The following is a 57,671-nucleotide window of genomic DNA, read 5'->3' as shown; positions in this document are numbered from 1 at the left end:
TGCGGACTGCATATGAAAGGCTTTCCGCTTGAGAAGCAGATGGCCAGCCATGGCGCTTATTTTTGGCGAGAGGCGAGAACGGCGCCTTGCTATGAAATGATCAGATTGCAGTCCGTACCTGCCAAACCCGGGTTAATTAAGAAAGCTCAAGGCGGAGGCTCAATTCAGCTTGAGCTTTGGAAGATGCCGGAACAATCCGTCGGTGCATTTGCAGCCTTAATTCCTGCACCGCTTGGGCTTGGGAAGGTGGAGCTTGAGGACGGTTGTGAGGTTATGGGATTCATCTGTGAAGGCTATGCTGAGGCAGAAGGGGAGAATATAACTGCCTGCGGCGGCTGGCGTTATGCCTGACATTAATCCTGTTACCGGCCGGCAGACCCGGTTAAGGTTTCCCGGCTGGATTGACAACAAATTTGGTCTTGAGCTATACTTTCTGTAATCTTATAGTTGGTATACGTTGAATGAGCGCAGTAGCAGCTTAGTCCCTGTCACAGAAAGCCGGGGGGTGATGGAACCCGGTACATACGAGGGCTGCGAAATACACTCTGGAGTATCTTGGGTAATGCCAAGCGGAGCTAAGCGAACGATAACTCGCTGATAGTGGTACGGACACGCTTGTTCCTGGTGTTCGTGCAATTTGGGTGGTAACACGGTTAATCCAATCGTCCCTGTGTCTGAACAGACAAGGGGGCGATTTTTTTATTGGATTTTTAAGCTGTCCGGAACCGCGCCGCTCCCCGCTCAGGACGTAGATCATACAAGAACCGACAACTTCCAAAGGAGATGTATATGTTGAATATTATCGATGAACTGGAATGGCGCGACGCCATTAACCAGCAGACAGATGCAGAAGGACTGCGCGAATTAACGAACAGCAAGGCGGTCTCGCTGTATTGCGGTGTAGACCCGACGGGTGACAGCATGCATATCGGCCATCTGATTCCGTTTATGATGCTCAGACGCTTCCAGCTGGCCGGGCACCGTCCGGTGATCCTGATCGGCGGAGCTACAGGTACCATCGGCGACCCGAGCGGACGCCAGAGTGAGCGTTCCCTGCAGACGATGGAGCAGGTGCAGGAGAATGTGGATGCGCTGACTTCTCAGATGAAAAAGCTCTTCATCTCGGATGATGACGCCAACCAGGTTCGCCTGGTTAACAACTACGATTGGACCAAGGATATTAACGTGATTGAGTTCCTGCGTGATTTCGGCAAAAACTTCAGCATCAATACGATGCTGGCCAAGGATGTTGTCTCCAGCCGGCTGGACAGCGGGATTTCGTTCACCGAATTCTCGTACCAGATTCTTCAGTCGATCGACTATCTGCACCTGTACAAGCATGAGGATGTGCAGCTGCAAATCGGCGGCTCTGACCAATGGGGCAACATTACAAGCGGTCTGGACCTGATCCGTAAAAAAGAAGGCAATGAGGCCAAAGCCTTCGGCCTGACCATCCCGCTGATGCTTAAAGCAGACGGCACCAAGTTCGGTAAAACTGCCGGAGGCGCGGTATGGCTTGATCCGAAGAAAACAACGCCGTACGAATTCTACCAGTTCTGGGCAAACACCGATGACCGCGACGTGGTGAAATACCTGAAGTACTTCACTTTCCTGGGCAAAGAGGAGATTGAAGCACTCGCAGCCAAGGTGGAGTCGGAGCCGCACAAACGGGAAGCCCAAAAGGCTCTGGCCGAAGAGATGACCCGGTTCGTTCACGGTGAAGAGCTGCTGGAGCAGGCCAAACGCATTACAGCAGCCTTGTTCAGTGGCGATATCCGCTCGCTGACCGCCGATGAAATCGAGGAAGGCTTCAAGGAAATGCCGACCTACACCGCCTCCAAGGAAGCGAAGAACATTGTGGACTGGCTGGTAGACCTCGGCATAGAACCATCCAAACGCCAAGCGCGTGAGGACATTACCAAGGGTGCAATTTCCATCAACGGTGAGCGTGTAAACGAGCTGGAGGTTGAGATTACCGCTGAACATGCGATCGGCGGGAAATTCATTATTGTCCGCAAAGGCAAGAAAAATTACAGTCTGGTGAAATTGACATAAAGTTGTAATCCAACATAACTTCAGCAAGGAGGGTGTTCCGAAGGCCGTGAACCGGCTGCCGGGACTCCCTCCTTTTCTTTTGCGTAAGATGAGTGCCGGAGGGGGATTTTGGAACAGTAGGAGCGATTGCGACCGCCTGAAAGTTTCCGTTGGAAAGCTCGCATCGGAAGCAAAACTAGTCTCCGGATTTCAACCGCGGCCGGAAGTCCAAACAATTGAATACTAAAACGAAATATCATATCCTCATGCAAGGAACTACCAGTAGTGAAACAGCATTATGGGTTGTGAGTGCGTTGTCTTTGGCTGCTAACATAGCCGTAATTGTTTATCATTGCTATAAAATATTCAAACATAACCGTAATCCGCTTAAAGTGGAGGTATACACCGATCTGGCGGCTTACAAAGCCATCGCAGACATGAATTAAAGGAAAGTACCTTCCCGCATTAAAAAGATGTTCCGGCCGCCTTTGGCCGGAACATCTTTTTGGTCTAGAGAAACCTATATCAGCTTAATCTTCAAGCTTCGCGAGTTCGTCCTCAAGACCGGCCAGGGTGGCCCGAATGGCTTCTATCAAGGCTTGCTGCCTTGCCGCCTGTTCCCGCAGCTGCTGCTCTTCCGGGACATCGGAATCCGGCTCATATCCCGGAGAGGCTGTCAGCACTCTCAAATCCGCTTCATAAATCTCCATAACCCTCTGTGCTTCCTTCAATTCCTCCCCGGCAAGGCCAATCTGGTATTCCAGATACGTGATATCAGATGCAGCCGCTGCATGGGTTGAACGCTGTGAATAAGTCATCATACACCTCCGTCGTGGTCTTGTATGTTTAGGATACAAGCTTTCCGGGGCAGGCTCAACTATGGAGCTATAGATCAATTATCGTCCGGTGTGAATGCCGCCGCTTTCTTTTCAGCAAGAGCAGCAGACATACCAAGCTCACACTACTGCTTAAAACAATGATATTAATATAATCGTTGTACCATAACATCAGCGGTTCATTCATCAAGGAGTGGACACCGACAACAAAAAACAAATTTTCAGTCAGTAAATAAAGCAGGCAGAACATGATTCCGAAAATGACAAGCTGTATAAAATCATATACAAACTCCATCCCGGCGTAGCCGGAATAGATCCGGTTAGGAATATGCATAAGCGCAAAAATCGTCTGAGAAATGAACAAGGCTGCAGTAACGCGAGACGAATGACGTTTTATTTTGCTGCATAAAAGAAAGATCTGAATAAATAAAAAGCCCCGGAACACGATTTCCTCCAGCAGCGCATTGCCAAAAAGCTGTCCCAGTAACCCCCCGATCAGATCACTCGGATACTGGGTTAAATTATCGTTAAATACGATGCGGGAGCCGGTAAAGAGGTTCACGCCCAGATTGATGAGGTGAATGGCGAACCAGAAGAGCAGGAAGCTCATTACACCCGGCAGGAGTTTTTCCTTCTTCAAGCCCAGTTCGCCCGGGTGTACTTTGACGATGGCCCATAAAAAGACGGCTACCTCCACCAGCAGGCCAATCAGATTAGCACTTAGTGTTCCGCCGATCCAGCCGTTGGTAAGATCAGAAATCGTACGATAGTATCCGCGTTCAAAGTAAATGAGATTAACCGAAAGCGAAAAGATAATCTGAATGATAATCATCCCTGCGATCAAAGGGACAGACACGGGTCTTGCTTCAAATATAGATGAAGTATTCCTGGTTTTACGTGGCATCATTGGCCATAACCCTCCTTAATTATTTACCGGGCCAGCCATCTTATCTTCAAGGGATACATTTATTACCAATGCGGGCCCGGAATCACTATATCCTTCGGCGGGAGAAATCTCCATTACAAAGATCATAGACCTAAACAACTATAAAACGATGGTTGCCAGCGAAACGTCAGCCCAAATCTGTATGAACTATCAGATGAATATGATATAGTTAACATTAGGCTTTATGAAGTGATAGAAGACCTGAAAGGGAGTACTTCATGACACAATTTGTCTACAAACAGATTATTGATGATCTAAAAATGAAAATATTCGCGGGAGAATTCGCCGATATGAGATTGCCGGATGAACGGAGCCTCAGCGAGACCTATCAGGTAAGCCGCAGCTCCATCAAGCGTGCGCTGACCAAAATGGAGAGCGTCGGCATTATTTTCAAAAAACGCGGTTCAGGTACGTTCATCAATCCCCTGTACATAAAAAACGAATCCATCTTTAACTACGAAGGCTCGAATCTGGGCGTTACCGACAATTTTCAGATGCACGGCAAGAAGCCGAAAGTCAAAGTGCTGAATTTCGAGGTGATTCCACCCACCAAGGAGCTGCAGCGTGATTTGTTCCTCGGGCCCCATGACTTTGTCTACAAGATCGTCCGTCTGCGCCTGTTCGACGATGAGCCCTTTATGATTGAGACGGGGTATATTCCGATCAAAATCGTTCAGGATCTCAATCAGACGATTATCGAAGGATCGATCTTCAATTATCTGGAGGACTCGCGCAACATTGCCGTCACCAAATCGTTTCTGTCCATCTTTGCCGAGCCTTCCGAGCCGGAGGACCAGGAACTGCTGCATTTAAGCGTAAATGAACCCGTGGGGATCATGGAAGGAATCTTCTTTTTGGATAACGGGACCCCCTTTGAATTCTCACACATGCGGTTCCATTACAAATATCTCAAATTCAATACTTTTGTATCGGTACATTAAAAATAAGACCGGGAAATTTCCCGGTCTTATTTTTTTTGTCTTGTAGTCGCTGTTGTGGTGAAGTTTAAAAGTTTATCTAAATTATTTCGTGTAATATATTGGTAAAAATTATAGAAATAAAGCTGTTTTCCTGCGTTATGGGCCCGATTTTCATACTATGTTCAAAATTTCACAAAATTGGACCGTATCACTTGTCAAAAAGGTTGTATTTATTTTTTGCAGAGGTATGATGTACGTGTAGAGAAAAGAGATTGGTATTGTATTCATAATTAAACAGGGAGTGGAGAAAATGGGATTATCGACCTTGAATGTTGATTACTCATCAAAAACGTATCTGAAGAAGCTGGATGCTTACTGGCGTGCAACGAACTATATTTCAGTAGGGCAGCTGTACTTGAAAGACAACCCGCTTTTGAGAGAGCCTCTTAAAGACGCTGACGTAAAAATTAAACCGATCGGGCACTGGGGTACTATTCCCGGCCAGAACTTCATCTATGCCCATTTGAATCGTGTAATTACTAAATATGACTTGAATATGTTCTATGTTGAAGGCCCGGGCCATGGCGGCCAGGTTATGGTTTCCAACTCCTATCTGGATGGCAGCTACACCGAAATCTATCCGGAAATTACCCAGGACATCCCTGGTCTGAAGAAACTGTTCAAACAATTCTCGTTCCCGGGCGGCGTTGCTTCCCATGCTGCACCGGAAACACCGGGATCGATTCATGAAGGCGGAGAGCTTGGATATTCCTTGTCCCATGGCGTTGGCGCTATTCTGGATAATCCGGACCTGATCTCGGCAGTTGTTGTCGGAGACGGCGAAGCCGAAACCGGACCGCTGGCAGCTTCCTGGTTCTCCAACCGCTTCATCAACCCGGTTACCGATGGTGCTGTATTGCCGATTCTGCACTTGAACGGCTTCAAGATCAGCAACCCGACAATTCTGTCCCGTCAATCGAAAGAAGAAATTACCGCCTACTTCACAGGCATGGGCTGGGAACCGTTCTTCGTTGAAGGCGAAGATCCTGAACATATGCACCCTGAAATGGCGAAAGCTCTGGATGCTATCGTTGAAAGAATCGCAGCGATCCAGAAAAATGCGCGCGAAAATAACGACCTTACCCGTCCGGTATGGCCGATGCTCGTCTTCCGTTCCCCTAAGGGCTGGACTGGACCTGCGCAGTGGGATGGCGTGCCTAACACAGGTTCGTTCCGTGCCCATCAGGTGCCAATTCCGGTAGACCAGAAGAATATGAAACATGCACCGGCCCTGCTGGACTGGATGCACAGCTACAGACCGGAAGAATTATTCGATGAGAACGGCCGTTTGAACGCAGAGCTTGCCGAAATCCTTCCAAAAGGCGACAGACGTATGGGCATGAATCCTGTGACTAACGCCGGCCACCTGATTAAAGATCTGAACCTGCCGGACTTTGCCGACTATGCACTGGATAACTCTGTTCCAGGTAAAGTTGTAGCACAGGACATGGCGGTTCTGGGGAAATATCTGAAAGAGGTTGTGCTGCGCAATGAGCCTAACCGCAACTTCCGGATTTTCGGACCGGATGAAACGATGTCCAACCGTCTGGGACCAGTCTTCGAAGTAACCAAACGCCAATGGCTGGATCAGGTTATTGAGCCTAATGATGAATTCCTGGCTTCCTATGGCCGTGTTATTGACTCCCAGCTGTCTGAGCACCAGGCAGAAGGCTTGCTCGAAGGTTATGTTCTGACAGGCCGCCACGGATTCTTCGCAAGCTATGAAGCATTCCTGCGCGTTGTTGATTCGATGATTACCCAGCACTTCAAATGGCTGCGCAAGGCAACCGATCAAGGCTGGCGTGCAGACATCCCTTCATTGAATGTTGTAGCAACTTCGACAGTGTTCCAGCAGGATCACAACGGCTACACTCACCAGGATCCGGGTCTCTTAGGTCACCTGGCTGACAAAAAGCCGGAATTCATCCGTGAATATCTGCCTGCCGATGCGAACTCTTTGCTGGCTGTATTCGATACCGTACTGAACGACCGTCAGAAGATCAACCTGATCGTCTCCTCCAAGCATCCGCGTCCGCAGTGGTTTAGTGCGGCAGAAGCGCAGGAGCTGGTTGATAAAGGGCTGAAGATCATTGACTGGGCCAGCACTGATAACGGCGGCGAACCGGATGTTGTCTTTGCTTCCGCAGGTACAGAACCGACCATTGAAGCCTTGGCTGCTATCTCCATCCTCAATGAGAAATTGCCTGAGCTGAAAATCCGTTATATCAACGTAGTCGATCTGCTCAAGCTGAGAAGCCAGAAGCTGGATCCGCGCGGCTTATCCGACGAAGAGTTTGATCAATTTTTCACAAAAGACAAACCGGTAATCTTCGCATTCCACGGCTATGAAGGGCTTATCAAAGACCTGTTCTTTGACCGCCACAACCATAATCTGCATGTACACGGCTACCGTGAGAACGGCGATATTACGACTCCGTTCGATATGCGCGTACTGAATCAGATGGACCGTTTCGACCTGACGAAGGAAGCTGTTCTGAGCCTGCCGCAAGCAGATCAGTACACTGCTATCGCAGCTGAGATGGATGCTATGGTTAAGAAGCATTATGAATTTATCCGCGAAGAGGGTATTGATCTTCCGGAAGTTGAGAACTGGGTCTGGAAAGGCCTGAATAAATAATTCTAAGGCAAGTGCCTGCTCCTGAATGATGGGGGCAGGCTTTTTTTGATGTTCTCCGGTTTGAATAGAAGGGTTTTAATGTAACTTTGTGGAAAATAGATGTAAATATTTGAAAGCACTCGTATTCGTGGAGGGAATTTGCAAGTGAGAGAATACAACCGATACAAAGGACTTAAACAGCTATCAGTCAGTTTGCTCGTTGTCATTCTGCTGCTTTTACTGGCTGTTCCAGCCCGCGCAGCTGAAAGGGGAGCAGATACGGCTCCTTCCGGCACCCCGCTGTCTTCACTTGCTGCGGTTGTTGATACCTATGTAGCCGCCCGCCGGCAGACGACTGCCGCTGTATCTGTTGCAGTTGTTAATAATGGCGAGACCGTCTTCAATCAAGCATATGGATTCGCGGACATCGAACATGAGACAGCAGCTGATACAGGTACTGTGTTTGAATGGGGATCGTGCTCCAAGCTGCTGGTCTGGACCAGTGTGATGCAGCTGGTGGAGCAGGGGAAACTGGATTTGCACCAGGATATCCGTGAATATCTGCCTAAAGGTTTTTTCCAAAAATTAAAGTATGATCAGCCGATTACGTTGCTGAACCTGATGCATCATAATGCTGGCTGGCAGGAACGGGCTACGGATTTGTTCTATTTTGCAGAGGAGGATGTCCCTGAGTTAGGAGAGGCGCTGGCCCTCTTTGAACCCCGGCAGGTCTATGAACCGGGTAATGTAGTAGCCTATTCCAATTATGGTGCGGCTTTGGCTGCCTACCTTGTGGAGCTGCAGAGCGGCCAGCCATTCTATACCTATGTGAAAGAGCATATTTTCGATGTGCTGGGGATGGAACATACCTCTATTCATCCGGCCCAGCGGGATAATGAGGCAGTCTATGCCGCGAGAAACAAGATTCAAGGCTATACCACAAAGCTGAAGCTGATCAAGAAGAATAGAGGATTCATCGGTATATATCCAGCAGGAAGTGCTACTGGAACCGCTGGTGATGCCGCAAAGTTTCTGGCCGCACTGATGCCGGCCGCAGGAACTACGAGTCCATTATTCCGCAGTGATACCGTTTTAAAAGAGATGCTATCCCCGAGCCTGAATTACGAGGGAACGGATATTCCGAGAATTGCCCACGGTTTCTTTGAGGTGAATCACACGGTCCCTGCTTTGGAGCATGGGGGGAATACCCTTGGCTTTTCCAGCAAGTTTACGATAGATCCGGCTTCCGGGTTCGGAATGGTCGTGATGACCAACCAGTACAATGAATGGGAATACTGCGCAGGCCTTACCGATAGGGTGTTTGGCACCTACAAACCCCAGGCTTCTGGCATGGACCTTCCGGATAGTGTGCAGGTAGAGGGGGAATATCAGTCCGCCCGGAGGGTGATTCACGGATTCACCAAATTGCTGGGATATCTCAGTACAATGAAGATTGTTTCGGTCAACAGGAATATCATTGACTATAATGATACGCCCTATAAACAGATTGAACCTTATGTGTATGTTCCGGTACGGCAATCGGGCTTCGCCTATTTTGTAAGAGATGCTCAAGGAGCAGTCGTGAAGGTTTCAAATCCGTATTTTGATTCCTTTCCGCTTACTGGCCTGGCTGCACAAAGAACCGGGATATCTCTGATAGCTGTGGGCCTCGGAGCGTTATTGATCATGCTTGCCATGATTAGCGGATTCGTCCGATGGATCATCACCAGATTCAGGAGAGCCGCTAAGCCGTCATCCGGTTTTAACAAATACTATCTATGGATGAACATTGCCGGACTTGCTTTTATAGTGAATACCATCATTCTTGGGTACCGAACTCTGAACTACACTACCTATTCTGCCATCCGCATTCATCTTATCGGGAACATCGCCTATGTGGTACTTACTGCAGGTTATATAATGCTGCTTATGATGAAGCTGCGGAGTATAGAAGCGGGTAAAGTAAGCAAGATCATGTACATACTGTCGGGAGTCTCAGCGCTGTTATTCAGTGCTATTATCATCGGCTGGGATTTGTACTATTAAGCACATAAGTCAGATACATACCCAGCCAGTTGCCGGAACGAACGGTGATTGGCTGTTTGTATGTCCGAGGTATATCCCACGAAATGATATAAAAAGTACGGTAATACCTTTAATTCTGTGAATGACGCACTTTTTTGATTATGCTACGATTTGCATTGAGAAAGGGGGCTGTGTTCCTGAACTTGTAAGCGCTTAATTGTTGACCCAAAATGTATAACAGAGGAGTGCAATGCATGAGTAGAATGGTTAAAAAAATTTTCTCCGCCGTATTGGCGGCCAGTCTGCTGCTTCCGTTAGGCAGGATTGCTCCGGTTGCCCGGGCAGCTGAAACGGGCCAGGAAGAGACCCGAACGGTGTATCATGAAACCTTTGCGGGCGGGGCAGGAAAAGCAGTCAACTCAGGAGGGGCAAGTCTTGCAGCAGTCACCGGTAAAGCTTTTGACGGCAATGCCGACGGTGCGGCTATATACGTAAATAACAGAGTGAACAACTGGGATGCAGCGGATTTCAAATTCAGCGATCTCGGCCTCGAAAACGGGAAAACGTACACGGTGACTTCCATTGTCTATGTTGATGCAAATGTGAGTCTGCCTGACGGTGCAAAGGCGGCGCTTCAAACTGTAAACAGCTATGGAAATTATGCGGAAGCAGCTTATGAAGCCGGGAAAGCGGTCACGCTGACCAAAGAATTCACCGTGGATACAAGCAAGGATCAGGCTTTGCGTATTAATTCCAACAGTGCCGGAGCGGCTGTGCCGTTCTATATCGGAGACATTCTTTTTACCGAGAAGGTAACCACAGATGTTGGAGAAGAGCCGGCCAGAGAACCGGCAATACCGTTCAGTACAATTACCTTTGAAGATCAGACTGCTGGCGGCTTCATAGGCAGAGCTGGAACTGAAACGCTGAGTATCACAAATGAAGACAATCATACCGGAGAGGGCTCCTATGCGCTGAAGGTGGAAGGCAGAACCTCAACCTGGCACGGACCTTCACTGCGTGTTGAGAAATATGTGGATAAGGGCAGTGAATATAAAATTTCAGCCTGGGTGAAGCTGATTGACCCGGCAAGCGCGCAGCTTCAGCTCTCGACACAGGTCGGCAATGGAAGCAGTGCCAATTACGTGGCGCTTTCCCCTAAGACCATCAATGCCGCCGACGGCTGGGTGAAATTCGAGGGAAGCTACCGCTATAACAGTGTGGGCGGCGAATATCTCACGATCTATATTGAAAGTTCGAATAACGCCGCAGCCTCCTTTTATATCGACGATATCAGCTTTGAGCCGACCGGCACTGGCCCTGTTGCCATCCAAAAGGATCTGGTTCCTGTAAAAGCGGCTTATCAGAACGATTTTCTGATCGGCAATGCAATTACCGCGGAGGATCTGGAAGGGGTCCGGCTGGAGCTGCTCAAAATGCATCACAACGTTGCAACCGCCGGCAATGCCATGAAACCGGATGCGCTTCAGCCGACAAAGGGGAATTTTACTTTTGACGCCGCCGATGCCATGGTTGATAAGGTTCTGGCTGAAGGTATGCAGATGCACGGGCATGTGCTGGTATGGCATCAGCAGTCTCCGGCGTGGATGAATACAGCCACAGATGCCGAAGGGAATACGACAGCACTGGGACGGGACGAGGCGCTCGTCAATTTGCGGACCCATATCCAAACGGTCATGGAGCATTTCGGGGATAAGGTAATCTCCTGGGATGTTGTGAACGAAGCCATGAATGATAATCCGCCAAATCCGACCGATTGGGAAACCTCGCTGCGCCAGTCTCCTTGGAAGAATGCAATTGGAGCAGACTATGTCGAGCAAGCCTTCCTGGCAGCCAGGGGTGTGCTGGACGCCCATCCGGATTGGGATATCAAGCTGTATTATAACGATTACAACGAAGATAACCAGAATAAAGCACAGGCTATCTATAACATGGTCAAAACGATCAATGATAGGTATGCCCTTACACATCCCGGCAAGCTCCTCATCGACGGTGTCGGCATGCAGTCGCACTACAGCATTAATACGAATCCCGACAATGTTAAATTGTCTCTGGAAAAGTTTATTTCCCTTGGTGTAGAGGTAAGCATCACTGAGCTCGATATTCAGGCTGGAAGCAACTATCAGCTGTCTGACAAGCTCGCGGATGCCCAGGGTTATCTGTACGCACAATTAATGGATCTGTATAAAGCTCATTCCGCCAATATTGCCAGAATTACGTTCTGGGGCATGGATGACAATACGAGCTGGAGAGCCTCTTCCAATCCGCTGTTGTTCGATAAGAGTCTTCAGGCCAAACCGGCTTACTACGGAGTTATCGATCCTGTTAAATTTATGGCAGAGCACCAGCCGGATACTACCGATGCCAATGTCTCCACTGCAGTCTATGGCTCTCCAAAAGTGGATGGAACGGTTGATGCGCTATGGAGCAATGCATCCGAGCTGCAGGTTAACCGTTATCAGCTGGCTTGGCAAGGAGCAACGGGAGTCGCTAAGACCCTCTGGGATGATCAGAACCTGTATGTGCTGATTCAGGTCAGCGATGCACAGCTCGATAAAGGCAGCCCCAATGCATGGGAGCAGGATTCCGTTGAAATTTTCCTGGATCAGAATAATGCCAAAACCTCGTTCTATCAGGACGATGACGGGCAGTTCCGCGTCAATTATGACAATGAAACGACCTTTAATCCGCCGGGTATTGCTGCAGGCTTTGAATCGGCAACTAAGGTATCCGGAACAAACTACACGGTTGAAGTTAAGCTTCCGCTAAACAAAGTTTCGGCAGCTAATGATAAGAAGATCGGCTTCGACATCCAGATCAATGACGCCAAAGACGGCGCTCGGCAGAGTGTTGCCGCATGGAATGATACGACCGGCAACGGCTATCAGGATACTTCTATATACGGCGTGCTTACCCTCTCGGGTAAAAAGGTAAGTTCGGAACCAACACCAACACCGACAGCAACACCAACACCGACACCGACAGCAACACCAACACCAACACCAACGCCAACACCGACATCAGCAGCGTTACCCGGCGGCAGCAGCAGCGCATCTACTCCGCAGCCAGTAACCGTTGAGAGCAAAGACGGAATCGTTACAATCAAACCGCCGGTGAAGACGGAAGGCGGGGCAGCAAAAGCAGCAGTTTCGGGCGATCATATGAAAAAGGCGCTTGAACAGGCTGTTCCGGCAGCAGACGGTAAAAAACACATCGTGATCGACCTGCCGAAGCAGACAGGCGCAGCCTCCTATGAAGTTCAACTGCCTGCTCAAAATTTAAAGGGACAGCAAAACCTCATGCTGCTGATAAAGACAGACCTAGGAACGATGGAGCTTCCAAGTAACATACTGTCCGGTGTTACAGCAGACACTGAGGTAGTATCCGTCCGTATACAGCAAGCTTCCACGGATAATCTTGATGCGGCAGCCCGCAGTGTCATTGGCCAAGGTCCGGTAATTGGACTGAGCCTGACTGCCGGCGGCAAAGCCATAGCCTTGAGCAGTCCGGATATGTCCTTAAAGATCTCCATTCCTTATACCCCGGCAGCAGCCCAGCTTGGCAATAAGGGTTCACTTGTGGCAGGTCAGATCGACAGCAAAGGAAGTTTGACAGCAATTCCGAATAGCCGTTATGACGCAGCTAGCGGATCACTAGTATTCCATGCCGCGCAATCCGGTACCTATGCGGTAGCCTATAAGCCGGTAAGCTTCTCAGACCTGGAGAATCTGTCTTGGGCTCAAGACGCGATCAGCGCCATGGCCGCCCGGGGGATTGTTCAGGGCACTGCTGAGAACAGCTTCTCCCCAGCTTCATCTATAAAGCGTGCAGATTTCATCACACTGCTTGTAAGAGCTCTTGAACTGAAGGGTAAAGGGCAAGCTGGTGCGGGCTTCACCGATATCCCGGCAGATGCTTATTACAGCAATGAACTGGCTATCGCGCAGCAGTTGGGCATCGTAAACGGCTATGCTGACAACTCCTTCCGGCCGGACAGCCCGGTCTCCCGTCAGGAAATGATGGTCATCGCAGCACGTGCACTGGCCGCAGCTGGCAAAGAAACCTCTGGCAGCGGAAGTCTGGATGCTTACGCGGATGCAGAAAAGGTATCAGCTTATGCTGCCGACAGCGTATCCTTGTTGGTTAAAGCCGGTGTTGTCACCGGCAAGAACGGCAAGCTGGCACCGGGAGACACAGTCACCCGCGCCGAAGCGGCCGTGATTGTGTACCGGATTTGGGGATTGGAATAGACGTTTCGCTTACGTGATCTAGTGAAAATAAAACAGCCATCCGCCGGACAGAGTTCCGGCAGATGGCTGTTTATTTATTATCGAGACGACAGGATTTGAACCTGCGACCTCTTGCTCCCGAAGCAAGCGCTCTACCAAGCTGAGCCACGTCTCGCCCTTCTAAACAATCAGAATTATACGCCTGGATGTAAACGCTGTAAATATTCATTTTGCGGCAGATTTAAGGCAGTTTAGTGGCGAAAAATAGAGAGTTCTCCGGCCAAAGATTGACAGAGCCGTTACTGCTGGCTATACTTGAAATGTTAAAATGCACATCGGAAAAAACGTTGATGAAATAGAGTACGCCGGAGCATGGCTCCCTCAGAGAACGGGTTCCGTTACGGGATTTATCGTAATGGCTGTGAGAACCCGGAAGACAGACCGGCGGAAAGCTGATTTCGGAGTGCGGGGAAATCCCGCCGGGGGCGCCCGTTAACAGCCGCGACAAGGCGATCGTCTGCAGGTGTCCGTATTTATTCACGGGTCAAGGCGATAACCAGGGTGGTACCGCGATAATAATCGTCCCTGAATTTATTCAGGGGCGTTTTTGTGTTTTCCGGCATACTTATGCCGCACTAATGATAAGACGGGGGCTGTACATGATGAAAGCAAGTGAAATCCGTTCCAAATGGTTGCAGTTTTTTGAGAGCAAAGGCCACAAAATTGAACCAAGCGCCTCGCTCGTTCCGCACAATGACCCATCGCTGCTATGGATCAATGCCGGGATGGCGCCGCTGAAGGCGTACTTTGACGGACGGGAGATTCCTGAGAATCCCCGCCTGACGAACTCACAGAAATGTATCCGCACCAATGATATTGAGAATGTAGGCAAGACACGCCGCCACCATACGTTCTTCGAGATGCTGGGTAACTTCTCCATCGGCGATTATTTCAAGGAAGAAGCGATTACCTGGGCTTGGGAGTTCCTGACCGGCAAGGAATGGATCGGCTTCGACGGGGACCGCATTTCCGTTACGGTGTACGCCGAGGATGAAGAAGCATTCAAGCTGTGGAATGAAAAGGTTGGCCTGCCTGCTGAGCGCATCATCAAGCTGGGCGACGAGAACTTCTGGGATATCGGTGAAGGCCCTTGCGGTCCTTGCTCGGAAATATTCTATGACCGCGGCGAAGCTTACGGCAGCGACATGAGTGATCCTGAAATGTATCCGGGCGGCGAGAATGAACGCTGGCTGGAAGTGTGGAACCTCGTGTTCTCCCAGTTCAACCATAACAAGGACGGCAGCTATACGCCGCTTCCTAATAAGAACATTGATACCGGTGCAGGCCTGGAGCGTCTGGCATCCATTCTGCAGGATGTGGATTCCAACTTCGACACCGACCTGTTCCAGCCGGTAATCCAGAAAACTGCCGGTCTGGCCGGAGTGAAATACAAAGATAATCTGGAACAGGATATCGCACTCAAGGTCATCGCCGACCATATCCGTACTGTTACCTTTGCGGTTGGTGATGGGGTACTTCCTTCTAATGAAGGCCGCGGTTATATTATCCGCCGTTTGCTCCGCCGTGCTGTCCGTTACGGCAAAACTTTGGGGCTTGACCGTCCATTCCTGCACGAGTTGACGGAAACTGTCGGCGAAGTGATGGGCGTGTACTACCCGTCCGTTGTGGAGAACCGCGAATATATCGCCAAAATCATCCGCACAGAAGAGGAACGTTTCCACGAGACGCTGTCCGACGGACTTGCCATCCTTGGTGAAATTTCGGCCAAAGCTAAAGCCGACGGCCTGAGCGTTATTGCCGGCGTAGATGCGTTCAAGCTCTATGACACCTACGGCTTTCCGTTTGACCTGACAGAAGACTTTGCTTCCGAGCAGGGACTTACTGTAGACCGCGAAGGCTTCGATGCAGCGATGCAGGAGCAGCGCGACCGGGCCAGAGCAGCCCGCCAGGACAACGCCAGCATGAAAATCCAGGGCGGCGCTCTTGCCGAACTGACGGTTAAAAGCGAATTTGTTGGATATACTGACGTGGTAACAGAGTCTAAAATACTGGCAATTGTGGTTGACGGCGCACTTGTTGATGTCGTCAGCGAAGGCGCTGAATGCCAGGTTGTGCTTGAAGCTACGCCTTTCTATGCAGAGAGCGGCGGCCAGGTCAGCGACACCGGTCTTTTGACTGGCGGTTCCGTAACTGCTAAGGTCACAGGCCTGTTCAAGGCTCCGCACGGCCAGCATGTTCACCTGGTGACTGTTGAAGCCGGAGACCTGAAGGTCGGCGATAGCGTCCGGGCAGAGGTAAGCCGTGAGCAGCGTGAAGACATTGTGAAGAACCATACCGCCACTCACCTGCTGCACAAAGCGCTTAAGGAAGTACTAGGCGGTCATGTTAATCAGGCCGGCTCTTTAGTAGAAGGTGCACGCCTGCGCTTCGACTTCTCGCATTTCGGCGCGATTACGCCGGAAGAGCTGAGCGACATTGAGCACCGGGTAAATGCGCAGATCTGGCGCGGACTGGATGTAGTTATTGAGAACAAACCGATTGACGAAGCTAAAGCAATGGGTGCTATGGCACTCTTCGGCGAGAAATACGGCAACATCGTCCGTGTAGTTCAAGTCGGCGATTATAGCCTTGAGCTGTGCGGCGGGATTCATGTTGCGAACACCTCGCAGATCGGCATCTTCAAGCTGGTCAGCGAAAGCGGCATTGGTTCCGGGGTACGCCGGATTGAGGCGGTAACCGGACGTTATGCTTACCAGTTTACAGAAAGCCAGCTGGATCTGCTGAAGCAATCGGCCGGGCTGCTCAAATCCTCACTGAACGATGTGCCGAAGCGCATTGAAGCTCTGCATGCACAGGTTCGTGAGATCTCCCGTGAGAACGAATCACTTCAGTCGAAGCTGAGCGCTACCTTTGCCGCTGAGCTGACCGGCAGCGTGAAGACGGTGGGCGGCGGAACACAGCTGCTTGCAGTTGCTGTTCAGGCAGGCAATATGGATGCCCTGCGGTCCACAGCAGATGAACTGAAAGCCAAGCTTCCGGATGCTGTACTTGTACTGGGCGCAGCGATGGATGATAAGGTTAACTTTGTAGTGTCAGTGCCGCAGGAGCTGGTTAAAAAAGGCTTCCATGCCGGCAAGCTGGTTAAAGAAGTTGCAGCAGTATGCGGCGGCGGCGGCGGCGGACGGCCGGATATGGCCCAAGCAGGAGGCAAAGACGCTTCCAAGCTGGCTGAGGCTCTCGCCAAAGCCGAGGAGCTAGTTGCTGCCCAGGCTTAATTATAGAAGGGTACTTCCTGAATGCGCAGCTAAAGCTTCAATAAAGCAGGTATGTAAAAACAGCCCAGCGGTACTGAGAGCCTCATATCAGTGCCGCTGCTTTATTGAAAATAAGACAAGCTATATGTATTTTTGCGAATATTCGTCTTGGGAGAGGTTCCGCAATAGCTCAAAAACCAAAAATATCTATATTTTTGTAGATGAAATGCCAAAAAAAGCGTTATTTTAGTGGCAGGATTTCCAAGGCGGGGCATGAATATGTTATAGTGAAGGCAGCAAGTAAGCTGTACAGCAGCAACTTTGCGAAGCCGCCCTCTGGGGGTGATTTTGCAGAAGGAAGGTGTCACAGATGGACTCCATGGACAAAACGGTTAAATTCAATGTGAAGGGTGACGAAAAGGAAGCTTCTTCCCAGGAAATTCTGCTCGCCGTATACGACGCGCTGGTGGAGAAAGAATACCATCCGATCAACCAGATCGTGGGGTATCTTCTATCCGGAGATCCGGCTTACATTCCGCGCCACAACAATGCGAGAAGTTTGGTCCGGAGAAAAGAACGTGATGAGCTGATCGAGGAACTGGTTCGTTTCTACCTGGCTAATCATCGGGTGGATCATCCGAAATGAAGAAGCTGGGTCTGGATTACGGCGACCGTAGAATCGGAGTCGCCACAAGCGATATTTTCGGGTGGACAGCCCAAGCTCTGGAAACCATTGAACGCCGCGGAAACGGCAATGAGTTCGAACGGATCCGTGAACTGGTGAAGGAGTACGAAATCGGGGAAATTGTGGTTGGTCTGCCAAAGAATATGAATGGCTCTGTAGGACCCCGCGGTGAAATCTGTATTGAGTTTGCCGATCAGTTGCGGGAGCAATTCGAAATACCCGTACACCTTTGGGATGAGCGTCTGACGACAGTATCCGCTGAGCGGGTGCTGATTGAAGGGGACGTCAGCCGGAAGAAACGCAAAGGGATTGTAGACAAAATGGCTGCAGCCCTGATTTTGCAAAATTTTTTGGATGCTAACAGTAAAAGGTGAGGGGTGCGTGCTATTATGACAAACGAGCAGATTGGCCAAGAAGAAGAACCGGAAATTATCTATATTCCCGATGAGGAAGGTAATGAAGAGGAATTCGAGGTCATCATGAAGTTTGAAGTTGACGGTTCGGATGCAAAGTATATGATGGTGGTTCCGCTCGACTCCGAGGATGAAGAGAGTGATGAGGTGTATGCGTTCCGCTATGAGGAAGACGGCGACGATTTGCAGCTCTTCATGATAGAGAACGACGAAGAGTGGGCGATTGTTGAAGAAACCTTCAATACTCTGGTAGACGAGCTGGATGGAGGAGCAGAGAATGACTGATTTTTCCGCCGAACAAGCGGTATGGACATCGAAGCTCAAGGAAGTATATGGAGAGACTGTAGAACTGGAAGACGAGCAGGGTAAATCTTCCGTTTACGATATTATTGCCGAGTTTGAGGTTGGGGACCGCGCGTATGCGGTACTGGCTGGCTCCGGAAGAGAAGCAGAGCAGGAAATTCTGCGGATCGTGGTCTCACCTAACGGTGTGCCCGAGCTGGAAAGTATCGTTGACGATGAGGAGTGGGAAGATGTCTCTGAGCTGTACGACGAGCTGACTCTCCCTGCTGACGACAAGGAATAAGTGTTTTCACAAATATGCAACATCTATGCTTGGCAAGGAAGAGGGCGGAGTTATTCCGCGCTCTTTTTGCTTGAAATAGGCAAAAATGATATTCTCCTAAAAATATATGTTGAATTTGAGACAATACAATTTTATACTTTATAGTCGGAAAGTGAGGAGTGACATTTGAAAGCCGCAATCCGCGCTGTGCTGATCGTAATCCTTTTGCTGGCCTTAGCAGGAGGGGGAGGCGCATGGTATATTTGGAATGGAATGCAGCCGGTAGAGCCTGCAGGCCCGGCAGTAACGTTTACGATAGAGAAGGGGATGGGCAGTTCGGAAATTGCTGATCTGCTCGAGGAAAACGGCATTATCCGTAATGGGCTATTATTCAAGGGATATTTGAAATGGGTCAAGGAAGGCTCAAGCTTCAAAGCAGGTACATATACTGCAAGCCCTGGAGATACCTATGACCAGCTGATTGCAAGGCTGAATGCCGGAGATGTAGTTAAGGAAGAAACAGTCGTCTTTACAATTCCTGAAGGATTCACCGCGAAGCAAGTGGCTGATAAACTGGCAGAGGCATGGAATCAGAAAGCTGAGGTCTTCCTTAAAGTCATAGATTCAGGTACAGGACTTGCTGCAGCAGACCGGCTGGGGATTCCGGTAAATGCAGAGCTTCGCCATCGGCTTGAGGGATATCTGTTCCCCGAAACGTATGAGCTCGTTAAAGATAGTACGCCCCAGGAGATTGTCGAAGCTATGCTGGAGCAGCTGGAGAAGAAGCTGGACAGTATTCCTGACTGGAAAACAAAGCTGGATAAGCGCGGTTTATCCCTGCATGAGCTGCTGACAGTCGCTTCACTAGTAGAGCGTGAGGTTGTAGTGGACGAGGAGCGTCCGCTGGTGGCCGGTGTTATTTATAACAGGCTGAACAAAGGGCAGAAGCTCGAGATTGATGCTACCGTCCAGTATCTGCTGGACAAGCAAAAAGAACGGCTGCTGAACAAGGATCTCAAGGTTGACAGTCCATATAATACGTATAAGAATGCTGGATTGCCGCCGGGGCCGATTGCCAGCCCGGGTCTTGCTTCCATTCAGGCTGCTCTTGAGCCTAAAGCATCAGAATATTACTTCTATGTGACCAAAAAAGACGGTTCCCAGGGTCATCTGTTCGGTAAGACCTATAAGGAACATTTAGCCAATATCCAAAAAAGTGAACAAAGTTCGCCGTAACCTATTAAAATAGAGTTTGATGCGGTTTCGTTTACCGCAAGTGCAGGAGGGTACAACATGATGAACAAACCGGAGCTGCTGGCCACAGCAGCATCCCTGGAAGAAGCGCGCGCGCTGCTGAATGCCGGTGCGGATGCACTGCTGATCGGCGATGACCGTTTCGGCATGCGGCTGGCCGGACATTTTTCGCTGGAGGAAACGGCAGCTGTTATAGAACTGGCCCATGGTATGGGCCGGAAAGTCTACGCCGGTCTGGGCGGACTCATGTCCAACCGGCTGCTGGATGAGCTCCCCGCCTACGTGAAAGCTATCGGTGAGCTTGGAATTGACGGGATCGAATTCGGTGATCCGGCCGTTCTGGCTGCTGTGAAGTCTGAGGCGCCGGGCATGAGGCTGCACTGGAATGCCGAGATGACCTCAACGAATTACTTTACGGCCAATTATTGGGGCCGCAAAGGCGCTTCACGGGTTGTTCTGGCCCGTGAGCTGAACATGGACGAAATCACCGAGATGGTGCCGCTGCTGGAGGTAGAAGCCCAGGTACAGGTGCATGGCATGACGAATATTTACCATTCCAAGCGCGGACTTGTTGCAAGCTATATGGCCCACCAGGGCCGCCCGGTAGAGGATGGAAACCTCGGCAAGGAACGCGGCTTATTCCTGATTGAGGCAGAGCGCCGGGATGAGAAATTCCCGATTTATGAGGACATCAATGGTACACATATTATGAGCTCCGACGATATCTGTATCCTTGAGGATCTGCATATCCTGCTTGCGGCAGGAGTGCACAGCCTGAAGATTGAAGGGCTGCTGAAACCGATTGCCTATAACGTGGCAGTCGTAAAGGCCTACCGTCATGCGGTGGATCTCTATGCAGCGGACCCGCAGGGCTATGCTTTTGACGAGGCATGGATGGATGGAATCCGTGCGCTGCAGGACCCTGAGCGTGACCTGTCGTTCGGCTTCTTCTACAAAGAGCAAGTCTATTAATAAATCTTTTAGGAAATAAAATAAGGCAATGACTCAGCCTTTAAAAATGGTTTGAAATAAACAACATTAAGGTGTAGCGGCGGAGGGGAATTTTGGAACTGTAGGAGCGAATGCGTCCGCCTTTGTCTCCGGATTTCAACCGCGAAAAGCGGTACAATTCAAGAAATCTGGATACAACAGCGGCCGAAAGTCCAAACATTCTCCGCAGCTGCGTTCAACACCAGCGTGTAAAGTTCTAAGCTTTTTAACAGCTGAGTAATGGAGGGGAGAACATAATGGGAACCATGACTAAGCCCCAATTTAAGGGCAAACGTTACCGTCTGGACAAACCGGAGCTCCTTGCTCCGGCGGGTAACCTGGAAAAATTGAAATTCGCCGTGCACTATGGTGCGGATGCAGTCTATATCGGAGGACAGAAGTATGGTCTGCGCTCCGGAGCAGATAACTTCAGCTTCGAGGAAATGCGCGAAGGCGTGGAATTCGCCAAGAAATACGGCGCTAAAGTGTTTGTTGCTACCAATATCTATGCTCACAATGAAGATATCGCCGGGATTGAAGAATACCTGCGTAACCTATACGAAGCCGGAATTGCCGCGATTATTGTGGCCGACCCGGCTATTGTCGATACTGCACGCCGGCTGGTACCTGGACTTGAGGTGCATCTCAGTACCCAGCAGTCCACCCTCAACTGGCAGGCGGTATCCTTCTGGAAAGAGGAAGGGCTGCCGCGTGTCGTTCTGGGCCGCGAGACCAGTCTGGAAGAGATTGCCGAGATTAAGCAGCATGTTGATATCGAAATTGAAAGCTTCATCCACGGGGCGATGTGCTCCTCGTATTCCGGACGTTGTGTATTATCCAACCACTTTACGGACCGCGACTCCAACCGTGGCGGCTGCTGCCAGTCCTGCCGCTGGAAATATGATCTGTTCCAGGATGACCGTCCGGAAGGTGCCTGGGTGTCCGAAGAGGAACAGGCTGAGGCTACTGCTCCGCAGCGCCTTCAGCCGGGGATAACCCAGCTGCCGCTGCATCAGCCCCAGGATAACCCGTTCTCCATGGGCTCCAAGGACTTGTGCATGCTGGAAAGCATCCCCGATCTGATTGAAGCCGGCATTGACAGCTTTAAGATCGAGGGCCGGATGAAGTCAATCCACTACGTGGCGACTGTCGTGAATGCTTACCGCAAGGCCATTGATGCATATATGGCTGATCCGGAGCATTACGAGCTTAAGCCGGAATGGCTGGAAGAATTGCAGAAAGCGGCTAACCGTCCGCTGAACACCGGATTTTTCTACGATACACCGGATCATGAGGATCATATCTATGAGCCTGAGGAAAAGGCGGCACCTTATGATTTTGCAGGACTAGTTCTGGAGTATGATGCTGAGAGCGGCATGGCGCTGATCCAGCAGCGCAACAACTTCAAGCCGGGACAGGAAGTGGAATTCTTCGGACCGGATAACACATTCTTTAAGCAGATTGTAGGGGAATTATGGGATGAGGCAGGGAACCAGCTCGATGTGGCCCGTCACCCGCTTCAGCGCGTGCGCATGAAGGTCGATCACCCTGTAGCTTATTTTGATATGATGCGGAAAAGAAAGTAACAGAACAGTACATTACAATGAAATGGAAAGGGATGCACCCTATTGGGTGTGTCCCTTTTGTTATTTTATACAAAAAAAGGAAAATAACTAAAATATATAAAGATTCTCAGGTAATTTCTTAAGAACTCTAAGCAAATAGTCGGAGAAAACCGATATAGATTACATATAGCGAACGCTTACATACGACTTCTATTCTAACTGGCAGGTGATGATATGGGGGCTCCCGCGCAGGAGAACAGAGATAAAAAGCAGAAGGGGAGAAGGGTAAAAGTGAGAAAGAATAGCAAGAAACCGGTGGATAAACAACAAGTAGAACCAAGCCGTGCAGATGTGGACCAGACAACAGGCAAAGGCATAGGCAAAGGTAAACTCCAAAGTATAGGCAAGATAAAGGATATGGGCTTCAAAGGAGTGCTGAATAGTTCAGTAAGCCAGGTCAAGAAAGTCGATCCGATTAAGTCCGTAGGAGTCAAGCTGTTTCTGATTTTCCTGTCTTCCATTGTAGCTGTCGTGCTGCTCCTGGGCCTATTGTCTTACAACAAAGCTAAAAACACCATTAAAGACAATGTCTCGGAAGCGAACCGGCAGACGATTATCCAGACCTCGGATAAGCTGGATATTACGCTCAAACAGTATGAGAATATGGCGCTTCAGCTGTATTTTGATACACAAATGCAAAGTGACCTGTCGGATCTGCTATCCGCCAACTCCAATTATGATAAATTCGTTGCTACGGATTCGATCAGTAAGAAGCTGTCCAGTCAGACGACTACGGATTCCAATATTGTGGCGATCTCCCTGATTCCGCAATCGGCAGATGAGGCTGTCATCACGAGCGGAAACTCCGGTCTCAAGATGGACGGGATCAGAGATCAGGAGTGGTTCAAAAAGGTTACGGCCAGCAATACAGAGTACAAGTCCTATTATTCGGATGAAACTGCAGCACCGCAGAACTATTGGTTCTCAACATCTGTTGAAGGTGACGGCGGCAAAAATGTCGCTATGGTAAGATCGCTTAAGACTATGGGCTCGGCTACAGGTTATGTTATCATGCTTGAGCTCAAAAACACCTTATTGGAAGAGGCCTTCAAAAGCGTATCGCTTGGAGACGGCTCGCGGGTTCAGCTCGTTGATCCAAACGGTACTGTTATCGCATCCTCGGTTCCTGCTGAAGATGGTGTGGCTTCAGAATTCGGCTTTATCAAGGACAGCAAGAACAAGAACAACAGCCAGGAAGCTAAGGATTCCAACGGCAAAGATGTGCTGGCTGTATTCAGTACATTAACCAAGGCTGACTGGAAGCTGACAGGTGTTGTCCCAACAGGAGAACTCGTGAAAGCTGCTAAGCCGATTCTGTTTACTACTTATATGGCTGCTCTTGCATCCGCTCTGCTCGCGGTGTTACTCGGCTTCTGGATGGTTCAGATGATCGCCAAGCCGGTGGCCCGTCTGAAGGATCTGATGGTGCAAGGTGCAAAAGGCGATTTGAGCGTACGTACAGAGTTTAATTCAAAAGATGAAATTGGCCAGCTGTCCGCTTCGTTCAATATGATGATGGAACGGATTACCGAGCTGGTTGCACAAACGACAGATACCGCCCGTGAAGTCCTGGAGACTGCCGGCGAGCTGGGCGATGCCTCCCGTAAAACGGCTGTATCTGCCAAGGAGATTGCCGCAGCTACCGAAGAGATTGCCGGCGGTGCAGGAAGTTTGGCACTGGAAGCTGAGCGCGGCAATGAATTGACCGACCTGATCGGTACTCAGATGCAAAACGTTATTGCTGCCAATGCCGAGATGGATGAAGCGGCACGCGGTGTCGGTGAAGCCAGCGGACTCGGAGCGAAACAGATGGAAGACCTGCTCAAACAGACAGGCCGCACCGGAGAAATGACCTCCGCATTAGTGGATCGCGTCAACAACCTGAAAGATACGGTTTACTCGGTTATGAAGGTTCTTGATGTTATGAAAAATATTACGCAGCAGACCAATATTCTGTCACTGAATGCAACTATTGAAGCAGCAAGAGCGGGCGAAGCAGGCCGCGGCTTTATGGTCGTCGCGGATGAAGTCCGGCAGCTGGCAGACCAGTCCAAACAGTCGATTGCGCTGGTAGCAGGAATTATTGATAAGATCGTTACAGAAATGAATGAAACGGTGAACGTTCTGTCTGAAGTGGCACCGCTGTTCAAACAACAGATGACTTCCGTAAAAAGCACCAGTGATATCTTTGTTTCTGTACAGGCCCAAATGGAGGATTTCATTGCCAGTCTGGAGTCTGTAACAGGCGCCATTGGCAGTCTCAGCCATTCACAGGGTGTATTGTCTGATGCGATGGGCAATGTAAGTGCAGTCGCTCAGCAATCTTCTGCGACTTCTGAAGAAGTGGCTTCACTCAGCAACGAGCAGCAGAACGTGAGTGATCAGCTCGTATCTCTGTCCGGCAAGCTGGAGATTGCTTCGAACCAGTTGAAAGACAAGCTGGCGATGTTCACAATCTAATTATCTAGCAGTTAGGTGTAGTTTGTAGACTCAGGCCGCTTCTTCCCCCGGGAAGAAGCGGCCTGTTAATTATAGGTATGGACTTTTTCTTGTGAAACTTGGAGCTAACAAGTATAATTATTTTGTTAGGTAAATGTTATGGTGGTGTGAAAAGTTAGGTAAAGCTGATTGAAGGAGTAGGACCGGATGAAAGTTAAGTATAAGCACAACTGGTGGTCCTTTATTGGGGACATGGGCATGGAACGAAAGCTGCTCCTTGTCTTCCTGGTTATTATTACACTGCCGCTATCGGTTATCAGTGTTATCAGCTTCAAGAGCTATACCCAATCGATCCAAGGTAACACTGTTGCTTATTCGGAGAAGCTAATCGATCAAATGATGGATGGGGTCGACGACTACATAGAAGACATGAAGCGGATCTCTTCAATGCCTGCGTATGTAAACGATATCAAACAGAATCTGATCCGCTCTAACCGCTATTATGCACAGAAGAAGCTGACTGAAGGTGATACAGACAACAGCATTGTTGCACCAGGTGATTTTGATCTGCTTCTATCCATCCAGAGAGGGATCGAAGGCAATATCTCCTTCATCAACAATATTAAACGGGGGACAAACTCTGTCTATATTTTTGATGCCTATGGCAATGGATACTATTCAGCTAAGGATGGCGGTGTGCGGCTTGATCTGGATCAGAGCTACAAATTCTGGAGCCAGCAGGTGAAGGACTCGAACGGTGAGGCGCTGCTGTTCGGCACTCAGGCCTATACCACCAATCTGCAGAGTACCCGCTATGCTTATACGGTAGTCCGCAAAATTGTCGACGGTCTCTGGAACCCGATTGGACTGATTGCTGTAGAAGCCAATGTCAGCAACTTGGAGTTCCAGGTGGCGGAGCTGGACGAGGTGACTCATGGCAAGTCCCTGATCGTGGATGAGGCGGGCAAGGTCATTTATGACAGTGACCAGAAGTTGTTAACAATGGATATATCCCATACTTCACTGTTCCGCAGTGCCAAGGGAGCCGCTGGAAGCTTTTATGATACGGTGTCGGGTAAGGAACGGCTGAACATTTATTCGAGTTCCTCCAAGACAAACTGGAAGGTAATTATCTCCATTCCGGTTGATGAATTGACCCGGGATGTGAAGCTGACCCGCAACGCAACCTTGGTGGCGACACTGATTATTATCGTACTCGCATTGATTATTTCTATTATTCTGTCCTTTGCCCTGACCAAACCGCTGACACAAATGATTCAGCTGATGAAAAAGGTGCAGAACGGTGATCTGGATGTCAACTTCCGCGTGAAACGCCGGGATGAAATAGGCCTGCTCGGTCATCAGTTCAACCGTATGCTCGCGCGCATCCGCCAGCTGATCCAGGATATTTACCGGATAGAGGAGCAGAAGAAGGAAGCGGAGCTGCATGCGCTGCAGAGCCAGATCAATCCGCATTTCATTTACAACACACTGGAGTCTATCCGGATGACAGCGGAAATCAACGATGATGTAGAAGCAGCTGATATGATCTCGATTCTGGGTAAGCTGCTGCGCTACAGTACCAGCGATTTGTCCGGCCATACGACAATGAAGCAGGAGCTGATGTATGTCCGCAATTATGTTGAACTCTTAGGCTGCCGCTATCCGGGACGGTTCGTGCTGCAGATTGATGTCCCCGCGGAGCTGGACGACTACTCGATTATCAAGCTGGTGTTCCAGCCGATTATCGAGAATGCAGCTTATCACGGGCTGGATGACAGTAAGGAACATATGCATCTTAGTATCAGCTGTGAGATTACGGAGCATAAGCTGCAGTTCCATATCCGCGACGACGGCTGCGGGATGGACCGGGCTACCCTGGACAAGCTGAATGATAATCTGAAGCGTGAGACACCTCCGAAGAAAAGCATCAACGGAGGCATCGGGATGAAGAATGTGCATCAGCGGGTTCAGCTGAACTATGGGGCGGCATATGGCATAGAGGTGTTCAGTGAACCCGGAGAGGGTACAGATGTAATTCTGTCCCTGCCGCTTCCGGGACCGCAAGCCAGCAAGCCAGAGACAGAAAGGAGCAATCTGCTTTGAAAATGACAAAAGCATACTGGACACTGCAAATGATGCTTTTGCTCGTGTTTCTGCTCCTGCTGTCTGCGGGCTGTGAGAACCGGAGCAGTAAGCAGGAGCCTTCGGCAACACCGGCTTCGGATAATGAACAGAGTAGTCTGTCGGGTAATATCCTTATGCTGACCAACCGGATCGATCTTATTGAGAACGGCACGATGCAGGGATATGCGGACCAGTTTATAAAGAAGTATCCGCAGGCCCGTGTTGAATTCGAGGGCTTATCCAATTATGCCACCGACATTCTGGTGCGTCTCTCTACCAAGGATGCCGGGGATGTGCTGCTGCTGCCGGTCAATCTGCCTGCGAAGGAACTGAGTTATTTTTTTGAGCCGCTGAGTGCAGAAATGTCTGCCCATGAGCGGTTCACTACCTTCGCTACCTATGGCGGTAAAAGATATGGCTTATCTACAGGGACAACCACCAGCGGGATCGTTTACAATAAGAAGGCGTTTGAACAAGCGGGGATCACAGAGATCCCGCAGACGCTGGATGATTTCTACGCCATCTGCGCCAAGCTGAAGCAGGCGGGCATTATACCGCTGTATATGAATTATGGTGCGGTCTGGCCGCTGCGGGAATGGGGCAACAATATGGTCAACTATATGACCGGCAATCCCGATTATATGAATAACATGGTTCATGAGAACAGTCCCTGGCAGCTGGATAATGAGTGGGGGCAGTCGGTGGGGATCGCCAGAGCCCTGATTGCCAGAGGCTACGTGGAGGATGAACTGTTCTCCAACAGCTGGGAGATCTCTAAAACCAAGCTGGCTAAAGGTGAGGCGGGCATGTACCTGAGCGGCAACTGGACAATCACCCAGATTCTGGACGCCGGGGCTGCTCCGGAGGATATCGGTTTTTTCCCGTTTCCTTATGATAATGGTGCCTCGCATTATGCGCCACTTAATCCTGACTGGTTCATTGGAGTCAGCAAATTCAGCAAAAACAAAGAATTATCGATGGCCTGGGTGAGTTTCCTGGTTAAAGAAACCTCCTATACCTCAGAGGGATTCCTTCCGGCAGATGAACATGCAGAGCCTTCGATGGAACAGTATCGTGAATTCCTTTCCTATCATCCGCAGCTGGTAGAAGCCACTGTGCAGACGGACGCTTTTATAGATATGGCCAACCGCTCGAAACTGTCATTTGCCTCAGGAGACTATATCCAGGAGCTGATTGCCGCACCTGATTTACAGAAGGCTTTTGATGAGTTAAATGAGAAATGGTTAGAAGCCAGGGGAGGGCAGCAGCCCTCTTCGCAGCCTTAACCGGCAGGACACTTAATCTAAGAACACATTGGAGGTTATACATATGGCTAAAAAAGTTACGATGCAGAAAATAGCCGATCATCTGGGCGTATCCAAGTTTGTCGTTTCCAAGTCTCTCTCCGGCAAGGGCGGTGTCAACGAAACAACGAGAGAGCGGGTAATCCAGGCCGCTTCGCAGCTGGGCTATTTCACCCAAAAAAATGCATACATGCAAAATATGAAGCGTTCCTCCCAGGGAGCAGGTGGGGACCGGAACAAGCAATCGGTACTGGTACTGATGCCCAATATCCGCTCACAGACGCAGGACTCCTTGTATTGGGGGAAAATTGTTGACGGGATTGCGCTTGCCCTTGATCAGGAAGGCCTTGGCATGGTTATTGTCTCTGAACACCGTGCCGATAATTTCGTGAATATCCTCAATCCGAACGGTCTGCTAGGCCTGGTCGGCGTGGGCCAGATCTCTACCTCACTGCTGCTGGAGGTGCACCGGATCGGCCTGCCGATGGTGCTGATTGACCATGAAGACCCGTTAATTCCGAGCGATACGGTGTTTGCGAACAATATTGATTCGATGGCCCGGCTAAGCAATCATCTGCTGGGAATAGGCCATACTCAGCAGCATTTAATCGCTCCGATCCGTTATTCGCGCAGCTTCAGGGACCGCTGGATCGGCTTCCGCAGCGCGCTTGAAGAGAATGGGATGAAGCCTCCCGCCGGTGATGACGAGATGCTAATGCTGGAAGATATGGATTCTGTAGTATTTCATGAAGAATTCAAACAGTGGCTGCTCAAACGGAAAAAAGCCAAAAACTTGCCGACCGCGCTGCTCTGTGGGAATGATTTTACCGCCCTTACGGTTTGTGAGGTGCTGAGGGAAGAGGGCCTGAATGTGCCAGCTGATGTCTCCGTGACGGGTTTTGACAATATTGAAGATGCAACCAGGTGTGTACCACCGCTTACAACTGTACATGTCCCCAAAGAAGCAATGGGCCGGGCCGCAGTAGAGAAGCTGCTGAACCGTATCCATAACCCTTCTGCACCGCTGGAAAAAATCCTGATCGCAGCCGATATTGTCCACCGGGATTCCGTGGCCGGACCGCGGAGCTGATGAACTTACTATAGAATGCCGCCATACTACTACTAATGTGAGGAGTCATCATGTAATGAGCTATAATGTGCATATTACCCGGGCAGGACATTGGACGGAAAGCTGCAGCAAGCCGATTTCCCTGGAGGAAGCCAAGGCTTATTTTGCTGGTCAGGAGGAGTTCGAGTACAGCAGCGGACTTTCCCTTAAAGGTCCTTTTGGAACGATGACGATCGGTGGAGAGTTCTTCAACTGGATTGATGAAGAGGACAGCGTGCCGTTCAAACACACAGAAGGAAGAATCACGGTGTCCAGCGCGGATGATTATGTGATTCACAAGATGAAGGAGGTCGCAGCAGGGCTGGGCGCTATAGTGCAGGGAGATGAAGGGGAGATTTATTAAACTAGACATAGGGGGGCTATAGATGAAGGATCAGCCGCTGGAATTGTATAAAGCCTTTGTCGATGACTTGGTAGAGCGGTCACCTGGTCCGTATACCCGCTGGATTATGGAGAAGGGCTGGCCTGAAACTGAGGAAAATGCACGTGTAAATAAGGTGCTGCAGGAATTAACCTTGGAACAAAAAGAAGTGTTTGCCCTGATTGCTCAATCCTCGCGCGATGGCGGGATACATGATGTCCTTGTCTATTTATCGGAACAAATTAATCTGAATGGAATGGACATCTCCTTTGGCGGTGTAGCGATGGCTAAGGAGCCCTTTGATACAGAACTGTATCATGACTGGGTATGCCGCCGGGAAGGAGATGTCTGGCCAGATCCCGAGTAGCCAGAATAATCTCCCTAGAAAGTATCGTGTGCAGGTACGGTAATAACCGTGCCTGCTTTTTTGTATTTCTTCTATAATCGATCCACTCCTAAGGTTATAACCGAAGTACGTGGTTTCATCTAACTTCCTGCATCCTTTCACTACTGATAAGCACCGGGGTCTCCCAAAGCAGAAATTTGGATGCCCCCCTGATCATTTGCCCCCTGCCGATTGCGGTGAATTGTACGTTGAGCGGCGCAGATGTACCTACCCAAGGCTTGGAAAAAACAATACTATCAACTCGTGTAGAAAGCGCTGTCACACTTTTTGCCGGCTTTGTTTTGTAAACGTTTCCCGGGAAATAACATGGATTGGCCTACGTACGAGTACGACCACTTAAAACTAATTGCTAGGGGGCGGGAGTATTTGAAGCGAATGAGGAAAAAGCTGGGTTACATGCTGCTGATGTTAATTACTGTTGTCGCACAAGTAGGATTCACCGGAACCGGCCGCAATGTAGCGGAAGCAGCGGATAAAGAGCTGGCCCAGAAGCCTTATATGGGCTGGAGCAGTTACAGCATGCAGGTGTATGACGGTCCGCAAGGTAACTGGATTTCCGAGCAGAAGCTCAAAGCAATGTCCGATGTCATGCACGAGAAGCTGCAATCCCACGGTTATGAATATATCAATATCGACGCGGGCTGGAACGGCAGCATGGATGGATATGCCCGGCCTATTCCAAGCACGGCGCTGTATCCGAACGGCTTCGAGAACCTGATCGATTACATCCATAACAACGGCCAGAAGGTCGGAATCTATCTGATTCCGGGCATGTCCAAAGAGGCGTATGCGCAGAACCTGCCAATCTATGGCACGGAGTACCATATGCAGGATATCGCTTACCTGCCTTTGCAGAAAGCCGACTATTGGGATATCGGTTATAAAATCGACTTCACCAAACCCGGTGCGCAGGAATACGTCGATTCGATCGCCGACATGATTGCATCCTGGGGCGTTGATTTCGTCAAATTCGACAGCGTTACTCCGGGCTCCGGCTACAACAACACCTCCATCGATGCCCGCGGCGATGTCGCCGCCTGGTCAAAGGCCCTGGCCAGACACGGGATCTGGTTTGAGTTGTCCTGGGCTCTTGACCACAATTATGTGGATTTCTGGAAACAATACGCTAACGGCTGGCGGATTCAATGGGATGTGGAAGCCTATAATCCGGAAGTCGGACTGACACAGTGGGCTAACATTGCACGCTTATTCCCCGATGCCGCGTTGTGGTGGAGAGATGCCGGTCCCGGCGGCTGGAACGACTTCGATTCCCTGAATATCGGAAACGGCGCCATGGACGGTTTGACAAAGGACGAGCGGCAGACCGCAATGACCTTTTGGGCGGTTTCTGCAGCCCAGCTGTATGTGGGTAACGACCTGACACGGCTGGACGATTACGGGCTGCAATTGCTTACCAACGACGAAGTCATTGCTGTCAATCAGGCGGGACGCCCCGCGCATCCGGTATCGACCGGAACCCAGCAGCAGGTCTGGTATGCCAACAATGGCGACGGCACCTATAATGTGGCATTGTTTAACCTGGGCAGCCGCAGTGCAGAAGTGAAAGTCGACTGGAACGACATCGGGCTGGTTGGCCCAGCGTCTGTCCGTGATTTGTGGAGCCATACGGAACTCGGCACGTTTGATACGGGCTTCAGCGGCGGTATTCTGGAGCCGCATGCCTCGCGTATGCTTAAGGTAACGGCCAAAGGCGGCGTTTCCGCCGTCAACAACGATGACACCGGCATGCGTTATACCGGCACGTGGTCGCGCAGCGGCGGTAAAGAACTGACGGAAGCGGCACAGGATCTCAGCGTCGTCATTACCGATACTTCAGGAAATGTTCCGGCGGAGCCTGAACAACCGGGGAACGGCAACGGCGGAACGACCGTTACCCGCTCAGTTTACGTCAATGACAGCGACAGCCGGATTCAATATCACGGATCCAGCTGGAATACCCAGTCGGGCCGCCCGACTGGCGATTATAAATCCGATGTACATTATACCGAGCACAATGGGGATTATTTCGAATATACCTTTACCGGAACGGGAATCGACCTTATCACCGAAAAGGATTCCTCGCAGGGCGATATTGAAATTTACCTGGATGACGATGTTACGCCGGAAACGGTCAGCACCTATACTTCCGGCGACCGCGAAGTACAACAGGCAGTGTACAGCATATCCGGGCTGCCGAGCGGAGAGCATACACTGAAGGTAGCCAAAGCTTCCGGCTCTTATATGCTGCTCGACGCGCTCAAGGTGACGGCAGATAAGCTGATCGTGCCGGACGGCAGCAGCTTTGACAAGGAGATCAGCAAGCAGGCTGATCTGAGTGCCGAACTGGTGCTGGGCGCCGATTCATTCCTCGGCATCCGGAACGGCGATACACCGCTGGTTAACGGCACCGATTATGAACGGTCCGGCAGCACGGTTAAGGTCTTCAAAGATTACCTGCTGAAGCAGCCGTTCGGCGAGACCACACTGATCTTCGATTTTGAAGGTGGCGGAGGCGAACTCTGGCCGATCGAGATCAAGACAAGCGCAACGGCAAGCAGCACGATTGTGCCGTCAACGGGCAGCTTTGACAAAGCGGCTTCACTGCAGCGGGACTTTGCCGTTGCTGTAGATTTGAACGGTAACACACTGACGGCCATCGAGAGTAACGGTGTGCAGTTAACCGAAGGCAATGATTACACTTTCGAAGACGGTACCGTAATCTTGAAGAAGGAGTATCTTGCCGCCCAACCGGCCGGGCAGACCGCATTGACTTTCCTGTTTAGCGCCGGTGACCCGCAGCTGCTGACGCTCCAGATTACCAATACGAACACAGTACAGTACATTGTGCTCAACAATGACGATTCGTCAATCAAATACACGGGTTCCTGGTCGCGCAACAGCGGCAGAACCTTCGGTGATTACTTGGACGACGTGCATTTCACGGAGCAGAACGGAGACTTCTTCGAATATACGTTCAGGGGCACCGGCATCCAGATGTATACGGAGCTGGATAACTCGATGGGCGATGTTGATATCTACGTTGACGGACGTTTTGAGCAAACGGTCAGCACCTACAGCAGTACCCGTAAGGTGCAGCAGAACGTATTCAGTGTCTCCGGGCTGCCGGAAGGTCTGCACACACTGAAAGCAGTGAAGAAGAATGGTACGTACATGCTACTCGATATGCTAAAGGTCGAGGTGCCGGATATGATCAACCCGGTCACGGCAAGCTTTGACAAAAATGTCTCCGCACAAGACGATGTGGTTGTAGTGCTGCTGCAGGAGCCGGGGATGTTCAAAGGCGTTTCCAGCGGGGGTAGCCCGCTTATTGAGGGCACCGATTACACGTTGTCGGGCAACAAGGTCACCTTGAGCAAAACTTACCTTGCCAGCCAGCCGACCGGTACGCGGAAGCTGACATTCAAATTCGGCGGGGACTATCAGAATGATGTGCAGTGGACGTCTACCAACGGTGACTTTGTCCAGTACGTCTTCAAGGGCACAGGTGTTCAGCTCGTTGGACCGAAGGGCCCGATGCTCGGCGAAATGGAGATATATGTAGATGGAACGCTCAAGGATACGGTTAACGCGAACTATACCAGCCGGCAAATTCAGCAGAACCTCTACAGTATTTCCGGGCTTTCGGACGGCATGCACACGATTAAAGTAGTGAAAAAATCGGGCGATTTGCTACTGATCGACCAATTGAAATATACGGTGAGCGCAAGCGGCGGTTCGCCGGGCACCCCGGATCCGGGCACCCCAAGTCCGGGAACCCCAAGCCCGGGAACCCCGAACCCAGGCACCCCAAACCCTGGTACCCCGAACCCGGGCAACTCGAACCCGGGCGGTACGGTTGCTACGCCGACGCCATCGGCAACACCGTCGCCGTCGCCAAGCAGCAATCCGCCAAGCCCAGCGCCGTCGCCGACAGCATCGCCGTACCTGAAGGGCTATGCGGACGGCCAGTTCAAGCCGGACCGGAATATTACGCGCGTAGAGATCGCGTCGATTCTCGCGAACGCTCTTGCTGATAAAGAGGGCGGCAGTGCAGCGGCGTTCAGCGATGTCGGCACCGGTTCATGGGCAGCGGAAGCTATTGCCAAAGTGACGAAGCTGGGACTGATGCAAGGGTATTCTGACGGCTCCTTCAAGCCGGATCAGCCGCTGACGAGGGCGGAGCTGGCTTCGCTGATCGTTCCACTGCTGTCTGAAACAGCCGGCCAGGGCCAAGGCTTCACTGACATTGCCGGAAGCTGGGCGAAGGCGGCCATTCTCAAAGCCCAGGCGGCTGGCATACTGAAAGGATATCCGGACGGCTCCTTCCGGCCGGGTCAGCCGCTTACCCGCGCGGAAACGGTGGTTGCGATGAACCGCGTTCTTGGCATCTCCGCCGCGGGCAGTGCAGCAACCAAGTTCAGCGATGTTCCCGCCACGCACTGGGCGTATGCCGACATCCAGGCCGCGGCCGCTCCCTGAAGCCTGACGCGCGTGATTACATCTTAGATTTTCCCGCAGACCAAGGCTGCCGGGGACCCGGAATATCCGGGTCCCTTGGCGCCATTTTTCAGAAGAGGGCAGAAGCATGGCACCGGGAGGTGCTTTTTCGCGTCAACCGTGTGGACCGCTTTCCGGGAATTCGGGGCAGACAGAGGAGCCTGTTTGTATTACACTTTATAAACGGGAAGAGACAACATTCAGAGTCCTCGGAATTTCTAATAAAAGGCAGTGAACACCCTTGCTGAATCGCTGCTTTTTATTAGGTTCCGGTATGATCCGCTCCGACAGAGATATACAAAAATGATAGCGCTGCCAAAAGGGGAGGTCATTTTATGCATAATTATTCTAACGTCTTCCGCAGATTTTTAATCTCCTATATTATCATTCTGATCATTCCGAGCATCGGCGGGTATATGTCCTACCGCACCTCCATTTCGGTAACGCAGGCGCTGTCCATCGAGAACAGCGTGACACAGCTGCAGAAAAGCCAGGATATCCTGGAGCGCCGCATGGCCGAAGTTGAAGGCTTTACGCGGCAGCTGGCGATCAATAAACAGCTAAGTGTACTGATGAACGAGCGGGACAACAGCACGAATGTCTACGGAATCTGGAATACGATGCAGAATGTGCTTACCTCGGGCCAAACGAACGATTTTCTCCAGGACTATTATATTTATCTGGCCAATTACAATCTGATCCTCACTTCCGGTTCCACTTACCGTCCCGAGCATTTTTACGAGGTATTTCATTATAACGATCTGTCTCTGAACGAATGGCGCAAGGAATTCCTCGAGAAAACCCACCGCAGCGAAATCCGCCCGCTGAGCCCGTTTGTGGAGCGGACCATCCAGACCTCGGTCATTACCTATATGCAATCGCTGCCGCTGGACAGCTTCAAGGACTCTTCGCCCGCCGTCGTCATTGTCAATATCGATGAAAAGGTGATCTCCAGCATGCTGACGGGCCTGACCGAGCGTTACGGGGGCTGGGTGCATGTCAGCGACGAGAACGGGAATACGATTGTTCAGCAGGGGGAGGATGCTCCGTATATTAGCAAGCTCGCGGCCGATCCGGCTTTTGACAAGAACAAGGTCAGCCAGTTTTATGAAGATGATCTCGTCATTACAACCCGTTCCGGGAAAAACGGCTGGGTCTATCAGGCCGGTATTCCGCGCAGTGTGCTTCTGGAGAACGCCAACCGGATCAAATACAGATCATGGGCCATCACCGGCGGTACCTTGCTGCTCGGACTCCTGGTTGGTCTAGTGCTGGCTTACCGGAACAGCGCACCGATCAACCGGCTGGTCGGCGTCATGAGGGAGCAGTTCGGCAAAGAGGAGACGCCGGAACGCGACAGCTTTGACTTCCTGAGCGGCAATATCGCCGATATGATCACGAAGAACAAACAGCTGGAGAACGAGCTGGGCCGGCAGCTGCCGCTGATCCGCGATGCCTTCCTTAAGCGGCTGATCGCCGGCGAATTCGAATCGCGGGACGAGATCATCTATGCGGCAGAGCAGGCGGACATTCAGCTCGGACCAGGCGCTGGGTATGCCGGTGTGATCCAGATCAGCGGGTATTCGGGCATGGACAGCGTCGAGATTCTGAACGAGCTGAATGCGTCCCGGCTGCTGCTTAAGCAGGCGCTGTCGGAACGGGAGCCGGCGGTATTGACGACGGATACCGGTTCGGATAAGGTCGCCGCTCTATTTCTGGCCGGGGAAGGAAGCCCTGCGGAGGAGAAGCGGATCTCGCAGATCATGGAGAGTCTGACCGGGTATTTGTCCGAAGAATACCGGATGACGATCCAGGCCGGACTCGGCGATCATTTTGCCACGGTGAACGAGGCTAGCCGCTCTTACGAGCAGGCGAAGCAGGCGCTGGAATACACGGTGTACGTCAATAAAAAAGGCATGTTGTGGAGCCGTGAGGCCGGAATCGAGAACACAACCTATTATTATCCGCTCGATACGGAGCAGCGCCTGATCAGCACGGTCCGCGCGGGAGAGCTGGAGGAGGCGAAGCGTATCATCAATGAAATCTTCGCCCAGAACTTCGGCCAACGTGAGCTGTCCGTGGAGATGAAGCATCAGCTGGTCGGCGAGATGAAGGGGACCTTCCTGAAGCTGCTGGATCAGAAGACGTTCCTGGAATCGCCGCTGTTCGAGAATACCAAACGCAGGATCATCGATATCGACTTTTCCGATCCGCTGGAGAGCATCCGGGAAGAGCTGCATAACATCATGGAGGAGATGTGCAGCTTTGTCGTAAGCAAAAAGAAAGATGCGCATATCCTGATTATCCGGCAGATGTATCAGTATACCGCGGAAATGTATGCCGATGCCGAGCTCACGCTGTACCGTGTCGCCGAGCATGTCGAGCGGCCGGAGAAATATATCTCCCAGCTGTTTAAGGAGGTCACCGGTGTCAATTACTCCGACCATCTGGTTAAGGTGCGTATGGACCAGGCAGCAACGCTGCTGAAAGAGAGCAATTATACCGTCGACGAAATCGCCGCGCGGGTCGGCTACAACAGCTCTCATTCGTTCCGCCGGGCGTTCAAACGCCTGACCGGCATTTCGCCGAGCACGTACAGACAGTCGCACATCGAATAACCCCCTCACGGCTGTATCGTCCCATTAGGACGGTGCAGCCGTTTTTTGTTGCCCGCGGACGGGCAGCAAGCTGAAAAATGGCTGTACCCCTGAGTTTTGCCCCCTACAAAACGGGCGATCTGTACGCCAAACCGCTCAAGTGTACCTATCCAAATCCGGCAATCATCCACTATGATGAGCTCGTGTAGAAAGCGCTATCACACATTACCGGCAGTTTATCAGGGGGGGATTATTCTGGAGAAACCATTAGCTACTCACCATACGGCAATGCCCCACAGAAGGGGCGAAGGGATTCTGGCAAGAACCGGAAGAAAAATAATGAAGCACTGGCAGCTGCATTTACTGGTTATACCGCCAATCCTGTTCTTCCTTATTTTTAAATACTATCCGATGCTGAACGCGGTGCTCGCCTTCAAGGATTACAACGTCATTAAAGGCATCTGGGGCAGTCCGTGGGTCGGTTTCAAAAACTTCCAATTGTTCTTTGAGAATCCGATGTTCTGGACCTTGCTCAAAAATACACTGAAGCTCAGCGGCTACCTGCTGCTGGCCGGCTTTCCGATTCCGATTCTGCTGGCGCTGATGATCAACGAAATCCGCGGCGGACGGTTCAAGCGGTTCGTGCAGCTCATCTCTTTTGCACCTTATTTCATCTCAACCGTGGTGATGGTCTCCATCATTATGCTGTTCCTGGCTCCGCGCCTCGGATTCGCCAACATCGCGCTTAATTTTTTTGGAATGGATTCGATCAACTTCCTGGGTGAGCCCGGCATGTTCCGTTCCATCTATGTATGGTCGGACATCTGGCAGACGGCGGGGTACAGTGCAGTCATTTATCTGGCGGCGCTTGCCGGGATCGACCCTACGCTGTATGAAGCGGCCAAGGTCGACGGTGCCTCGCGTTTTCAGAAGATCCGCCATGTTGACCTTCCGGGCATTGTGCCTACCATCGTCATCATCCTGATCCTGAATGTGGGTAATGTAATGGCGCTTGGATTTGAAAAAGTATATCTGCTGCAAAATCCGCTGAACATCGCGAATTCCGAGATCATTGCGACCTATGTGTATTCGATCGGCCTGCTGAACGCGAACTACAGCTTCGCGACCGCTGTCGGCCTGTTCAACTCCTTGATCAACCTGGTCCTGCTCGTAACGGTCAACGGAGTCGCTAAACGCATCACCAACAACAGTATCTGGTAGGAAGGAGTTCCTGTATGGCAGCTACGGCAGCAGTTCCTAAGAAAATCAAAGAATCGGCGGGCGACCGCATTTTTCTGACAGTCATTTATATCATCCTTACACTGGTGGTCATCGCGATCATCTATCCGCTGATCTTCATCATCAGCAGCTCCATCAGCAGTCCGGCTGCAGTAACATCGGGGAAAGTGTGGCTCTATCCGGTCGACATTTCGTTCAAAGGCTTCAGCGTTCTTCTGAAAACGCCTGAGATTACGACCGGTTATCTCAATTCCCTCATCTATACGACCGCCGGCACACTGATCAGTGTGATGCTGACGATCATGATAGCTTATCCGCTTTCGCGGCGGACGTTCTTCGGACGCAATGCGCTGATGATGGTCATTACGTTCACAATGATCTTCAGCGGCGGTCTCATTCCGACATACATGGTGGTCAAGGAGATGCATCTGATCGACACCCGCTGGGCTTTGCTCATCCCGAACGCCATCTGGGTGTGGCAGGTGATCATCGCACGCTCGTTTTTTCAATCCTCGATTCCCGAGGAACTACTGGAGGCCAGCGAGATTGACGGCTGCAGCGACATGCGGTTTATCCGCAGTGTGGTGCTGCCGCTCTCCAAGCCGATCATTGCAGTGCTTGTCCTAATGTACGCGGTGGGGCAGTGGAATTCCTATTTTGATGCTCTGATCTATTTGAAATCAGCCAATTTGTTCCCGCTCCAGCTCGTGCTGCGCAGCATCATTATCATGAACAACAGCTCCGGCAACATGGACGCGATGGCAATGGTGGAAAGACAGCAGCTGTCCGAGCTTCTGAAGTATTCGCTGATCGTCGTGGCGACGCTTCCGGTGCTGATCATTTATCCGTTCGTACAGCGGTATTTCGTGCAGGGGATGCTGGTCGGTTCTGTAAAAGGCTAAGTCCCTGCCCTTCAACCTATGCGCTTAACCAAGTTAAGGGGGTGATCCGCCGGACTTTACGGCTGGACATTGTAGGCAACACTTGTCTAAACTAAAAAAGGGAGTGATGACATTTGAAAAAGAAACTGCTAAGCCTGCTATCGCTGGTTATGGTCTTCACTATTATCATCAGCGGCTGTTCGGGCAATAACAAAAGTAATGTGAACAATGCCGCAAACGCCGGAAACGGTACGGAAGCTACGCAGGGACAGGATGCCAAACCGGTTGAAGTCAGTGTCTTTGCCGTCCAGGAATCGGGCATCGATATTCCGACCAACAAGTTCACCCAGTTCGCGGCCGACAAGTTCAATATTAAGTTCGACTGGGAAATCAACCCTTCAGACGGTGCCAAGGAAAAACGCCAAATCTCGCTGGCAAGCGGCGACTATCCGGATGCTTATCTGCTCACCGCTTATATCGATGAATTCTCGCAAGCCGACGTGCTGAAATACGGCAAGCAGGGCGTATTGATTCCTCTGAACGATCTGATTGACCAATATGCGCCGAACATTAAAAAGGCGATGGAAGAGTCGCCTGAAATGAAAACGCTTTATACCGCTCCGGACGGTAATATTTACGGCTTGGGCGCCTATACTGAATGCTTCCATTGCTCGTATCCGAATAAAATGTGGATCAACACCGAATGGCTGAAAAAGCTCAACATGGAAATGCCGAAGACGACCGAAGAATTCAAAGCCATGCTGACAGCATTCAAAACTAAAGACCCGAACGGCAACGGCAAAGCCGACGAAGTGCCGCTCAGCGGTTCCACCGAAGATTTCGGGGTGCGCATCGTTCCGTATCTGATGAACTCATTCGTGTATGACGATGACCGGAACTACCTGAATCTCCAGGATGGTAAGGTTGTGTCCGCAGCCATTACACCTGAATGGAAGGAAGGCCTGACTTATATCCGTTCGCTGTACACCGAAGGGCTGATCGATCCGGGCGCATTTACGCAAAATGCCGAAGCTTTCAAAAAAATTGGCGAAAACGCCGATGCGGAAATCCTCGGTGCCGGCGCCGGGATGCACCCTGCCATTTTCATCAATATCGATCCGGGCAACACCCGGTCGGCGCATTACAATCCGTTAGCGCCGCTCACCGGACCGTCAGGTATCTCCTACGCGACGCATGATGCTGGCGGCGTATCGCCGGGTGCCAAATTTGCCATCACCAATAAAGCCAGCAAAGAAGCGCAAATTGCCCTGATCCAAATGGTCGATTACATGTACACGCCGGAAGGCCAGACCAATGCGGCCAGCGGAATGAAAGGCATCGACTGGGAAGATCCGGCACCGGGAGACGTGGCGCTGGGCGAAGGCGTAACGCCTGTAGTCAAAACCATTCCGATGAAGGAAGGCGAAGCGCCGCGCAACGCCGGATGGAGCGGCATGGGCCACTTCTATATGCCGAAGGAATACCGCGATACCTGGGTACAAGGCACCGACATTTATGCATCGGACGGCTATGAGCGCAGATTGTATGATGCATCTTTATTGTATCAAGGCCATGAACCGAAGGAATTGTTCCCCCTCTGGTCGATCTGGATCGATCCAAGCGAAATTGATGAAGCGAGCATGCTGCAAACGAACCTCAGAAACTACATTGAGCAGAATGAGCTGCAGTTCATCACCGGCAACAAAGATCTGAACAAAGACTGGGACGCTTACGTCAAAGGCCTGCAAGACCTCAAGCTGGACCGTTATCTGGAAATTCTGCAAAAGGCGTATGATTCGTCAGTTAAATAAAAACATGGACAGAAGGCCTGGGCTCAGCGGGTAACCCGGTGCTGAAGGCTAGACTCGATGCCGGCTCGTATTTTAGGCCGGCATCGCTGTTTTCTGCGGCCGCTGAGAACCCGGCTGCTCATATGACGAAAGGATTACAGAGGAGAAGATCATGCCTGAACCCAATAACAACGGCTTTTTTATTATGAAGCGAGGAGGACTCCCCCGTTTCCGCGCCAAGCTGCGGCATAACGGCAGTCTCCGGGTTGCATTTCTTGGCGGTTCGATCACCGAAGGAGCAGGTGCTTCCGAAGCGGAATCCGCCAGCTGGCGGGCGCTGACTATGCAGTATTTGCAGCGGGCCTATCCTAGGCAATGTTTTGAATTTATTAATGCAGGCGTCGGCGGTACAAACTCTACACTCGGGGCGCACCGGTTTGAGGAACATGTGCTATACAGCGGCCCCGTGGACCTGCTGTTTGTCGAGTTCAGCGTGAACGATGGTGAGGAGCGGAGCGAATCGGTCCGCGGAATGGAGGGGATCGTCCGCAAATGCCGCCGGCTCTCGCCTGAAGCGGATATTTGCTTCGTCTATACAGCGGCACCTAAGAATCTGACCGGTCCGCTGCCTTTTAATATTGCCGTCCATGAAGAGGTGGCCGATTATTACGGCATTCCGTCCGTCAATTTCGCCTTCCGCATTTATGAAGGGATGCAGGCGGGCGGGATCGACTGGAGCATCCTGGCACCGGACGGTTACCATCCGCATGATGCCGGATATGCGCTCTATGCCGGATACATGCAGGAATATCTGGTTTCTGCACTTGGCGAGCCTGAGGTCGGAACGCCAGAACCGAAGGCGTGGCCTGCGGTGCCGCTTGAGGCCGGCAATTATGAATACGGAATTATGCTGCCTTATAGCGCTGCTGCCTATTCCGCAGAGTTCAGGACAGCCGGGCTGCTTCCGGGCGACCCGCTGATGAACTGGCGGTTCTCCACGGAGCACAAGGCGGCGGAGCAGCCGGGGGCTGAATTATCCTTCACCGTCACAGGGCAAAGCGCGGGTGTCTTGCTTTTATACGGCCCGGACTCTGGAATCTTTGAATATTCGGTCAATGGTGAGCCCTTTATGCCGGTCAATTTGTTCGATGACTGGTGCCTGAATGCGTACCGTCCCATTCCTGTGCTGTTCCCTATCCGGACAACGCGTGGATCGCTGTCTGTTGTGATTCGCAATACGGGACAAAAGGATGTGAATAGCAAGGGAACCGGCCTGCGGGTGTTGAAGCTGCTCGGCAACTGACGGGGCAAGGTGAAGATCACAGATTGCCGGTTTGCGGGTGAACCGCATTAGGATGGCTGAGGTCGTGAACAGCTAACCGTTAGATTAACACTTACGTCATTGGAGGATAGTAACCTATGAAGCTTGTGTACGATAAACCGGCCGCGGTCTGGACGGAGGCGCTGCCGGTCGGCAACGGCCGTCTAGGCGGAATGATCTATGGCGGAGTGGAGCGCGAGGTCATCGGCCTGAATGAAGATACTTTATGGTCCGGTTATCCGCAGGACGGCAGCAACCCCGGTGCGAAGGAGGTTCTGCCGGAGATCCGTGAGCGGATAGGGCAAGGGCGCTATATCGAAGCCGATGCACTGGGGCGGCGCATGCTGGGGCCGTACACCCAGTCCTATCTCCCCTTCGGGGAGCTGCTGCTCCGCTTCGAGCATGGAGACATCAGCAGCGAATACCGGCGCACACTCGATCTTGAAGATGCAGTACACCGTGTAACGTATGCGGTCGGCAACGTAACGTATACGCGGGAAATGTTCGCGTCCCACCCGGATCAGGTGCTGGTCCTGCGGCTGGCGTCCAGTGCTGCCGGAAGGCTGAATTTCCATGCCCGGCTGGACAGCCCGCTGCGCCACCATACACTGGCGGATGGCGCATCTTTTGTCCTGCGGGGCATTGCGCCGGAGCATGTGGATCCGGGTTATTTCAACACGGATGAACCCATCCGCTACGGCAAACCCGGGCAAAGCGAGGGCATGCGCTTTGAAGGCCGGATCGCCGTGAGAACGGAGGACGGCGAAGTGACCGTGGACGGAGGTGGCGTCCATGTCCATGGGGCAAGCGCCGCGTTGCTGATCTTCAGTGCGGCTACCAGCTTCAGCGGCTTCGACCGGCTGCCTGGCAGCCAGGGCCGCGAGGAGTCCGCGCTGGCGGCGGCGATGCTGGAGCAGGCTTTGGCCCTGCCCTATGGTGAGCTGCTTGCGCGGCATTGCGCCGACTACCGGTCTTTATACGGCCGGGTGGAGCTGAAGCTCGGCGCAATGCAGGCCGCCGAAGAGCTGACCACCGACCGGCGCATCGCGCAGTGGGGGGCGCAAGACCCCGGAATGGCCGAGCTGCTGTTCCAGTATGGACGTTACCTTCTGATCTCCAGCTCCCGGCCGGGCACACAGGCGGCCAACCTGCAGGGCATCTGGAATGCCGCCACCCGGCCGCCGTGGAGCAGCAATTATACCTTGAACATCAATACCGAGATGAATTACTGGCCGGCGGAGGTCTGCAACCTGGCTGAATGCCATGAGCCGCTGCTGTCGCTGACCGGACGGCTCGCGCAGAACGGCGTGCGAACTGCCGCCGTGAACTACGGGACCCGCGGCTGGACGGCTCATCACAATGCCGACATCTGGGGGCATACGGCTCCGGTCGGCCATTACGGGGACGGCGATCCGTCCTGGGCATTCTGGCCGATGGGCGGTATCTGGCTGACTCAGCATCTGTGGGAACATTACGCCTTCGGAGGGGATGAAGACTATCTTCGCAGCTTCGCTTATCCAGTTATGAAGGAGGCGGCTTACTTCGCCCTTGATTGGCTGCAAGACGACGGGCAGGGACGGCTGGTTACCTCTCCGTCCACCTCGCCGGAGCATAAATTCCGTACGCCGGAGGGGACGGCGGCGATCAGCGCAGGAGCGACGATGGATATTTCGCTCATCTGGGAGCTGTTCACCAACTGCCTGGAAGCGGAGGCCGTCCTTGGCGGCGATCCCGGATTCAGGGCAGAAGTAGAGCAGGCCAGAGCGCGGCTCCTGCCGCTGCAGACCGGCCGCTACGGCCAGCTTCAGGAATGGGCGCATGACTGGGAGGACGAAGACCGCTGCCACCGGCATACCTCCCACCTGGTCGGCGTCTACCCGGGACGCCAGCTCTCGCAGGAGGAGACACCGGAGCTGTTCCGGGCTGCCCGGGTCTCGCTGGAACGGCGCGGTGACGAAAGCACCGGCTGGAGCCTCGGCTGGCGCGTCGCCCTGTGGAGCCGGTTCCGCGACGGCGAGCGCGCGTTTGCGCTGCTCGCGAACATGCTGCGGCTCGTCAGGGACGACGGCCGCGAGGTGTACAGCCACGGCGGGGGCGTGTATGCCAATCTTCTCGGGGCACATCCCCCGTTCCAGATTGACAGCAACTTTGCCGCCTCGGCCGGGATTGCGGAGATGCTGCTGCAGTCACATCTCCCGTGGCTTGAGCTGCTGCCGGCACTGCCGCAGCGCTGGGCGGACGGCCATGCCGCGGGGCTGCGCGCCCGCGGCGGCTTCGAGGTTAATCTCCGCTGGGCCGGCGGCAGGCTTGCCGAAGCGGAGATCGTCTCGAAGCTGGGGGCGGAATGCCGTGTGCGGACCGGCGTTCCGCTGCTGGTGACCTGCGAAGGACAGCAGGTCTCCGCAGAGAACGGGACGGATGGCATGCTCCGCTTCGCCACCGAACGCGGCAAACGTTACACGCTTGTCCCCGTTAATGCATAGTACGCATGGCCCGGAAAATTTCGGATATGCGGGCAGTTAAGCTCGCTCCTGGGTGAAGACATCATTTGCCGGTTGACCCGCGGAGCGCATGCTGAACCCCGCTAGCACCGCTAACACAAAACATCTGTACTTGTATAGGAGGAAGCAGGATGAACGAATACAAATTGTGGTATGACAAACCTGCAGAGGGCTGGTCTCAGGGATTGCCGCTCGGAAACGGCAGAATCGGGGCGGTCGTAATCTCCTCGCCGGACCGCGAAGTATGGGAGATGAGCGAGGTGACCTTCTGGTCGGGCCAGGCGGAGGCCGTTCCTGGCAACGGACGAGGCAAAGAGGCGCTGGAAGAGATGCGTGCAGCCTTTTTCGCCGGCGATTATGAGCGGGGGGACCGGCTGGCCAAGCAGAGCCTGATGAAGGTCAAATCAAACTTCGGCACCCACTTGGGCCTGTGCAGGATTACGCTTGACTTTGCCGATGTGAAGCCGGACCCTGCCGGAGAGAATTTCCGGCGGGAGCTGGATTTAAGCCAGGCGCTGGTGCGGAGCTTCAGCGAAGCGGAAGGCGGCTTGCTCAAACGTGAAGTATTCGCCTCTCATCCGGGGGATGTGCTCGCTGCGCGTATCTGGAGACAATCGCCTGAACGCGTTTCGTTTACCTTGACACTACAAGGAATCACGGAGACGTTCGAGACGCATGCTGCCGCGCCGGATACGCTGGAATTCCGCGCACAGGCGACGGAGCGCGTTCACAGTAGCGGTAAATGCGGCGTCTGGAGCCAGGGGCAGCTCAAAATTGTAACGGCCGGCGGCAGCGTGGAATGCGGTGCAGATACGCTGCGGGTTACCGGTGCGGAGGAGGCATGGATCTATTTTACCGTTGCCACCGACTACCGTAAGGAGGATGCAGGCTGGGCGGAGGAGAGCAGCCGGGCGCTTGCCGGTACAGTGGCTGCAGGTTACGAACGGCTGCGCGGGGAGCATATTGCCGATTACCGCCGGGAATTTGGAACAGTGGAGCTCGAACTGGGCCATCCACAGCAGTCCGTGCTGCCGACGGATGAACGGATGCGGAGGCTGCGCCAGGGAGAAGGCGGGGACCCGCAGCTGTATGCGTTGTTCCTGCAATACGGCCGGTATCTGATGATCGCCGGTTCCCGCGCCGATTCTCCGCTGCCGCTGCATCTGCAGGGCATCTGGAATGACGGTGAAGCCTGTCGGATGGGCTGGAGCTGCGATTATCATCTCGATGTGAATACGCAGATGAATTATTATCCGGCTGAGGTCATCGGCCTCGGTGACAGCCATCTTCCGCTGATGGCGTACATTGAAGACCTGGCGCAGGCCGGCCGGGCGTCAGCGCGGGATTTTTACGGTGCAGCGGGCTGGGTGGCCCATGTATTCTCCAATGCATGGGGCTTTACGGCTCCGGGCTGGGATACGTCCTGGGGGCTCAACGTAACCGGTGGCCTGTGGCTGGCGGCGCATATGATGGAGCATTTCCGCTACAGCCGCGACATAATGTTCCTTAAGAACCAGGCCTATCCCGTGCTGAAAGAGGCAGCAGTTTTTTTCCTCGATTATATGACGATCCATCCGAAATACGGCTGGCTTGTCACCGGACCGTCCAATTCCCCGGAGAATCATTTCTATCCGGATGGACCTGAATCGGGCGTTCAGCAGCTGTCGATGGGAACGACGGTAGACCAGGAGCTGGTGCGCGAGCTGTTCGAATTCTGCCATGAGGCGGCCGGGCTCCTCGGTGTGGATGAGGAATTTCGTGAGCAGCTGGAAGAAGCGATCGGCAAGCTCCCGCCGCTGCAAATCGGCAGCCGCGGACAATTGCAGGAATGGCTGGAGGATTATGCTGAAGCCCAGCCGGAGCACCGCCATTTCTCGCATCTGTACGCGCTGTATCCCGGAAGCCAGATTACGCCGGAAGACACGCCGGAGCTCGCCGCCGCCATGCGGGTAACGCTGGAGAACCGGATGCTGCAGGATGAGCTGGAGGATGTGGAATTTACGGCCGCACTGTTTGCCCTCGGCTTTGCAAGGCTGCATGACGGTGACCAGGCGCTCCGGCATGTTTCTCATCTAATTGGCGAGCTATGCTTCGATAATCTGCTGTCGTATTCCAGATCGGGCATCGGCGGCGCAGAGACGAATATCTTCGTCATCGACGGCAATTTCGGCGGCACGGCAGCCATTGCAGAAATGCTGCTGCAAAGCCATGCGGGCTGTATTCATCTGCTACCGGCGCTTCCCGCAGCCTGGGGAACGGGCAAAGTAACGGGGCTCCGTGCCAAAGGCAATGCTGAGGTTGATATCACGTGGAAGAACGGAGAACTGACCGGAGCAGTAATCCGGACGCATCTTGCGGGGCTGGTGGCTGTCCGCTGCGGTGGGCGGAAGATTGTGCTGGAAGCGGCTGCGGGCGGCGTGTATATACTGGATGCCCAATTACAGCGGGGAGCGTCATGAAGACACTATTTTTACTGAGCAACGCTCATCTTGATCCGGTGTGGCAATGGGAGTGGGAGGAAGGAGCGGCTGCTGCCGTTTCCACCTTCCGTGCGGCTGCAGGGTTTTGCGAGGAATATGACGGGTACATTTTTAACCATAATGAAGCGATTTTGTATCAGTGGGTCGAGGAATACGAACCAGCATTGTTCGTCCGCATCCAGCGGCTGGTGCGTCAGGGCAGATGGCATATCATGGGCGGCTGGTATTTGCAGCCGGACTGCAACATGCCGTCGGGTGAATCGTTCGCACGCCAAATGCTGGCGGGCCGCAGTTATTTCCGCGAAAAGTTCGGCGTACGGCCGACGACGGCAATCAATTTCGACTCCTTCGGCCATAGCCGGGGGCTGGTGCAGATTATGCAGCAGGCGGGCTTCGACTCTTACATCTTTATGCGCCCTGATGAGCACGCCGGATTGCCGGGGCAGGATTTCATTTGGGAAGGTTTTGCCGGCAGCAGCGTGATGGTGCATAAAATCGCCGATGCCTACCATTCGGCGCTTGGCAAAGCCGACCAGAAGATCGCTGACTGGCTCGCCACGCATGCGGATGAGCCGATCGGCCTGCTGCTATGGGGCGTCGGCAACCATGGCGGCGGCCCGTCCCGGCTCGATCTGGACGCCATTGCGGCAAGAATAGAGCAGTCCGGAGACTTCCGGCTGGTTCATGCGACCCCGGAGCAGTATTTTGCCGCGCTGACAGAGGTGAAGGAGCTGCCGCGGTACTCGGGGGATCTTAATCCCCGCTTTGTCGGCTGTTATACTTCCATGATCCGCATCAAGCAGAAACACCGGCAGCTCGAAAACGAACTGTACATGACGGAGAAGATGCTTGCCGCAGCCGGGCTGCACAGCTTGCTCCCATACCCGGCCCGTGATCTGGCTGAAGCTCAGCACGATCTGCTGACCGCACAGTTCCATGACATTCTGCCGGGAACTTCAATCCAGCCCGCCGAGGAAGCTTCGCTGCGGCAGCTTGATCATGGCCTGGAAATTACGGCGCGGCTCAAAGCGCGGGCGTTCTTCGCCTTGGCCGCCGGACAGCCGCAGGCGAAGCCCAAGGAATATCCAATCCTAATCTATAATCCGCATCCGTATCCGGTAAGCGGTATATTCGAATGTGAATTCATGCTGGAAGACCAGAACTGGCTGGAGCAGTTTTCGAATCCGGCCGTGTATCAAAGCAGCAAGCGGATTCCGTCACAGGCGGAGAAGGAGCACAGCAACCTGAATCTCGACTGGCGCAAACGTGTGGTGTTCAGGGCAGAGCTTGCGCCCGCCGCAATGAACCGGTTCGACTGCCGGATCGAGCTATTGGAGCGGAAACCTGCACCAGCGCTCGAAGTCAGGGATGGTGCCTTTTATTTTCGCACGGAGGATCTGTCTGTCACGGTTAATGCCGGTACAGGCCTGATCGACGAGTATTCGGCAGGCGGCGTGTCCTATCTGCTCCCGGGCGCTTTTGCCCCGCTGGCCGTCGCTGACAACGAGGATCCGTGGCGGATGGATACCCTTGAATTCCGTGAGGTCATCGGCCGGTTTACTCTGATGGAAGAGCGGGAGGGCAGCCTTTTTTCCGGTGTCAGGGAAACGATTCCCCCGGTTCGCGTTATCGAAGACGGCAAAGTACGGACGGTCATCGAATCGGTGCTGAAGTACCATGATTCCCGCCTTGTCCTCACCTACAAGCTGCCGAAGCAAGGTACGGAAATCGAAGTCCATGCCTGCGTCTATTGGAACGAAAAAGACTGCATGCTCAAGCTATCGGTTCCGACCGTTCTGGCGGATGCCTCATACACCGGCCAGACTGCCTTCGGTGTGCAGGAACTGGCTGCCAGTGGCCAGGAGGTTGCCGCGCAGAAATGGACCGCACTGCAATCCGCAAAACAAGGACAAATGCTGACCGTGATCAACGACGGCATTTACGGCTCCGATTGCTGCGCCGGCGAAATCCGCCTGTCCCTGCTGCGCGGCGCCGGCTACTGTGCTCATCCGATTGGCAACCGGCCGATCATGCCGCAGGACCGCTTTTTGCCGCGGATCGACCAGGGCGAACGCTGCTTCACCTTCTGGCTGAATGCCGGAGAACTGGAAGAGCGGGCCGGAAGGATCGACCGTGAAGCTCTGGTGCATGCTGAAAGGCCATTTGCGCTGTCGTTTTTTCCTTCGGGTGAAGGATATTCTCACGGAACTGCAATAGCGTTAACGGATGAGACGGTTCAAATGAGCGCCTTCAAGAAGGAACAGGACGGAGAAGGGTATATCGTACGGCTCTTCGAGCCGACCGGGTATCCCCGCAGCACCGGATTGTCGGTTCCGGCGCTTGGCATCACGGAGAAAGTTGAGCTCAAAGGGTTTGAAATTGTCACTTTAAGGATCGAATCGCAGAACGGGGCGGTTACCCGGGTCAGTATATGCGAAGAATCGCTAATAAGCGGAGGAATGCAATCCCATGGCTAATACCCAATCGAAAAAAACGTCCAATCGCCTTTTTGTCGTCGCAACCCTGGCGGTCAGTGTCATTGTGCTGGCGGTTTCACTGGTCTTTCTGAAGAACTCGGAGGCTTCCCCGGACCTCGGCGGTCTGCCCAATTATACGGAAATCCGCGGCGATTACGATGCGGACGGGCTGAAATATGAGAAACAGCCCCATCTGGGCGATGCTTCGGCAAAGGTAAAGGTTATCGAATTCGCCGATTTCAAATGCCCGTCCTGCAAGAAGTGGAAGGAAACCTATTTTGAGCAGTTCAAAAAGGATTATGTCGATACTGGCAAGGTAGAGCTCTTTTTCATCAACTTTGCGTTTATCGACCGTGACTCCATTCTGGCTGCAAGTGCCGGTGAAGCAATTGCCGCTCAGAATAACGACAAGTTCTGGGAGTTTATGAGCATGCTGTACGATCATCAAGGCGATGAGACGAAGATTTGGGCTACACCGGAGTTCCTGCAGGATTTTGTGAAAAAGAATATTTCCGGGATCGACTACGAACGCTTCGCCACTGATCTCAAAAACCACACGTACATGCTGGCGGTCAAAGAGGACTTCAAGACAGCGGGTAATTACGGGGTGAATGGCACACCGCAGTTTATGGTTGACGGCAAGCTTCTAAAGGGCGGCAATTACGGGGAGCTGACGGCGGCGATTGATGCGAAGCTTGCGGCCGGCGGGAATGAATAGTCTTTTTGGCATTCGCTTCAACAACTATTAAAAAGGCGGCTCTGGACAGAACGATTCGTTCTGCCGGAGCCGCCTTCTTGCACAGTTGTGCTGGCTGATGATTAGGAGTGAATATGAGATTAGAGCTGCAAATTACGGTCGACCAGCGCGATCCGCTGCTGAACGCAGGCATAGGAGCGGAGCGGATCTTCCGGCGTGTTCAGCACATAATCGAGCATCTGGTCAACGGTGGTAGTAGCTACATGAACACGGGTATCAGAGGATGCATAGTAGATGTAGATGTCTCCGTTGTCGCGGGCGATAACACCGTTACAGAATACGACGTTCGATACATCACCGACGCGTTCCTCGCCATCCGGTGCGATGAAATGTCCGCCGGGAGCGTGGGTAACTTTGTTCGGCTCATTCAGGTCCGACAGGAAGGCGTAGAGCACGTAACGCAGGCCTGCAGCGGTATTGCGCACGCCATGGGCGATATGCAGCCAGCCGCGCGGGGTCTTGATCGGAGCTGGTCCTTGGCCGTTCTTCACTTCTTTGATCGTATGGTAGTAGCGCTGATCCATGATGGACTCACTGGTAATCACAGCATTCTCGATCGTGTCAGACAAGCCCCAGCCGATGCCGCCGCCGGAGCCGGCGTCGATGAAACCATCCTGAGGACGTGTGTAGAAAGCATATTTGCCGTCTACGAATTCAGGATGCAGCACGACATTGCGCTGCTGGGCGGAGCCGGTCTTAAGGTCAGCCAGGCGCTCCCACGTTTTCAGGTCTTTAGTGCGGGTGATGCCGCACTGTGCTACAGCGCTGGACAGATCGCCGTGCGGGGCATCCGGGTCTTTGCGTTCGGTGCAGAACAGTCCGTAGATCCAGCCGTCGGCATGTTTGACCAGACGCATATCATAGACGTTGATGTCCGGATCTTCTGTCTCAGGCAGCACAACCGGGTGATCCCAGAAGCGGAAGCCGTCCACACCGCTGTCGCTCTCGGCAACGGCGAAGAAGGATTTGCGGTCATTGCCCTCTACACGGGCCACAATATAGAATTTGCCATCCAGTTCGATTGCCCCCGGATTGAAGACTCCGTTCACGCCGATTCTTTCAGCGAAATATGGGTTGGTCTCAGGGTTGAAGTCATAACGCCAGATCAACGGTGCATGCTCTGCGGTCAGCAGCGGATACTGGTAACGGTCATAGATACCGTTGCCGAAAGGCACCTTTTCGTTTTTGCGTCCAATCAGTGCCTCATAGCGTTCGGTTAACTGCGTTTTGCGTTCCTCAAATACTGAAGTCATTTAGATAGTCTCCTTTATAGATGATTTAAGTCGTGCGATCATTTCGAAGCAGGCTCTGCTGTTATGATAAGGGCATTTCCAGGCGCTGACCTTCGGCTCATGAGCAACCGGCTGCAGATTGTGGTCAACCCCCCAATACCATTCGCCCAGCTTGTGGTCGACCATGTAGCTGTCAATAAAGTTCAATGACGCTGCGGCAGCTTCCTGGAAGCGGGCATCCTCTGTCAGCTGGTAGGCATTGTAGAAACCGACCATGGCTTCCGCCTGAGGCCACCAGTCTTTGTCCTTAGAGATTAAGCCATTGCTGTCCGCTTCGTTCCATATTCCGCCGTCAGCGTCGATACCTTCGTTAAGAGTGGCTTCTGCCATTGAGACGGCTACTTTCTGGACGCGCTGCAGAAGCTCCTCATCACCAAGTACTTCCGCAGCCTCTACCAGCAGCCAGCTGCCTTCGATATCATGACCGTAGGAGATGATATCGGATTTCACATTCCACTCTTCGTCCATGAACAGGAGGAAATGCTTGCCCTCATCATCTATGATGTGTTCGAGCATGGTCTCAATCAGTTCTGCCAGCTTGACCCGCAGCTCCTCTGATTTCCATACCCGGTAAAGGCCTGTATAGCCCTCGAGCACATGAAGATGTGTGTTCATCGATTTTTTCTCGTTCATATCCTTGGCGCTGAGGGACAGGTCTTCGGTCAGCTGCCAGTCGCGTGCGAGTGCTTCAATATAACCTTTATAAAGAGGATCATAGCCGTGTTTCTCCAAGAGACGGAACAGCTCTACAGCTTGCTCCAGCGCTTCTGTATGTCCGGTAGCATGATGATATTCGGCCAGGGCATAAATTGCGAATGCTTGGCCATACACCTGCTTCTTCAGCTGGGAAGGTGAACCCGCTGCATCCACCATCCAATATAATCCGCCGTATTCCTTATCTAGGAAATGCTCAAGCAGATAACCGTAGGCGCGTTCGGCGATCGCGAGATACTCGGCTTTACGGTACGTACGATAAGCTGTCGCAAAGGTCCAGAGAATCCGCGCATTGAGTACAAGGCTCTTCCCGGCGCCTTCCACAATATTCAGCTGATTGTCAATCTCGCCGACAAACCCGCCGTGCTGCTCATCCAGGGTATGCTTCATCCAGAAGCCGAGGATATTGTCCTGAAGCTCCTGCTCCAGTGCGTTCAGCCATTGTTCAGGTGAATTATTCATAGAGATGATTCACTCCTAACCATTGATTTTGGAAGTATAGTAGTCTTTGATAACCGGTGCCGCTGCCTTGCCGTACATGCAGTAGTCATCATTAACTGGCGCTTCTTCGGGCGGATAGAGGCGTGCCGGCCAATCCCACAGCATAAAGCCCTGTACCCAGTCCCGGCGTTCACAGCTGCCGAACATGGCTTGGTAGAAACGGCTCTGCTCTTCTTCACTCGGCTCACCTGCCAGCGTCCAGTCATTGGGGATGGCTGCGCTGCCTGTCCGGCTGGGACAGCCCGCTTCCATGAAGAAGAACGGTTTGTCCTGCTTCTTCACCACAGCTTCAATCCGGTCCAGCTGAGCTTCCCAGTCGTGTTCAGGATAGTAGCCGCTGGAGGAAATGACATCGAGCGCATCCCACCAGGTCACATTATCCTCCTGATACTTATCGCAATTGTACGTAATAACGCCGCTATAGACCTTACGTACTTCAGCAATCAAAGCCCGCCACTCTGCTTCGCGTCTGTCCGCCTGAACCAGCTCACAGCCGATGCAGAACATTTCGCAGCCGCTTTCTTCAGCGATTGCAGCATAATGCAGAATAAAGGCGGTATAAGAGCGGAACCACTCCGACCATTTGGGCTCGCAGGGAACATCCTTGTCGAAAAAGTTGATATGAGCCCGCCAAGTGCCGTCTGCGCAATTGACGATCGGTTTCAGGCAAACCTTCAGCTGCAGGGACTTAGCCTTGCGGATGGCCCACAGCACCTCATCATCAGTCACTGTCGGCAGCTCCCAGTAAGGAATTTCTGTAGATTGCGGGGTGGCTTGGATAGCACTGAAGGCGATGGCTGTCCAATTCGCGCCGGTAACCGATTTCATAAGCTCCATTGAAGTTTCGGCTGAATCGAGCGCCCACGTTCCGCGCCTGCCCATAAAGCCCCAGGTTACGCCTCCGACGTATTCATTCAGCAGTGACATTTGGAAACCTCGCTTTACTAAAATATAGGCTTTGACAGCATAACAAAAGTTGTGTTTTGTTATATTGTTATTATAAAAATGTTAGTTATTGATAACAACAATACAATTTAGTTATAACCCTTTTTAGGTATGATTTCAAGGGGGAAATGTGTAAAGTAAACAGAAGACTATAAAAGAGCAACACAGCACATTTTATATTGTAGGAAGGAAGCCTATAATGAAATGGTAGCGCAATCATTCCGCTCGGATATTACAACTGGAGGCGATTTTCTAAGTGATCAGAGTCATGATAGCGGATGATGAGGAAGTTATTCGCCGTGGGCTTGAGAAGATTACTTCCAGAATGGATTTGGAAGTGGAGGTTATCGGCTCTCACGGCAACGGCCTGGAGGCGTGGAACCAGCTTTCTGCTTTAACGGAAGAGGACATCGACCTGCTAATTACAGATATCAAAATGCCGAGAATGGACGGCTTTAAGCTGATAGAAGAAGCCCGCGGCCATATGAAGAACCTGCCGATTGCAGTGCTGAGCGGATTTAGTGATTTTGACTATGCCCGGCGGGCAATGCGATTCGGCGCACTGGATTATCTGCTCAAGCCCATTGAGAAATCACAATTATATGAGCTGCTGAAGAGGGTGGAGGAGAACAAGAAGCTTAAGGCTGCTGAACCGCAGCAGGAAGCTGTGCAGGCATCCGAAGGCGGAGAGCATTATGTGGTCGAGCAGACCAAGAGCATTCTGGAGAAGGAATATAACCACAATTTTGAACTGGAGCGGCTGGCGGAGACGGTTGGAATGAATGCCAGCTATATCAGCCGTTTATTCAAATATAAGACCGGGCAGACAATTACGGAGTATCTGATTGGAATACGGATTGCCAAGGCAAAGGAGCTGCTGACCGGGCGGCCTGATCTTAAAAATTATGAGATTGCGGAAATGGTCGGCTACAGTGACCCGGTGTATTTCAATAAGCTGTTTAAAAAGATATGCGGTATGACTCCGAAAGATTATAAAAGCGGTTGTAGGGTTCCGAAAAGCTAAACCCGGTTTACACATATTAATAGGAAAGGATTTATCCTAGGAGGGCGGACAGCCCTCCTTTTTGGCGTTGTTTTCTATAAAATAATAAATTAATAAAACAAAAATAACAAATATAAGACCAGAAAAAACAATTGAAACCATCGTTTTGGGTGTGAGAACGATTTATAATAAGCTTGTAAGCGATACCAACACTCTTTTCAAGGCGATTCGGGCGGAAGGTAAGTAGTTATAGGGTCTTGATCGTTTTAACCGGAAAAGTTTGTTAGGTTTTTTGTTATTAATTACCGTGAATCGAAGAGAGGGGTCAAAAAAGCAATGAAGAAGACCAAAGCAGTTACAAGTTTGGCAGCGCTCACGCTAATGGCGGGCTTATTCGCAGGCTGTTCATCGAACAACAACAACGCGGATAATGCAGCTGCAACAAATGCAGGAAATACAGGAACAGGTACGGAGGCTACTGCAGCCCCAGAAGGCGATGCAGCTAAGGATATCAAAGGTGATATCACAGTAATCACGCAGCGTACGGATATCGTTGATACCGTATTCAAAGACTATGCAGCCAAGTTCAATGAGAAATATCCTAATGTCAAAGTCAACTTCGAGGCACTGTCCAGCTACGAGGATCAGATCAAGATCCGCATGAGCACCAATGATTACGGCGATGTTCTGCTGCTGCCTACAAGCGTTGCCATTAAAGATCTTCCGGATTTCTTTGAGCCGCTGGGCAAAATGTCCGACCTGCAGCAGCAATATACGGGCCTTGAAGAACGCAGTGTAGACGGCATTTCCTACGGTATTCCAATTACTGTTAACTTCTCCGGTGTGATTTACAACAAGCAGGTGTTCAAGGATGCAGGAATTACAGAGGTTCCAAGAACCTTTGAACAGTTCCAGACAGCTCTGCAGAACATCAAAGACAAAACGGATGCTGTGCCGCTGTATACGAACTATGCCGCAGGCTGGACGCTAACCCAATGGGAAGCTGATCTGGCTACCGTTGCCGGCGACCGTGATTATGTAAATATCGCTCAGGTTGCTTCCGACGACAACTTCGTACAGGGACAACCGCACTACGACCTGTACAAAGTAATGTACGATGCAGCGAAGAACGGTCTGATTGAAGAAGACCCTACAACTACCGACTGGGAAACTTCCAAGGCTGACCTAGCTAACGGCAAAATCGGTACGATGATGCTCGGCTCCTGGGCAATCGGCCAAATCAAAGGACTGGCTACCAATCCTGATGATGTCGGCTTCATGCCTTTCCCTACCAATGCCAGCAAAATCCTTGTACCGCTCTCTGATGACTACAACCTGGGTATCAGCCTCCACAGCAAAAACAAAGAAGCAGCAAGAGCGTGGGTGGACTGGTTCATCAACGAATCCGGCTATCCGACCACTGAAGGCGGCGGTATGAGCCCGGTTAAAGGCGCTGAGCTTCCGGAAATCCTTAAGCAATTTGAAGGCACTGACGTAACGTTCGACACTATTGCACCAGCTAAAGCCGGCGAAGAAGGCTGGGTGGATGCAATCGATAAAGAAGCAGAAATCGGCCTTTGGCAGCCTGACTTCAAGAAAGTCATTATCGAAGCTGCAATCGGCAACCGCAAGGATTCCTACGACGATATCATGAAAGACCTGAACGACAAATGGAAAGCGGCAAGAGCTAAGGTTACTGCTGCTAAGTAATTTACAAAGCAATCATACGCATGATCGTTACATGGATAAACGCAGAGTGAAGACAGATTCAAGAGAACGGGGAGATGCCAAAGCGCATTTTCCCCTTCACTTTTGCGGGATTAGGACAGGGTTTGGAGTTATTAGCATGTGTTCTTAGGAGGTGTGGAGAGATTGTCCAACTTGAGCTATAAAAATCAGCGGATTTTGATCATTTTTTTATTCTCGTTAGTTCCGGTAGTGCTGCTGTTGACGTTCTCATATTTACCTGTATTCAAAATGTTCCAGTACAGCTTCACAAGCTGGGACGGCTTCAGCAAAAACATGGAGTACGTCGGGTTTGACAACTACAAGACGATCTTTACCAAACCGGAGTATTTTGCCGTATTTAAGGTCAGTCTGTATTATTTCTTTGCAACGTTTGTGCAAATGGGGCTGGCCCTGTATTTTGCGACCATCCTGAGCTTTAATGTTCGTCTGAAGAACTGGTTTAAAGGAATTCTGTTCTTCCCGACTCTGCTCAACGGGGTGGCTATCGGATTCATCTTCCTGTTTTTCTTCAAACCGGAGGGTACGCTCAATACAATACTTGACCTGGTCGGACTTGGAGCCTGGCAGCAGAAATGGCTGCTGAATCCGCATCTGATCAATATTTCCCTCGCCTTTGCTTCGGTGTGGAGATATATGGGGATGAACTTCATTATTTTCCTTGGAGCG

40 protein-coding genes, 1 tRNA gene and 1 other annotated feature (2 of these 42 cut by a window edge) are annotated in these 57,671 nt (G+C 52.0%); of the genes, 34 read left to right on the top strand and 7 right to left on the bottom strand.

The window, feature by feature from the left end:
• The 3 genes from atzF to L6H70_RS13830 all read left to right on the top strand — a co-directional run.
• On the top strand, nucleotides 1–351 hold the end of the coding sequence (gene atzF / locus L6H70_RS13840) for an allophanate hydrolase (RefSeq protein WP_236333948.1). 1,449 nt of this gene lie to the left of the window's left edge; 351 of the gene's 1,800 nt are visible here — the last part of the coding sequence; its start codon lies off the left edge, out of view; it ends in the stop codon at nucleotides 349–351.
• Between the two features lie 97 nt (nucleotides 352–448).
• Nucleotides 449–673: a binding site (T-box leader), on the top strand.
• A gap of 119 nt (nucleotides 674–792) precedes the next feature.
• Nucleotides 793–2,055 (top strand): tyrosine--tRNA ligase, encoded by a 1,263-nt coding sequence (tyrS, locus tag L6H70_RS13835; protein ID WP_236333947.1) that lies wholly within the window; start codon nucleotides 793–795, stop codon nucleotides 2,053–2,055.
• A gap of 215 nt (nucleotides 2,056–2,270) precedes the next feature.
• Entirely contained in the window at nucleotides 2,271–2,480 is a 210-nt protein-coding gene (locus L6H70_RS13830; protein WP_236333945.1) for a DUF5692 family protein, read from the top strand.
• An 84-nt stretch (nucleotides 2,481–2,564) separates the two neighbouring features.
• Here L6H70_RS13830 and L6H70_RS13825 read toward each other — a convergent pair whose 3' ends face one another.
• Both L6H70_RS13825 and L6H70_RS13820 read right to left on the bottom strand, forming a co-directional pair.
• Nucleotides 2,565–2,852, bottom strand: a complete 288-nt coding sequence (locus tag L6H70_RS13825; protein WP_236333943.1) for a hypothetical protein — start codon at nucleotides 2,850–2,852, stop codon at nucleotides 2,565–2,567.
• A gap of 67 nt (nucleotides 2,853–2,919) precedes the next feature.
• Complete coding sequence (locus L6H70_RS13820; protein ID WP_236333941.1) at nucleotides 2,920–3,777, bottom strand: CPBP family intramembrane glutamic endopeptidase; 858 nt, start codon at nucleotides 3,775–3,777, stop codon at nucleotides 2,920–2,922.
• 257 nt (nucleotides 3,778–4,034) lie between these two features.
• Here L6H70_RS13820 and L6H70_RS13815 point away from each other — a divergent pair, with 257 nt between their 5' ends.
• The 4 genes from L6H70_RS13815 to L6H70_RS13800 all read left to right on the top strand — a co-directional run bounded on the left by L6H70_RS13815 (nucleotide 4,035) and on the right by L6H70_RS13800 (nucleotide 13,709).
• A complete protein-coding gene (locus L6H70_RS13815) occupies nucleotides 4,035–4,757 on the top strand; it encodes a GntR family transcriptional regulator (protein ID WP_236333939.1) in 723 nt (240 codons plus the stop codon).
• Between the two features lie 289 nt (nucleotides 4,758–5,046).
• Entirely contained in the window at nucleotides 5,047–7,434 is a 2,388-nt protein-coding gene (locus tag L6H70_RS13810) for a phosphoketolase family protein (protein ID WP_236333937.1), read from the top strand.
• Between the two features lie 144 nt (nucleotides 7,435–7,578).
• Nucleotides 7,579–9,459: a serine hydrolase gene (locus L6H70_RS13805; RefSeq protein ID WP_236333934.1), complete on the top strand. Its 1,881-nt coding sequence runs from the start codon at nucleotides 7,579–7,581 to the stop codon at nucleotides 9,457–9,459.
• A gap of 233 nt (nucleotides 9,460–9,692) precedes the next feature.
• Nucleotides 9,693–13,709 (top strand): glycoside hydrolase family 10 protein, encoded by a 4,017-nt coding sequence (locus L6H70_RS13800; protein ID WP_236333932.1) that lies wholly within the window; start codon nucleotides 9,693–9,695, stop codon nucleotides 13,707–13,709.
• 80 nt (nucleotides 13,710–13,789) lie between these two features.
• Here the strand turns inward: L6H70_RS13800 and L6H70_RS13795 are convergent.
• Both L6H70_RS13795 and L6H70_RS13790 read right to left on the bottom strand, forming a co-directional pair.
• Nucleotides 13,790–13,863 (bottom strand) — tRNA-Pro (locus L6H70_RS13795).
• A gap of 66 nt (nucleotides 13,864–13,929) precedes the next feature.
• Nucleotides 13,930–14,229: a hypothetical protein gene (locus L6H70_RS13790; RefSeq protein ID WP_236333930.1), complete on the bottom strand. Its 300-nt coding sequence runs from the start codon at nucleotides 14,227–14,229 to the stop codon at nucleotides 13,930–13,932.
• Nucleotides 14,230–14,350: 121 nt separating this feature from the next.
• On the opposite strand from L6H70_RS13790, the gene alaS reads away from it, so the two are divergent.
• The 24 genes from alaS (at nucleotide 14,351) to L6H70_RS13670 (ending at nucleotide 50,762) form a co-directional block, all read left to right on the top strand.
• Nucleotides 14,351–16,984, top strand: a complete 2,634-nt coding sequence (gene alaS, locus L6H70_RS13785; RefSeq protein ID WP_236333928.1) for an alanine--tRNA ligase — start codon at nucleotides 14,351–14,353, stop codon at nucleotides 16,982–16,984.
• A gap of 349 nt (nucleotides 16,985–17,333) precedes the next feature.
• Nucleotides 17,334–17,609 carry an IreB family regulatory phosphoprotein gene (locus tag L6H70_RS13780; RefSeq protein WP_189032318.1) on the top strand — a complete coding sequence of 92 codons (276 nt, stop codon included), beginning with the start codon at nucleotides 17,334–17,336 and terminating at the stop codon, nucleotides 17,607–17,609.
• Nucleotides 17,606–18,022 carry a Holliday junction resolvase RuvX gene (gene ruvX, locus L6H70_RS13775; protein WP_054939601.1) on the top strand — a complete coding sequence of 139 codons (417 nt, stop codon included), beginning with the start codon at nucleotides 17,606–17,608 and terminating at the stop codon, nucleotides 18,020–18,022. The genes L6H70_RS13780 and ruvX overlap by 4 nt, the downstream gene beginning before the upstream one ends.
• A gap of 15 nt (nucleotides 18,023–18,037) precedes the next feature.
• Nucleotides 18,038–18,346: a DUF1292 domain-containing protein gene (locus L6H70_RS13770; protein ID WP_038588104.1), complete on the top strand. Its 309-nt coding sequence runs from the start codon at nucleotides 18,038–18,040 to the stop codon at nucleotides 18,344–18,346.
• Nucleotides 18,339–18,647, top strand: a complete 309-nt coding sequence (locus L6H70_RS13765; RefSeq protein WP_054939602.1) for a DUF1292 domain-containing protein — start codon at nucleotides 18,339–18,341, stop codon at nucleotides 18,645–18,647. The genes L6H70_RS13770 and L6H70_RS13765 overlap by 8 nt, the downstream gene beginning before the upstream one ends.
• Nucleotides 18,648–18,812: 165 nt before the next feature.
• Nucleotides 18,813–19,862: an endolytic transglycosylase MltG gene (mltG, locus tag L6H70_RS13760; RefSeq protein WP_236333925.1), complete on the top strand. Its 1,050-nt coding sequence runs from the start codon at nucleotides 18,813–18,815 to the stop codon at nucleotides 19,860–19,862.
• A 57-nt stretch (nucleotides 19,863–19,919) separates the two neighbouring features.
• Nucleotides 19,920–20,852, top strand: a complete 933-nt coding sequence (locus L6H70_RS13755) for a peptidase U32 family protein (RefSeq protein WP_236333924.1) — start codon at nucleotides 19,920–19,922, stop codon at nucleotides 20,850–20,852.
• A 275-nt stretch (nucleotides 20,853–21,127) separates the two neighbouring features.
• Nucleotides 21,128–22,456 carry a peptidase U32 family protein gene (locus L6H70_RS13750; protein WP_236333922.1) on the top strand — a complete coding sequence of 443 codons (1,329 nt, stop codon included), beginning with the start codon at nucleotides 21,128–21,130 and terminating at the stop codon, nucleotides 22,454–22,456.
• Nucleotides 22,457–22,726: 270 nt separating this feature from the next.
• Nucleotides 22,727–24,955 (top strand): methyl-accepting chemotaxis protein, encoded by a 2,229-nt coding sequence (locus tag L6H70_RS13745; RefSeq protein ID WP_236333920.1) that lies wholly within the window; start codon nucleotides 22,727–22,729, stop codon nucleotides 24,953–24,955.
• Nucleotides 24,956–25,141: 186 nt separating this feature from the next.
• Complete coding sequence (locus tag L6H70_RS13740) at nucleotides 25,142–27,040, top strand: cache domain-containing sensor histidine kinase (protein ID WP_236333918.1); 1,899 nt, start codon at nucleotides 25,142–25,144, stop codon at nucleotides 27,038–27,040.
• A 2-nt stretch (nucleotides 27,041–27,042) separates the two neighbouring features.
• Nucleotides 27,043–28,347, top strand: coding sequence for an ABC transporter substrate-binding protein (locus tag L6H70_RS13735; RefSeq protein ID WP_236334060.1), 1,305 nt, complete (start codon nucleotides 27,043–27,045; stop codon nucleotides 28,345–28,347).
• A 43-nt stretch (nucleotides 28,348–28,390) separates the two neighbouring features.
• Complete coding sequence (locus L6H70_RS13730; RefSeq protein ID WP_236333916.1) at nucleotides 28,391–29,455, top strand: LacI family DNA-binding transcriptional regulator; 1,065 nt, start codon at nucleotides 28,391–28,393, stop codon at nucleotides 29,453–29,455.
• A gap of 55 nt (nucleotides 29,456–29,510) precedes the next feature.
• Complete coding sequence (locus tag L6H70_RS13725) at nucleotides 29,511–29,837, top strand: ApaG domain-containing protein (RefSeq protein ID WP_236333914.1); 327 nt, start codon at nucleotides 29,511–29,513, stop codon at nucleotides 29,835–29,837.
• A gap of 22 nt (nucleotides 29,838–29,859) precedes the next feature.
• Nucleotides 29,860–30,222: a DUF6547 family protein gene (locus L6H70_RS13720; RefSeq protein ID WP_236333912.1), complete on the top strand. Its 363-nt coding sequence runs from the start codon at nucleotides 29,860–29,862 to the stop codon at nucleotides 30,220–30,222.
• A 414-nt stretch (nucleotides 30,223–30,636) separates the two neighbouring features.
• Nucleotides 30,637–34,740: a X2-like carbohydrate binding domain-containing protein gene (locus L6H70_RS13715; protein WP_236334058.1), complete on the top strand. Its 4,104-nt coding sequence runs from the start codon at nucleotides 30,637–30,639 to the stop codon at nucleotides 34,738–34,740.
• 353 nt (nucleotides 34,741–35,093) lie between these two features.
• Nucleotides 35,094–37,376, top strand: a complete 2,283-nt coding sequence (locus tag L6H70_RS13710; RefSeq protein WP_236333910.1) for a helix-turn-helix domain-containing protein — start codon at nucleotides 35,094–35,096, stop codon at nucleotides 37,374–37,376.
• Between the two features lie 267 nt (nucleotides 37,377–37,643).
• Entirely contained in the window at nucleotides 37,644–38,576 is a 933-nt protein-coding gene (locus tag L6H70_RS13705; RefSeq protein WP_236333908.1) for an ABC transporter permease, read from the top strand.
• Nucleotides 38,577–38,590: 14 nt separating this feature from the next.
• Nucleotides 38,591–39,496, top strand: a complete 906-nt coding sequence (locus L6H70_RS13700; protein ID WP_236333906.1) for a carbohydrate ABC transporter permease — start codon at nucleotides 38,591–38,593, stop codon at nucleotides 39,494–39,496.
• A 113-nt stretch (nucleotides 39,497–39,609) separates the two neighbouring features.
• Complete coding sequence (locus tag L6H70_RS13695; protein ID WP_236333904.1) at nucleotides 39,610–41,286, top strand: type 2 periplasmic-binding domain-containing protein; 1,677 nt, start codon at nucleotides 39,610–39,612, stop codon at nucleotides 41,284–41,286.
• A gap of 151 nt (nucleotides 41,287–41,437) precedes the next feature.
• Complete coding sequence (locus tag L6H70_RS13690; protein ID WP_236333902.1) at nucleotides 41,438–42,568, top strand: SGNH/GDSL hydrolase family protein; 1,131 nt, start codon at nucleotides 41,438–41,440, stop codon at nucleotides 42,566–42,568.
• A 116-nt stretch (nucleotides 42,569–42,684) separates the two neighbouring features.
• Complete coding sequence (locus L6H70_RS13685; protein WP_236333900.1) at nucleotides 42,685–45,069, top strand: glycoside hydrolase family 95 protein; 2,385 nt, start codon at nucleotides 42,685–42,687, stop codon at nucleotides 45,067–45,069.
• Nucleotides 45,070–45,218: 149 nt separating this feature from the next.
• The gene (locus L6H70_RS13680; protein ID WP_236333898.1) at nucleotides 45,219–47,546 is read left to right on the top strand and encodes a glycoside hydrolase family 95 protein; all 2,328 of its coding nucleotides are present in this window, start codon (nucleotides 45,219–45,221) and stop codon (nucleotides 47,544–47,546) included.
• The gene (locus L6H70_RS13675; RefSeq protein WP_236333896.1) at nucleotides 47,543–50,044 is read left to right on the top strand and encodes a glycoside hydrolase family 38 N-terminal domain-containing protein; all 2,502 of its coding nucleotides are present in this window, start codon (nucleotides 47,543–47,545) and stop codon (nucleotides 50,042–50,044) included. Before L6H70_RS13680 ends, L6H70_RS13675 begins: the two co-directional genes overlap by 4 nt.
• Nucleotides 50,037–50,762, top strand: coding sequence for a DsbA family protein (locus L6H70_RS13670; RefSeq protein WP_236333894.1), 726 nt, complete (start codon nucleotides 50,037–50,039; stop codon nucleotides 50,760–50,762). The genes L6H70_RS13675 and L6H70_RS13670 overlap by 8 nt, the downstream gene beginning before the upstream one ends.
• A gap of 119 nt (nucleotides 50,763–50,881) precedes the next feature.
• Here the strand turns inward: L6H70_RS13670 and L6H70_RS13665 are convergent, their stop codons facing one another.
• From L6H70_RS13665 to L6H70_RS13655, 3 genes are read right to left on the bottom strand one after another with little or no spacing between them, the layout of a single operon-like run.
• Nucleotides 50,882–52,054 carry a glycoside hydrolase family 130 protein gene (locus L6H70_RS13665; RefSeq protein ID WP_236333892.1) on the bottom strand — a complete coding sequence of 391 codons (1,173 nt, stop codon included), beginning with the start codon at nucleotides 52,052–52,054 and terminating at the stop codon, nucleotides 50,882–50,884.
• The gene (locus L6H70_RS13660) at nucleotides 52,055–53,269 is read right to left on the bottom strand and encodes an AGE family epimerase/isomerase (protein WP_236333890.1); all 1,215 of its coding nucleotides are present in this window, start codon (nucleotides 53,267–53,269) and stop codon (nucleotides 52,055–52,057) included.
• Between the two features lie 15 nt (nucleotides 53,270–53,284).
• On the bottom strand, nucleotides 53,285–54,235 hold the full coding sequence (locus tag L6H70_RS13655; RefSeq protein ID WP_236333889.1) for a glycoside hydrolase family 113: 951 nt from the start codon (nucleotides 54,233–54,235) through the stop codon (nucleotides 53,285–53,287).
• A gap of 274 nt (nucleotides 54,236–54,509) precedes the next feature.
• Between L6H70_RS13655 and L6H70_RS13650 the strand changes: the two genes are divergently transcribed.
• The 3 genes from L6H70_RS13650 to L6H70_RS13640 form a co-directional block, all read left to right on the top strand.
• Nucleotides 54,510–55,277, top strand: a complete 768-nt coding sequence (locus L6H70_RS13650; RefSeq protein ID WP_236333887.1) for a response regulator transcription factor — start codon at nucleotides 54,510–54,512, stop codon at nucleotides 55,275–55,277.
• A gap of 315 nt (nucleotides 55,278–55,592) precedes the next feature.
• Entirely contained in the window at nucleotides 55,593–56,966 is a 1,374-nt protein-coding gene (locus L6H70_RS13645; RefSeq protein WP_236333885.1) for an ABC transporter substrate-binding protein, read from the top strand.
• Between the two features lie 153 nt (nucleotides 56,967–57,119).
• Nucleotides 57,120–57,671, top strand: the 5' portion of a protein-coding gene (locus L6H70_RS13640) for a carbohydrate ABC transporter permease (RefSeq protein ID WP_236334056.1). The gene runs 330 nt beyond the window's last position; 552 of the gene's 882 nt are visible here — the first part of the coding sequence; its start codon is at nucleotides 57,120–57,122; the stop codon falls past the right edge of the window.

Source organism: Paenibacillus auburnensis (assembly GCF_927798115.1).
Classification (GTDB): Bacteria; Bacillota; Bacilli; order Paenibacillales; family Paenibacillaceae; genus Paenibacillus_AQ; species Paenibacillus_AQ auburnensis.
This window is presented reverse-complemented; position numbering and strand designations above follow the sequence as displayed.

What these genes read in the sequence shown, in the direction of transcription:
- L6H70_RS13825 (WP_236333943.1), bottom strand. Translation starts at nt 2,852, where the DNA reads ATGACTTATTCACAGCGTTCAACCCATGCAGCGGCTGCATCTGATATC.
- L6H70_RS13820 (WP_236333941.1), bottom strand. Translation starts at nt 3,777, where the DNA reads ATGATGCCACGTAAAACCAGGAATACTTCATCTATATTTGAAGCAAGA.
- L6H70_RS13815 (WP_236333939.1), top strand. Translation starts at nt 4,035, where the DNA reads ATGACACAATTTGTCTACAAACAGATTATTGATGATCTAAAAATGAAA.
- L6H70_RS13810 (WP_236333937.1), top strand. Translation starts at nt 5,047, where the DNA reads ATGGGATTATCGACCTTGAATGTTGATTACTCATCAAAAACGTATCTG.
- L6H70_RS13800 (WP_236333932.1), top strand. Translation starts at nt 9,693, where the DNA reads ATGAGTAGAATGGTTAAAAAAATTTTCTCCGCCGTATTGGCGGCCAGT.
- alaS (WP_236333928.1), top strand. Translation starts at nt 14,351, where the DNA reads ATGAAAGCAAGTGAAATCCGTTCCAAATGGTTGCAGTTTTTTGAGAGC.
- L6H70_RS13780 (WP_189032318.1), top strand. Translation starts at nt 17,334, where the DNA reads ATGGACTCCATGGACAAAACGGTTAAATTCAATGTGAAGGGTGACGAA.
- ruvX (WP_054939601.1), top strand. Translation starts at nt 17,606, where the DNA reads ATGAAGAAGCTGGGTCTGGATTACGGCGACCGTAGAATCGGAGTCGCC.
- L6H70_RS13770 (WP_038588104.1), top strand. Translation starts at nt 18,038, where the DNA reads ATGACAAACGAGCAGATTGGCCAAGAAGAAGAACCGGAAATTATCTAT.
- L6H70_RS13765 (WP_054939602.1), top strand. Translation starts at nt 18,339, where the DNA reads ATGACTGATTTTTCCGCCGAACAAGCGGTATGGACATCGAAGCTCAAG.
- L6H70_RS13755 (WP_236333924.1), top strand. Translation starts at nt 19,920, where the DNA reads ATGATGAACAAACCGGAGCTGCTGGCCACAGCAGCATCCCTGGAAGAA.
- L6H70_RS13750 (WP_236333922.1), top strand. Translation starts at nt 21,128, where the DNA reads ATGGGAACCATGACTAAGCCCCAATTTAAGGGCAAACGTTACCGTCTG.
- L6H70_RS13740 (WP_236333918.1), top strand. Translation starts at nt 25,142, where the DNA reads ATGAAAGTTAAGTATAAGCACAACTGGTGGTCCTTTATTGGGGACATG.
- L6H70_RS13735 (WP_236334060.1), top strand. Translation starts at nt 27,043, where the DNA reads ATGACAAAAGCATACTGGACACTGCAAATGATGCTTTTGCTCGTGTTT.
- L6H70_RS13730 (WP_236333916.1), top strand. Translation starts at nt 28,391, where the DNA reads ATGGCTAAAAAAGTTACGATGCAGAAAATAGCCGATCATCTGGGCGTA.
- L6H70_RS13725 (WP_236333914.1), top strand. Translation starts at nt 29,511, where the DNA reads ATGAGCTATAATGTGCATATTACCCGGGCAGGACATTGGACGGAAAGC.
- L6H70_RS13720 (WP_236333912.1), top strand. Translation starts at nt 29,860, where the DNA reads ATGAAGGATCAGCCGCTGGAATTGTATAAAGCCTTTGTCGATGACTTG.
- L6H70_RS13715 (WP_236334058.1), top strand. Translation starts at nt 30,637, where the DNA reads ATGAGGAAAAAGCTGGGTTACATGCTGCTGATGTTAATTACTGTTGTC.
- L6H70_RS13710 (WP_236333910.1), top strand. Translation starts at nt 35,094, where the DNA reads ATGCATAATTATTCTAACGTCTTCCGCAGATTTTTAATCTCCTATATT.
- L6H70_RS13705 (WP_236333908.1), top strand. Translation starts at nt 37,644, where the DNA reads ATGCCCCACAGAAGGGGCGAAGGGATTCTGGCAAGAACCGGAAGAAAA.
- L6H70_RS13700 (WP_236333906.1), top strand. Translation starts at nt 38,591, where the DNA reads ATGGCAGCTACGGCAGCAGTTCCTAAGAAAATCAAAGAATCGGCGGGC.
- L6H70_RS13690 (WP_236333902.1), top strand. Translation starts at nt 41,438, where the DNA reads ATGCCTGAACCCAATAACAACGGCTTTTTTATTATGAAGCGAGGAGGA.
- L6H70_RS13685 (WP_236333900.1), top strand. Translation starts at nt 42,685, where the DNA reads ATGAAGCTTGTGTACGATAAACCGGCCGCGGTCTGGACGGAGGCGCTG.
- L6H70_RS13680 (WP_236333898.1), top strand. Translation starts at nt 45,219, where the DNA reads ATGAACGAATACAAATTGTGGTATGACAAACCTGCAGAGGGCTGGTCT.
- L6H70_RS13675 (WP_236333896.1), top strand. Translation starts at nt 47,543, where the DNA reads ATGAAGACACTATTTTTACTGAGCAACGCTCATCTTGATCCGGTGTGG.
- L6H70_RS13670 (WP_236333894.1), top strand. Translation starts at nt 50,037, where the DNA reads ATGGCTAATACCCAATCGAAAAAAACGTCCAATCGCCTTTTTGTCGTC.
- L6H70_RS13665 (WP_236333892.1), bottom strand. Translation starts at nt 52,054, where the DNA reads ATGACTTCAGTATTTGAGGAACGCAAAACGCAGTTAACCGAACGCTAT.
- L6H70_RS13660 (WP_236333890.1), bottom strand. Translation starts at nt 53,269, where the DNA reads ATGAATAATTCACCTGAACAATGGCTGAACGCACTGGAGCAGGAGCTT.
- L6H70_RS13655 (WP_236333889.1), bottom strand. Translation starts at nt 54,235, where the DNA reads ATGTCACTGCTGAATGAATACGTCGGAGGCGTAACCTGGGGCTTTATG.
- L6H70_RS13645 (WP_236333885.1), top strand. Translation starts at nt 55,593, where the DNA reads ATGAAGAAGACCAAAGCAGTTACAAGTTTGGCAGCGCTCACGCTAATG.